Source organism: Rhodococcus sp. DMU1 (assembly GCF_012272955.1).
Lineage (GTDB): Bacteria > Actinomycetota > Actinomycetes > Mycobacteriales > Mycobacteriaceae > Rhodococcus > Rhodococcus aetherivorans.
The window spans coordinates 5363497-5421167 of sequence record NZ_CP050952.1; the positions used below are offsets into that span (position 1 = coordinate 5363497).

Sequence of the window (57671 nt, forward strand, 5' to 3'; positions counted from 1 at the left end):
ATCAAGCTGCCCGACGGCCGGTGCACCCGCGGCGACGACCCGCGCACCCCCGGGCTGCTGTCCGAGCTGACCGGGCGTGCGTTGACCCTGGAGGCCCGCCCCCGCACCTACGACGAGGCGCCGCTGCACCTGCTCACGACGGCCGCCGTGGAGGCGCTCGGCACGGGCGACACCGCCGGTGTCGCGCTGCGCCGCTTCCGGCCCAACCTCGTGGTCTCGACCGACGACACCGGATTCGTCGAGGACGACTGGCTGGGCCGGCGTATCGAGGCCGGTTCCGTCGCGCTCGTGCCGACGCAGCGCACGGCGCGGTGTGTGATGGTGACGCTGCCGCACCAGGAGGTGCCGGCCCGGCGCGACATGCTGCGCACCGTCACCGACCGCAACCGCGTCCCGAACCGGGCGGGCGGCAAGCCCGCCCCCTGCATCGGCGTCTACGCCGACGTGGTATCGGACGGCGTTCTGGCCGTGGGTGATTCGCTGATCGTCCGCTGAAACGGATCCGCGCGCCGACCGGACGTCGACGCGCGGAATGCACCGCGCCGCTGTCGAACCGGCGCGCGGATCCGGGGAGAGTCGGCTCAGCGGCCGGCGTCCTTCGCGGGCAGGATGCGGGTGCGGACCTCGCCGAAGCCGATGCGGGTGCCGTCCGGACCCGGCGCGGTCGCGGAGATCGCGATCTCGTCGCCGTCCTCGAGGAAGGTGCGGGTCTCGTCGCCGACCTGAACCGGTTCCTTACCGCCCCAGGTGAGTTCGATGAACGCGCCGCGCTGGTCCTTCTCCGGCCCGGAGATGGTGCCGGATCCGAACAGGTCGCCGGTGCGGGTGGCGGCACCGTTGACGGACGTGTGCGCGAGCATTTGCGCCGGCGACCAGTACATCTGGGCGTACGGCGGACGCGAGACGACGTGGCCGTTCCATTCGACCTCGAGATCGATGTCCAGGCCCCACTTCTCGGTGCCCTTCAGGTACGGCAGCGGCTCCGGGTCCTGCACCGGGGTGTCGACGCGGGCGGCCTCGAGCGCGGCCAGCGGCACGACCCACGGCGAGATGGAGGTCGCGAAGGACTTGCCGAGGTTCGGGCCGAGCGGAACGTACTCCCACGCCTGGATGTCACGGGCCGACCAGTCGTTGAGGATGACGGCCCCGAAGCAGTGGTCGGCGAACTCGTCCGGGGTGATCGACGATCCCATCGGCGAGCCGACACCGACGACGAAGCCCATCTCGGCCTCGATGTCGAGACGGATCGACGGACCGAAGACGGGCGCCGGGTCGTTGGGGCCCTTGCGCTGGCCACACGGGCGCACGATGTCCACGCCGGAAACGACGACGGTGCTCGAGCGGCCGTGGTAGCCGACCGGCAGGTGCTTCCAGTTCGGCATCAGCGGCGACGGATTGTCGGGCCGGAACAGCCGTCCGAGGTTCGACGCGTGGTTCTCCGACGCGTAGAAATCGACGTAGTCGGCGACCTCGATCGGCAGGTGCAGTTCGACGTCCGCGACGGCGTGCACGGCCTCGGCGGGCACGTCCCCGGTGACCAGGCTCTGCAGCGCGGCGCGCACCTCGTCCCAGCGGGCGCGGCCCTGCGCCATGAAGGCGTTGAGGGTGGGCTCGGCGAAGGCGGGGTCGTCGAACACGACGGAGAGGTCGAGGACGGAGTCACCGACGCGCACACCGACGCGGGGCTCCGTTCCGGCCGTGGAGAACACACCGTAGGGCAGGTTGTTCGCGCCGAAGAGCGAACCTTCCGGAATGTCGATGACGGTCATGCAAGGGATCCTTCGGTGATCGGGGACATCGTCGACGGGGCCAGGCCGACCTCGACGAGATCGGCGAGCGGCTCCGCAATGCTGCAGGTGCCGAACGAGCGGAAGCTGTTGCGCAGCTCTTCGATTCGAGCAGGCGACAGGTCGCGCAGTCGGGCGGCGAGGCCGGCGCCGTCCCGGTCGGCGAGCACCGCCGCGACGGCCGCGGTGTCCGCACCGTCGAGCACGGCGTCGACGGCGGCGAGCACGTTGAGGAATCCGTGCTGTTCGAATCCGGTGTGCGGGTCGGTGTTGCGGACCGCGTGGTGCAGGCCCGCCGTGGCCTTGAACGGGACCTTCGTGCGGACTACGGTCGAGAGGGCGTCGGCGAGTTCCCGTTCGTCGGGGTACGCCTCCGCGACGACCCCGCCCGTGCGGAACTTCGCCGCGTAACGCGACCCCACGAGTCCCTGGAGGATCTCGGCGCGGCGCTCGTCGCGCGGGACCTCCACGAACAGTGCGACTCCGGGGTACTCGGCGGCGATCAGGTCGAGGGCGACGAGCACACCGGCGGGGCTCTCCCCGGCGGGCACGGCGATCTCGAGGGCGGCCACGGTGACGCCGTCGACGTCGCGCAGGCTCTCCATCGCGGGAACGACCGCGGACGGCCCGCCCGGAACGGTCATGCTCAGGGTGAGGTCGCCCCCGAACGGGCGCTGTCCGAGTGCCTCGAGCAACTCCGGGATCCGCGGCGCCGGGAACACGAACGTGCCCACCAGCCCGGCATGGTCGGCGACGCGGTGCGCGGCGTGGGCCGGCAGGGCGCGATCGAGCGGGGCGTTGCCGGGCGGGAACAGCGCGGCGTCGTCGCACAGTTCCGTCAGCAGGGCTCCGAGAGTGCTCACTTCTGCAGCCCCCGGTTCCAGCTTCCGGCGTAGGCCGCATCCTCGCACGCGAGCGCACCCTCGCCGAGTTCGAGCGGCCGGAACGTGTCCACCATGACGGCGAGCTCGTCGAAGAAGTCGACGCCGATGCTCCGCTCGTAGGCACCGGGCTGCGGACCGTGGGCGTGGCCGCCGGGATGGACGGAGATCGAACCCTGGCCGATGCCGGAGCCCTTGCGGGCCTCGTAGTCGCCGCCGCAGTAGAACATGATCTCGTCGGAGTCGACGTTGGAGTGGTAGTACGGCACCGGGATCGCCAGCGGGTGGTAGTCCACCTTGCGGGGCACGAAGTTGCAGATGACGAAGTTGTTGCCCTCGAACGCCTGGTGCGCCGGCGGCGGCTGGTGGACTCGGCCGGTGATGGGCTCGTAGTCGTGGATGCTGAAGGTGTACGGGTACAGGCAGCCGTCCCAACCGACGACGTCGAACGGGTGGTTGGGCACGAGGTAGCGGGTGCCGACGATGCCGTGCGAGGTGCGGTGCTTGACCAGGACCTCGACGTTGGTGTCCTCCACCTGGATCAGCTCGGTCGGGCCGTGCAGGTCGCGCTCGCAGAACGGCGCGTGCTCGAGGAACTGGCCGAACCGCGACAGGAAGCGCTTCGGCGGGACGATGTGGCTGTTGGCCTCGATGACATAGGCGCGCAGCGGCTCGTCGCCGGTGGGGATCCAGCGGTGCGTGGTGGCCATCGGCAGCAGTACGTAGTCGCCGGCCTTCGCGTCGAGCACACCGAAAACGGTCTCGACGCGGGCGGTGCCGGACTCGACGTAGACCATCTCGTCGCCGACGACGTTGCGGTAGAGCGGCGACTCCTTCGTCGAGACGACGTAGGAGAGGCGCACGTCCGCGTTGCCGAGGATCAGCCGGCGGCCGGTGACGACGTCGGTCTCGGCCCAGACGGTCTCCGGGAACAGATCGTGCAGCTTCAGGTGGCGCGGCTTGAGGGGGTGGTTCGGGGTGGTGGCCTGCTCGGGCAGCTTCCACTCGGTCGCGTCGACGATGGCCGACGGGATGTGGCGGTGGTAGAGCAGCGCCGAGTCCGAGGAGAAGCCCTCCTCGCCCATCAGCTCCTCGTAGAACAACCCGCCGTCCTCGTTGCGGTGCTGCGTGTGCCGCTTCGGCGGGATGACGCCGAGCTGTCGATAGAACGCCATGGGATTCCGCTCCTCGGGCTCTGGGTGGCTGATCCGCGGAGATCCCCCGCGGTGTTAGTAAATACCTTAACTAGTTTTCGGACGTGAGCGCAACCACATCGGGAAGATCGGTTGTCAGTTGCGGTCGCGCATATCGAACCGGCTGCGCTTGGTGATGAGCTTGTTGAGCAGCATGACGAGGATCTGCTGCTCCGCCTCGGTCAGCACATCGACCCAGGCAGCCTCGCGCTCGTTCTGGGCGCGGAACGTCTCCACGATCTCCCGCTCGCCGGCCTCGGTGAGCGACAAGCGGACCGACCGGCCGTCCTCCGGATCCGGGGTGCGAGCCAGCAGGCCGGCCTCGACCAGCGGTTTCGCCAGATTGGAGACAGCGGCGCGGCTCATGCCGGTGAGCTTGGCGGCCACCTTCGGCTCGATGGGGCCGGCAAGCCAGGTGACGAACATCAGGCGGTACGCCGACCACGACCGCCCCCTCGGGCGGTGCACGGCCGCCTCCAGGTCGTACGTGACGATGTCGGAGGCCCGGTTGAGGGTCAGCAGCACCTCGGTGGCCTGCTCGTGGTAATCGCCGTATCGGCTGCTCAGGCGCCGGTTCGCGAGTTCGACGAAGGACCAGTAGTCGAGGTCGCGGGCGTCCGCTTCGGTCATGGGCGCCACCTTATCCGAGGACGGCCGCGTTAGTATATGTGTTAATCAATTCCGATACGGAAACCCGGGCTGTCCGCCGTTGTGTGTCGGCACCGCACAATCGGGCAGAACGCACGACCGCCCGGCCGACACGTGGTCGGCCGGGCGGTCCGGGGACATGTCACATCTTGCTCATCGCGTCCGCGCCGCCGGCGAGCATCGCCGCAGTGACACCCACGGCGGTCACGCCCGTCATCACGAGGGCCACGGCGGCCACCAGCGGGTACCCGCCGTTGGACCAGTACTCGAACAGGGTGGTGCCCATGACCTGGGTCCGGGACGCGCGCACGAGCAGCGACGCCGTGAACTCGTGGGTGAGCAGCACGAACAGCAGTGCCGCGGTGCCGCCCAAGCTGCCGCGCATGAGCGGCAGCAGGATCTTCACATTCGTGGCGACGAAGCCCGCGCCGCTGACGCGGGACGCTTCGAGGTAGCTGTCGCCGAGCGCGAGCATCGACGACAGCTGCATGCGGGTCGCGAACGGCAGCATGAGCGTGACGTACACCAGAATCACGACCCACGGCGTGCCGTACAGGATGATCGGACCGGTGGTGTAGGTCAGCAGGAACGCTGCGCCGAAGATCACGGCTGGAACTCCGAGCGGCATCGATACCAGAACGTCGACGAGGAGGCGAAGGGCCGGGTAGCGCTGGCCGCGCACGATCAGGCCGGCCGCGACGAAGCCGAGCGGCAGCACGATCGCCATGGCCGCGAACGAGAACATCAAGCTGTTGCCGACCGCGGCCGGCACGGCCGTGCCGGAGAAGATCGTGCGGAAGTTGTCGAACGTCAGGGTCGAGAAGTCGATGGTGCCGCGCCAGTATCGGGACAGCGCGACGAACACCAGGGCGAGCAGCGGCAGGATCGTCGACAGCAGCGAGAACACCAGGATCACCGCGACGCCGGCCTTGGAGGGCCGACCCTGTGATTTGAACGCCTTGCCGCCGTGCGTGACGAACCGACGCTGATTTCCGAGCATCGCCTTCTGCGCGAACACCACGACGACACCGACGACGAGCAGCGGTGAGCCGAGCGCTGCGGCGGTCGCGAACTGCGCGGGACTGTCACTGATCTGGAAGTACATCTCGGTCGTGAGCACGCTGACGCCGGAGTTGGTGCCCAGAAGCAGTGGTCCGGTGAACTGGCCGAGACCGAGCAGCAGCGCGACACCGGAGCCGTAGATGAGGGTCGGGCGCAGCAGCGGAAGGGTGATCCTGAAAAAGACCTTCCATTCCGGCATGCCGGAAACCTGTGCGGCCTCGATCATCTCGGAGTTGATGTTCTCGAATCCAGAGCGGACGAACATGAAGACGAACGAACTCAGCGAGAAGCCGGTGATGATGACGATCCACTCGATCGAGTAGATGTCGACCGGGCCTTCCTCGAGGTGCGACCACCACGGCAGATTCCGCAGCATGGCGTTGAGGTAGCCGGGCCGCGGCGACAGCAGAAACGCCCAGCCGACGATCGAGGCGACAGCCGGAATGACGATGGGCAGAATCGGCAGGACTTCGAGGAACGCGAATCGGCGGGGCAGGCGGCTGGCCGCCCACGCCAGAGCGGTTCCCAGCACCATCGCGATGGCCAGTGATCCGATCGCCAATCCAAGTGTGTACCAGAGGATCTGACCGATACGCGACAATCCGAATGCCCGCGAGTAACCGGCAGCGCCGTCCTCGAACGCGGTCAGTTGCAGGCGCACGATCGGGAGGACGACCAGGTAGGCGAGCAACGCGGTGAACGCGACGACACCCATTCGGCGTGCCCCGGCGCGCACCGCCGTATTCCGCATGCCGTTCGGGGCGGTTGTGACGGACTCGTGCTCCTCGGTCCGTGGCAGTGTCAGAATCGCCATCGCCCTCACCCCACCAGGGCGCTGACGAGCGCCTGCTGATCCATCGGCAGCGCCTTGCCGTCGGTGTCGAAGGTGCGCCCGTCGATCGGGTCGAAGGCGAGAACCATCCGCGCATCGCGTTCGATCAGCCGCGGTGCGCGGAACGAATCGAACGTCGCGACGCGGGCGTGCAACTGGCGGCGTTGGGAGCCCTCGACCGCGACCGAGAGCATGACGTCCAGGTGCAGGCCACCGTACTCGACGTCGTCGACGTTGACGAACATGCCCGCCTCGCCGGGCTGCAGGTCCGCCACGTCCGGGACCAGGCGTACCTTTTCGGGGCGCAGGCGCACCACGAACGCGCCGACCGACGCGGCCGCACGCGGCTGCATGCCGTGGATCTCGGTGCCCAACGCGTACCAGCGGCCGTCGACGTACTCGCACGGGACCCGGTTCGACATGCCGGTGAAACCCGCGACGTACTCGTCGACCGGCTCCTCGAAGACCTCGCGGGGCGGGCCCATCTGGACGATGCTGCCCGACCTCATGATCGCCATCCGGGTTCCCAGAGCGAGGGCTTCGCTCTGGTCGTGCGTGACGAACACCGCGGTGAACGGCTTGCGCTGGTGCAGGTCGTGGAGCTCCGCGCGCACCTGGTCGCGCAGGCGGGCGTCGAGGTTGCTCAGCGGCTCGTCGAACAGCACCAGGTCAGGGTGGGAGACCAAGCCGCGGGCCAGAGCCACGCGCTGCTGCTGACCGCCGGACAGCTCGGCGGGGAGACGGTCGAGCAACCGCTCGCAGTCCACCAGCGCCGCGGTCTCCTCGACGCGCCCGCTCGCGAGAGCGTCGGTGAGCTTGCGGGACTTGAGCGGATAGGCGATGTTCTTGCGCACAGTCATGTGCGGCCACAGAGCGTAGGACTGGAACACCATTCCGATGAACCGCTTGTCCGGGGTGAGGTTGATGCCGCGCTGCCGGTCGAACACCACCTGGTCGCCGAGGGTGATGGAGCCTCCGGCCGGCTGTTCGAGGCCCGCGAGGCAGCGGAGTGTCGTGGTCTTGCCGCAGCCCGACGGGCCGAGCAGCACGAGGAATTCGCCGTCCTCGATCTCGAGGTCGAGGTGGTCGACGGCGACGGTGGGTGGTTTTCCGTCGAAGTTCTTGAGCAGCTGGCGTACGGAGACGTGGGACACGGTGTACTCGCTTTCTGAACGAGCGGGGTTCAGGACTCGGTGGAGGAGAGCACGGCGGATGCCGGCTCTTGCCTCGGATCGGTGGATGCCTCGCTGCTTGTCGCGGCGCCTGCCGCGGCCAGAGCATAGAGGCGCTGGGCATGATCGTCACCGCTCCCCCACAGGACGCCGGAAGTCAGAGCACGGCGGTAGTACAGGTGTGCGGTGTGTTCCCAGGTGAAGCCGATGCCGCCGTGCACCTGGACGTTCTTCTCGACGGCGAGGCGTGCAGCGTCCCCGCAGGCGAGGGCTGCGATCGCAGCGGCCTCGGCCAGATCGTCGTCGCTCCCCTCCACGACGGCCCACACGGCGTGGGCAACGGCGGACTCGGCGAGTTCGACGGCCACGGAGACCTCGGCGAGCATGTGCTTGATCGCCTGGAATCCGCCGATGACGCGGCCGAACTGGACGCGCCGGCCGGCGTAGTCGACGGCATTGGCCAGGCAGGTACGCGCGACGCCCAGGCTCTCGCACGCGAGGGCCACGACCGCCCTGTCGTGGATCCACCCGAGTGGAGCGCGCTCCGCGAGGACGGTCGCCGGGGCGGCCTCGGCACGAACCCGGGACAAGATCCGGGTCGCATCGGTAGTGTCCATCCGCTCGGACGTGAGCACGGCTGCGTCGACGGCGTAGAGGCCCACCGTCCCGGATTCGTCGACGGCGGGCAGCAGCACGGTGTCGGCGACGTCGCCATCCACGACGAAACCGGCTCGGCCCGTCACGAACACGTCGTCACCCACGTGTTCGGCCCGAAATCCGGGGTCCGTACCCGGTGCGGTGACGACCGTGGCGACGACGGTCTCCCCCGTCGCGATGCCGGCGAGCAGCTCCGCGGCACGCGGCGCGCCGTCGCAGCGCGACAACGCCGCGGCGGCAACGACGCCGCTGAGGACCGGGACCCTGCACAGTTCCGCACCGAGCAGCTCGAGGACGGCGGCGACGTCGGCGAACGACGCGCCGAGACCACCGGCGGCCTCCGGAACGGCGAGTGCACCCACGCCGATCTCGGTGCCCAGCACGGCCCACAGGTCACGATCGACCGGACCGTCGCGGTATACGCGCTCCGCGCGTCCGTCGACCGGGTCCGTCCGACGGATCACCGAGCGGATGGTGTCGGTGAGCAACGCGGTGTCCTCTGCCGCGGCCGAGGTTCCGAGAATCATGCTGTCGCCTTTCGTGGATGAGGGAGCGCCGGGTGCCCGGTCAGTCCGAGGACGGGAGGGGCTTTGCCTGCTTCTGGCTGAGGACCTCGTCGCCGACCGCGAGCGGCCCGGCGCCGCCGCGCACGACCACGACCTCGACGCCGCCACCGGAGTAGCGCTTACCCATGAGAAGCTCGCCGCCCTGCGCGGGTGCGGCCGGCGCCGCATCCGCACTCATCGGCTCGCCGCCGCACAGCAGCGGCCCCGTCGCGCCGTCGTCGATACGGACGACGATGACCTCCGCGGTGCACACCGCGCTCTTCAAACGTTCACCGACGTTCATCGGAAGTTCCTCTCGTGTCAGGTCCGTACCGAACCCGGTGTGCTTATTGGGAAGCGCCGAACAACTGCTCGAACTCGGCGCGGAAGGCCTCCACATCGGCGGCGGTGACGGTCCGCGAGTTGACCCAGATGTTCTCGGCCGGAGTCGCCGCCGTCGCGATGTCGGGCAGGACCGCGCCGGCCCGGTTGGCGACCGCTTCCTGACCGGCCTTGGTCACGAGGAAGTTCGCGAACAGTTGCGCCGCGTTGGGATGCGGAGCGGCGCCGCTGACGCCCGTGTAGAAGGCCGCACCGAACACCGGCTTCGGCATGGCCGACTCGACCGGAGCGCCGGCCGCCTTCTCGGCGGTCAGCGGGACGGTGTAGACGGTGGCGGCGAGTTCCCCGGAGGCCAGGGCCTGACCCATTGCCTGCGCACCCGGATAGGTGCGTGGTTGCTGCGCGGCGAGTTTCGCGACGAAGTCGGGTGAGACAGTGTCGGCGAGGTAGTCGTAGAAGTCGACGATCGCTGCGGATACCGGCAGGATCACGCCGATCTTGCCGCCGGCCAGCTCGGGGGCGAGCAGGTCCTCGTAGCTGTCCATGCCCTCGGGGACCCGGTCGGTGTTCCAGCCGTAGGTGAGCACGGCCGCCGACGAGGTGAAGATCGTGTCGCCGATCATGAACTTCTCACTGTCGAACTCGGCTGCGTCGAACGCCGGGCCGGTGACCGGGGCGTAGTAGCCCTCGGCGATACGCTCGTCGACCCACGGGCGGGCCGCCGAGGCGACGACATCGGCGACCTGCCGGCCGGTCGAGGCCTCCGCGGCCAGTTTGGTCTGCAGATTCGCGTCGTTGTCGCGGACGATGTCGACCGTGACCCCGTACGCCGACTCGAAGCGGTTGGCGAGGTTCTCGAGATTGTCGGTCGCCTGCCCGGTGTAATACGTCACCGAGCCCTCCTGCTTGGCCGCCTCGATCACCTCCTGCCACGCGGCGTCCCCCTGCGGGCCCAGGTCCTCTGCGGCGACCTCGGTGGTGGTGCCGGAACCGCAGGCGACCGCGGTGAACGTCAGCGCGGCGACCCCCAGTCCGGCGATCGTGCGGCGCAGCGTCGAGATTCTCATGGAACACGGCCTTTCGTGAAGAGCAGTACTCGAGGGGTAGTACACAAGGGTGATGTTCGGATCGTGGCGCCGAGGGTCGGCTCAGGCGGTCGCGGCGGCGGCACGGGCGCGCGCTTCCCGCCAGGTCACTCCGCGGTCGACTCGAACTTCCGGCGGCAGTCCGAGCAGTCGCTTGGCAACGATGTTGCGCTGGATCTCGTCGGAGCCACCGGCGATGCTGTACCCGGGCGCGCCGAGCACGTGCGCGTTCCAGCCGAACGTGCCCGGCACGCCGGTGTCCGCGACGAGATCACGTCCGAGGATGATGCGCGCAGCCTCGGAGACCGCGGCGAGCTTGTCGACCCACTGGATCTTGCGCACCGACCCGACCGCCGTCGGGGCGGCGTCGGCCTCCCGGGCCTGACGATCTCGCAGCATGTCGACCTGGGCGAGCTTCTGCCGCAGGTAGACCCGCGCGAGGAGCTCGCGCACCCGCGGATCGGTGTCGCGGCCGAGAGTGCGGGCGGTGGCGAGGAGCTGGTCGAACTGCCCGCCGACGTTCGCCGAGTTGGACCCGCCCTCCCGCTCGAACGCCAGCGTGGTCAGCGCGACGGACCAGCCCTTGCCGATTCCACCCAGGCGCAGCGAATCGGGGATGCGCACCCGGTCGAGGAAGACCTCGTTGAAGCTGCTGCCACCGGACATCTGCCGGATCGGGCGGATCTCGACACCCGGGGCGTCCAGCGGAATCAGAAACGCCGTCATGCCCGCATGCTTGGGCTGGTCCGGGTCGGTGCGCGCGATGAGTTCACCCCAGTCGGCGAACTGTGCGCCCGAAGTCCACACCTTCTGTCCGGTGATCACCCAGTCGTCGCCGTCGCGCACGGCTCGGGTACCCAGGTTCGCCAGATCGGATCCGGCATCGGGCTCGGAGAAGAGCTGGCACGCAAGCAGGTCGCCTCGCAGCATCGCAGGCAGGAACTCGCGCTTCTGCCCCTCCGTTCCGAGGAGCCGAATAGTAGGAGCGATCAGATGCATTGTCACGGAGAATAATTCGTGCGGTCGCAAAGGACAGTGATCGTTCTCGATACGGGAGAACGCCTCCGCGACATCGGCGCCGAGACCTGCGCCACCGAACTCCTCCGGCCAGTCGAGAGCGCCGTAGCCGGCTTCGAGCTTGACCTTCTGCCACACGCGGTGCTGATCGAGTAGTGCCTTCTCCTCGTCGAATCCGAGATCGTGGAACACGGCCACGTCGTAAGGGTCGTCGACCCGGTCGAACCCGAGTCGGGCGACGTTCTCGACGACCCACGCGCGGGCGCGGGACTCGAACTCCGAGAGGGACATCTTTCCTCCACAGTGCTGGGCCGTGCGAATGCGCGGCAGACGGGGTAGCGGCGGGGCTGCGGACTCAGGAGTCCAGGTTGTACAGCGCGGCGGCGTTGTCGTGCAGGATCTTCCGGGCGTCCGCCTCGGACAGGTGTGCGAAGTTGCGACGCAGGTACTCGTCGGGAGCCAGCGCATCGGAGGCCGGACCGGGCGACATCGACGTCGGGTGCGGGTAATCGGTTTCGTACAGGACGTTGTCGGCGCCGAGCTGCTCGATCGCGCTGCGGGCCGAGTCCTGCTCGAACCAGAAGCAGCCGTAGATCTGCCGCTTGAAGTACTCGCTGGGGAGCAGTTCGTACTCCGGGTGCTCCTTGTGCACACCCGAGTTCTTCCACTGCCAGTCCAGGCCCTCGAGCGCGAACGGGATCCAGCCGATGCCCGACTCGACCGAGACGAACTTCAGGTCGGGGAATCGATCGCAGATGCCGCCGCAGATGAGCTGAGAGATGGTGCGGGCGTTGTCCATGAAGAACGAGATGCCCATCATCGCGTAGTTGGCGTGCACGCCGTTGCTCTCGTGGCCGAAGCCGCTGAGGTCGACCTCGCCGGACGCGATGTGGAAGTTGATCGGCAGCTTCTTCTCCTGCGCCGAAGCCCACAGGCGGTCCCAGTACGGGTCGGTGAGCATCGGCAGACCGAATGCCGCCGGATTCTGCGTGAAGACGAGCCCCTTGTGACCCGCCGCGGCGACGCGCTCGACCTCGGCGAGCGTGGCCTCCATGTCCCAGAAAGGCAGAATGCCGACCGGAATGTACCGCCCTGGAGCGAATTGCGCCCACTCGCTCAGGTAGTCGTTGTAGGCCTTGATGCACGCGATCTGCAACTCGTTGTCACCGTTGGACTGCAGCGTCTTGGAGCTGAACACCGCGACGTTGGGGTAGAGGATCTGCGCGTGGATGCCGTAGTCGTCCATGATCGTCAGGCGCTTGGCCGGATCCCACGAGCGCGGGTCGGTGTCCTCGAATCGCGGCGGGCAGCTCGGCGGGTACTCGTGCCAGCCGGCCATCGCCGGCGAACCGACCGCGCTCATGCGCTTGCCGGCAACGAACCACGCCTGGTCACCGCGGTGATCGTCCCAGCGCACGTGCGGCACCAGATCGCCCCACTTCTTGGTCGACATCCGCGATGTCCACAGGTCCGGGGGCTCGACGACATGGGTGTCGGTGTCGATGATCTTGATATCGCGAAGGTCGTACACGTAATCCTCCTGAGAATCGGATGGAGTTCGAACGGAAGATCCGCTCGGCGGATTGCATGCCCTTACCATTAGGAACATGCGAATATTAACGGAGATTTAGATCACAGTCCATACCCGGAAGCGTTCCGCGTCACGAGGGCCGAGTCACTCGGCCAGAGCCGGGAATACGTCCGTTCCCAGCAGCCGGATCGACTCGCGGGTCGCTGCATCGTCAACTCCGGGGAACACCACACGCACCGTCACGTGCGCGCTCACCGTCTGCGGCAGCGCCCTCAGCAGTTCCCACCACGGACGCAGTTGGTCGACACACTCTTCGGGCGTGCCGGCCACGACATGGTCCGGCCGCGTCGAGACGGGCACGTTCGTGCCCGGCCCGTCCGGGACGGCGCCGTCCCCGGCCTGCGCCATCCAGCGCCGGTACCGGTCGCCGACAAGGGAATGCCCGGCCGCCACCGTCTCCCACACCCCCGAAGCCGCGGTGAACGCGCACATCGTCAGGGCGATGTGGAAGGGCCGGTCCAGGTCTGCGAGTTCGAGCGTCCCGATCCGGCGGGCCAGCTGCGCGACGGACGCGAGCTCGGGCGCGATCCAACCGTCGGCGATACGTGCAGCGCGGCGCACACCCCGACTCGCGAACGCGCCCAAAAGGATCGGCGGACCCCCGATCCGGGCAGGGAGCGGACGGACCTGGACGGCCTGTCCGCTCCGTCCGGGCGGCACGACCGACTCCCCCGACCAGGCTGCACGTAGCGTGCAGACGGTCCCCTCGAGGATCAGCGCACGCCGCGAACGATCGATGCCGAGCGCCGCGAATTCCTCCGGGCGATAACCCAGTCCGAGGCCCAGGAGCACGCGCCCGCCGCTGAGCTGGTCGACGACCGCGACGTCCTCGGCCAACCGCAGCGGGTTGTAGAGCGGCCCGATCGCGACGTTCGTCGCGAGGTCGACGTCGGTCGTCTCGCGGGCGAGCGCACCCATCACCACCAGCGGGCTGGGAAGGTAACCGTCCTCTGCGAAGTGGTGCTCGCTGAGCCAGACCGAGTCGAACCCGGACTCCTCGGCGGTCACGGCATGCCGCACGAGGGCGTCCAGCGCCCGGCCCGACTCCGCCGCGGTCCCGCCGACAGTCTGGGCGGTCAGCGCTCCCAGCCCGACCCGGATGCGACGGCCTCGCTCACCCGTTGCCGCATCCCGGATCCGGCTCACTTGATGGCGCCGTCGATCTTGAGCTGGACGATCTGGTCCCAGTCGAGGCCGTGCTCGAGCAGCACTTCCTCGGTGTGCTCGCCGTGCTGGGGAGCACGGGTGAGCACCGGGGCCTCGTTTCCGAATCGCATCGGCGCCGTGACGAGATCCAGCGTGCGTCCGTCCTCGTATTCGACGGTGCGGACGTACTCGTTCGCGATCGCCTGCGGGTCCGTCAGCACGTCGAGGGGCTTGCGGAAGACGTCCCACTGTCCCTCCTGCTTGCCGAGGATGTCCGTCCACTCCGCGAGGGTGCGGGTCCGGAACACCTCGGTGAGCTCGGCGGTGCACTCGCGAGTGTTGCGGGCGCGGTCCTCGAACGTCGCGTAACGCGGGTCGTCGATCAGGTCGGGTCGGCCGATCGCCTCGCACAGCCCGGGCCAGTACTTCTGGCTCTGCAACAACGCCAGATGGATGTACCGGCCGTCGCTGGTCCGGTAGATGTTCGAGACCGGGTTCACCGGCGCGGACCGGTCCGGATAGGGCAGTTCCGCGGCCCCGACGAGCTGGGCGCCGGCGATGGTCGCCTGCATCGCCCACGCGCCGACCGCGAACAGTGACGTGTCGACGACGATGCCCTCCCCGGTGCGTTCGCGGTGCAGCAGTCCGGCCGCAATCCCGCCGGCGAGCGCCATGCCGCTCTGCACATCGCCGAAGGCCGGGCCCGGCATGTTGGCCGGCCACTCGAGGTCGCCGGGGGCGATCGACCCCGCCGCACCGGAGCGCGCCCAGTAGGTGATGCCGTCGAATCCCCCCTTCTCGGAGTCGGGTCCGGCCACCCCCTGGGCGGTGCCGCGCGCGTAGACGATGCGCGGATTGCGCGCCATGATGTCGTCGACGTCGATACCCAGCTTGGTCCGCGCATCCGGCAGGAAGTTGGTGGAGAAGACGTCGGCCGTCTCGACCAGCTTCATGAGGACCTCGCGACCCTGCGGGGTGGCGATGTCGAGGGCGATGGCGCGCTTGCCACGGTTGTTTATCTCCCACAGACCCGACATGCCGTCGACGTCGCCGGGCACGCCCCACGCCGCGGTCGTGCGCATCGGATCCCCGAAGTCGGAGTGCTCGACCTTGATCACGTCGGCTCCCCAGTCGGACAGGATCGCGCCGGCCGAGGGGACGAACGCATACAACGCGACCTCCACGACCTTGATTCCGTTCATCACCTTGGTCATCGAGCGTTCTCCTTCGTCGTACCGCAGTCACGTTCTACTGCAAAGATTTTCGGGCCACACGGCAGCTACGCTGCGTGTGGTGGTGGTTCCGTCGGCCGGCGCGGCGACACACGGGCGCGGATTCGACGGAGCGGCCTCCAGAGCCGGGGTGAAAAACACCGTAACTATAGCAATGTTTTATGAGTTGTACATCACATCACCGGTGAAGGCCTGTTCGATACGCACGGGATCCGGTCCCGCGGCTTCCGCGTGACAGGTCAGTACAGGGACTCCCCGCCGTCGACGACGAGGTTCGTCCCGGTGACGAACGCCGAGTCCGGGCCCGCGAGGTACAGCGCCGCGCTCGCCATGTCCGCCGGCGTACCGGCGCGCCCCATCGGCACGGTGGCGGCACGCTCGTCGAACAGCGAATTGCGCTCCTGCGTAAGTGGCGTCGCAGTGATCCCGGGGGACAGTGCGTTGACCCGAATGCCCGTGGGGGCGAGCTCGTAGGCAGCCATTCGTACCAACTGGTTGAGACCGGCCTTTGCGGTGCCGTACGGCACCAGGCTCGGCCGCACTCCCAGCGCCCGGATCGACGAGACCACGACGATCGAGCGATTCGTCCCCTCTCGGCGGACCATCGCGCGGGCCGCGGCCTGCACGCACCGGAACGTGCCGGTGAGATTGAGGTCGATGCAGGCCTGCCACTGCTCCTCGGTGAGTTCGAGGAACGGCGCCACGGTGCCGCTGCCGGCGTTCGCGACCAGGACGTTGAGCGAACCGAACTCCCGCTCGACCCGTTCGAACATCGCCGCTACCGAGTCGGCGTCGGCGATGTCGGCCACGATGCCCGCGACCCGCGACTCGTCGCCGCACCGGGCGCGCAACGATGCGACGGCCTCGTCGAGGATCTCGGGGCGGCGGGCCGCCACCGCGACCGTCGCGCCGGCGTCGAGCAACCGCTCCGCGATACCGCGACCGATGCCTTCGCTACCGCCGGTGACCAGGGCATTCTGCCCGACCAGCGCCTGGTGCCGCGAGCCGGAGTGCGTCGAATAGGGTTCCACTGTGTGCTGCGTCATAGCTTTGGTATAGCATTAGATACGAAATATTGGCATGGTTAAGGAGGAGTGCCCGGTCGGGACGGTCCCCGTCCCTATACTCATCACCACCCCGATCGCCGACCGAACAACCGACGAGGACATCGAATGACGCGCAACACCATGGGTTCTCCCACAGGAACCGCCGCCCTCCGACGCGCCATCGCGATGACACGGAACGAGAAGGTCTCGCGGACGGTCGCGCGCATGGTCGCCAAGGACATCGCCGACCGCCGGCTCGGCCCAGGTTCCGCGCTCGAGTCCGAGAACGACATGGCCAAGCGGTTCGGGGTCGGCCGCGCGTCGGTGCGAGAGGGCCTGCGCCTGCTCGAGGCGCAGGGGCTGGTGACGGTCCGGCAGGGCCTGGGCGGGGGCCCGATCGTGTCGGAGCCCTCGGGCTCCGAGTTCGGCGACACGCTGTCGATGTATCTGCAGGCGAACGGCATTCAGTTCCGCGAAGTCGCCGAGGCCGCCCTGGAGATGGAGGGGCTGGCCGCAGCAATGCTCGCCGATCGGATCGCCGCCGGAGAGGACGTCGACCTCACTCCCCTGGCCGCCCACGATCTCAGACCGGACATGTCGAACGAAGAGGTCACCGAGACCGCCACCGGATTCCACAGCGCGCTGCGGAACCTGACCGGCAACTACGTCCTCGACCTCACCGGTTCGGCCCTGGCCCACCTGTATACCGACCGGATGCTCGGCGCCCACCCCGAGGAGTGGAACGAGAAGGAGCGGGAGGCCTTCACCGAGCCGCACCGCCAGATCCACGACGCCATCGCTGCCGGCAACGCCGAACTCGCCCGCACTCTGACCCGCGCACACATGCGCGAGGTCATCGACCGCATCAGCCGCCAGAATCCGCGCATCCTCGACGAGCGGGTGGAGTGGCTTTGACCGACTAGCCTGCCCTTCGTCTTCCGGCCGCCGCCTCCCCGGGTCCACCCGGCAGGTGCGGCCCGTTCGTATGCGGCATGACCGTATCCGGAGGAGTTCCGCGGCGTTCTCGGTCGAGCGTGTCCCGTCGGGTGACGAACGAGAGCGGAGACCCCCTTGACGACCAGACCCTCCATACCCGCCGCCGAGACTTCCCTCCCGGCGCGTCCGGCAGAACCGCCCACAGCCGCTGCCGCGCCTCCCCCGGGTGCGGCACCGGGACAGCCGAAGCAACCGCGCGCGGTATGGGCGATCACGTTCGCCGTGATCGTCGCGTTCATGGGTATCGGCGTGGTCAGCCCGATCCTGCGCCCGCTGGCCGAGCAGCTCGGCGGCACGCCGTCACAGGTGTCGTTGCTGTTCACCGGCTACATGGCCGTGATGGGTCTCGCGATGCTGGTCACCGGCGCGATATCCAGCCGCATCGGCACCCGCAAGACCCTGTTGCTGGGCCTGTTCGTCATCGCCGGATGCTCCCTGGGCGCGAGCCTGTCGGGGACGCTCGGCCAGATCATCGGCTTCCGCGCCGGATGGGGACTGGGTAACGCGCTGTTCGTCGCGACCTCGCTCGCCGCGATAGTCGGCGCCGCGACCGGCGGTGCGCCGAAAGCGATCGTGTTCTACGAGTCGGCCGTCGGCATCGGCATCGCGACGGGCCCGCTCGTCGGCGGGCTTCTCGGCCAGATCTCCTGGCGCGCCGCCTTCCTCGGCGCCTCCGTACTCATGGCCGTGGCCTTCGCGCTGCTCGTCGTCCTGCTGCCGCCCGCCACGACGCCCGACCGGCCGATCCCGCTCATCGCACCGCTCCGGGCGCTCGGGCACGCGGGCCTGCTGTCGATCGCCCTCGTCTCCCTGCTGTACCACCTCGGCCTTTTCGCCCTGTTCGCATACGCGCCGTTCGTCCTCGAACTCGATCCACTTCGGCTCGGATTCGTCTTCTGCGGCTGGGGCGTGTGCGTGGTGATCTCGTCGGTGTCCGTCGCGCCTCGGTTGCGCACCGCGCTCGGCGCAATCGGCGCGACCGCCCTGGGCCTGGCCCTGTTCGCCCTCACCCTTGCAGTCGTGGCCGTATTCACCGGCAACCGACCGGCGGTCGTGACGTGCATCGTCGTCTCGGGCCTGTTCCTGGGCGTCCTCAACACCCTGGTGACCGAAATCGGTATGGACGCCGCGCCGGTGGACGGGAGCACCGCAGCCGCGGCGTACAGCTTCGTGCGCTTCGGCGGCGGCGCGGTGGCCCCGTGGCTCGCAAGCCGGATGGGCGAGATCTTCAACCCTCACGTTCCGTTCGCCGCCGCCGCCGGCGCCGTCGCGCTGGCGTTGGGGGTGCTGGCCCTCGGCCGGCGCCGACTGCCCGTTCACCACCGCCGGCAGCGTTGAACCGCAAAGCCTTACAGCGACCCGGTGACTTGCGCCACAGCAAAGGATACGGTACATATCGATAACCACACCAAATATTGCAATATTTAGTCGGGCGCGCGGACACACCGTCGGCCGGCGCCGGACTCCGTGAGGACCGTGATGACCGACTACCAGTACCTGACCTACGAGTCCCTCGACGCGGGTCGCATCGTCCGCATCATGCTCGACCGCCCGAAGCAGCGCAACGCCCAGAACCGGGGCCTGCTCGTCGAACTCGGCAAGGCCTACGCACGCGCCGAGGCCGACGACACGGTGCGCGTGGTCATCCTGGGGGGCCACGGACCGTCCTTCTCGGCCGGGCACGATCTCGGGTCCTCGGACGACGTGCGCGAGCGCGCTCCGGGCTCGGGCCAGCACGTCTCCTACGCCTGCAACGGAGCCACCTACTCCGAGATAGAGATGCGGCTCCACCAGGAGTGGCACTACTACTTCGAGAACACCCGCCGATGGCGTAACCTCCGCAAGATCACCATCGCGCAGGTGCACGGAGCCGTGTACTCCGCGGCGCTCATGTTGATGTGGAGCTGCGATCTGATCGTCGCAGCCGAGAACACCACGTTCGCGGACGTCGTCGGCACCCGGTTGGGGATGTGCGGCGTCGAGTACTTCGCACATCCGTGGGAGTTCGGTCCCCGCAAGACCAAGGAACTGCTCCTGACCGGTGACTGCCTCGACGCGGCCGATGCCCATGCCCTCGGCATGGTCTCGAAGATCTTCCCCGAGAACGAACTCGCCGACTCGACCCTCGCGTTCGCGCGCCGAATCGCCCGGATCCCCACCATGGCAGCCCTGCTGATCAAGGAATCGGTGAACCAGAGCCAGGACGCCGGCGGATTCCAGTCCGCCCTCGACGCGGGCTTCACCCTTCACCAACTCAATCACGCCCACTGGTCCGCGCTGACCCGTGGCGAAACCTGCATCGGCACGGTCGAGCACGGGCTGGACGACTGGCGCGCGGCCCCCGAGATCCGGCGCGCCGACCCTCGCGTGCCCTGACCGCACCTCCCGATACCACCCGTTCGCACCTCGAAAGGCTCTGCCCATGAACGAGACGTCCCCCGCCCGCACCGTGATCGTCACCGGCGGCACCGGCGGCCTCGGCGCCGCGGTCACCCGCCACCTCCTCGACGCCGGCTGGCGGCTGGTGGTCCCCTGGTACGTCGAGGCCGAACTCGACCGCGTCGCTCCGCACCCGAACCTCGAGACGATCCGCGCCGATCTGTCCGACGAGCAGGACGTCGAGGCGGTCGTGGAGTGCGCGACGAAGGACGAGGCCCGGCCGCTGTACGGCGTGGTCAACCTCGTCGGCGGATTCGCTGCCGGCCGCCGGGTCCACGAAACGCCCATCGAGGTCCTCGAAGCCCAGTTGTCGATCAACCTCACGATCGCCTACCGCGTCATCCAGGCCGCCCTACCCGAACTCATCCGCCACGGCGGCGGGTCCGTGGTGTGCATCGGCTCCGCCGCCGCAGTCCGGCCCTTCCCGGGCGCCGCCACCTACGTCGCTTCCAAGGCCGCCGTCTCCGCCCTGGTCCAGGCGCTCGCAGTCGAATACGCCGGCGACAACATCCGCGTCAACGGTCTGCTGCCTACCATGGTCGACACCCCCGCCAACCGGGACGCAATGCCCGAGGCCGACCGCTCCAGCTGGGCCCGCCCCACCGACATCGCCGAGGTCATCGGCTTCCTGCTCGGTGATTCCTCGCGCGCGGTCAGCGGCGCGTCGATCCCGGTCGTGAACGTCGCAGGCTCGGACTGACTCTCACACCCGCGACGGTCCCACACCCAGGCGATCGGCGGCCGCGGTCAGGAAGGCGCGGCGCTCTTCGGCGGAGTCGCCCTTCCAGACCGAGTCGGCCCAGACCACGAGGTCCTCGATGCCGTGGTCGCGATACCGGCGCAGGTCCGCCGAAGTCGCCGCGTCGACGCGCACGTAGCACGGAAACTCGCCGATCCGACCGAATTCGCGCCGCAGCCTGCGAATCTCGTTCACCATCTCCACCGCCTGCCCGAAGCTCGGGGTGCCGGAGGAGAACCATCCGTCTCCCAGCCGCGCCGCGCGGGCAAGCGCCTTCGGGCCGTTACCGCCGTGGATGACGGGCACGTGCACGGGGCGAGGATGCAGTTGTACCTCATCGAACCGGTAGTGCTCGCCCTCGTGGGAGAACGACCTGCCCGACCACGCCTTCCGCAGGATCGTCACGCACTCGTCGGTGCGCGAGAAACGTTTGCGGAACGGCACGTCCAACGCTGCGAACTCCTCCTCGAGCCATCCGGCGCCGACCCCGAAGAGCAGACGACCGCCGCTGAGTTCCTGCACGGTGATGGTGGTGCGCGCAGTGTGCAGTGGGTGCCGCAGGGCAGTGACATACACGGCCGTGCCCAGTTTGATGCGGTTCGTGGTCGCGGCCACGGCCGCGTGCACCGCCCACGGATCCGTCAGCTCCGTCGACACATCGACGATGGGTCCCGTGTGGTGCTGCGCCGTCCCCGTCGAAGGGTGGCTGCTGGAGTAGGCGACCGGATGGAGCACGTGCTCCCCCAGCCACAATGCGTCGAATCCCAGGTCGTCGGCGCAGACCGCCAGTTCGACGAGTTCGGTGGGATTCATTCCGTATGCGCTCAGTCCGATGGAGGCCATGGGGTTCGCCTTTCGTGTGATCGATGGTGAGACGACTCGTCCGCGCGGTGGCCGGTGCCACCGCGCGGACGGGCGTGCGGAGGCGGGGTCAGGCGGGGAGCAGGCCGAGCGCGCGACGGGCCAGGGGCGCGACGAATTCGCCGCGTTGACCCATCCGCGCGTCGGTGGTCTCGCCGCGCACGAACCGTGCGTAGAGCTGCTGCAGAATGACCACGGTCTTCCAGCATCCGAACGCCTCGTACCAGTCGATGTTCGACAGGTCCAGATCGCTACCGGCCGCGTACCGCGCGACCACCTCCACTCGCGACGGCAGGTCGAGGCCGTGCATACCGGGCACGACGATGAACGCCGCGTCCGAGGCCGGATCCACGGTCCGGTCCGGCCAGTAGTTGAGCAGCGTGCCCAGGTCGACCAGCACGTCCCCGGTCGTGGCCATGTCCCAGTCGAACACCGACTTGACCCGGTCCGGGTCGCCGTGCGGGAATTGGCAGTTGTCGACCTTGTAGTCGTTGTGGACGATCCCGGCCCGCTGGCTTGCCGGAATCGCCGCGCGGATCCGCCGGGTCGCCTCGGCCACGAGCGCCGCGGTCTCGGCCGGGGCGTACTCGGCGACGGCGTCCCATCGCGCCGACCAGCCCTGCACCTGGCGCTCCAGGTAGCCCTCGGGCCGGCCGAGGCCGGCCAGGTCGCATGCGGCGGGGTCGACCGCATGCAGGTCCGCGAGCGCATCGATCACCGCGAAGCCGATCCGCCGCCCGGCGTCGTCGACGCCGGACATCGAGTCGGGCACCGAATCCCACACCACGACGCCGTCGCGGTACTCGGAGACGAAGAACTCGGCACCGACGACACTCTGGTCCGCACAGTGCAGCAGCGCCCGGGGGGCGCGGTCGTACCGGCGGTGCAGGCGGGACAGCACCCGATATTCGCGGGTCATGTCGTGGGCGCCCCGGGCGAGCTGACCGAAGGGCGGGCGGCGCACGACGAGGAGACGGTCGCCGAAGCCCACGCGGTAGGTGAGATTCGCCGAGCCGCGCGGGAACTGCAGGACGGAGAACTCCCCGTCGACGTCGTCGAGGTGCATCCGCAGGTATGTCTCGAGCGCGGCCCAGTCGAGGTCCTCCCCCGTCCGGACCGGCGCAACCTCCGTGCGCGGCTCCCCGACGTTCGAGGCCGACGGCTGCTCGCCGGACACGACCGAGCCCGTCATCACTGGGCTCCCACCGCGGGCAGGCCGAACTTGAGTTCGGCGGCCGCGTCGAGCGCCGGCAGGTGCGTCGTCGGGAACAGGCCCGACGCCGGCGTGGCGTTCTTCAGCAGCTGCTTGGCGATCTGCTGCTTGTGCAGCTCGGTGGCGCCGTCGGCCAGGCCCATGTGGTAGCTCTCGAGCAGCCACTTGCCGAACGGCATCTCCTTCGAGATGCCGAGGGAACCGTGCAGCTGGATCGCCCGGGACACGACGTTGTTGAGCACCTTCGGCATCACCATCTTCACGGCGGAGATGTCGGCGATGACCTTCTTGTAGTCGTCGAGCTTGTCGATCTTCCAGGCTGTCTGCAGGACGAGCAGGCGGAACTGCTCGAGCTCGGCCCACGACTCGGCGATCATGTCCTGCACCAGCTGCATGTCGGCGAGGCTCCGGCCGCGCGTCTCACGAGACACCGCGCGCTCGAGCATCATGTCGAGCGAGGCGCGGACCAACCCGACGGTGCGCATCGCGTGATGGATGCGCCCGCCGCCCAGGCGGGTCTGCGCGACGGCGAAGCCCTCACCCTCCTCGCCGAGCAGGTGGTCGGTGGGCACCCGCACATCCGTGTAGCGGATGTAGGCGTGCGTGCCCTCCGACTCGTTGTGTCCCCACACCCCGACGTTGCGGATGATCTCGATGCCCGGGGTGTCCATGGGGACGACGAACATCGACGCGCGCTTCGTCCGCGGGGCATCGGGATCGGTCACGGCCATCACGATCAGGAACGACGAGAACCGTGCGTGCGAGGAGAACCACTTCTCACCGTTGATGACGTAGTGGTCGCCGTCCCGGACGGCACGCGTGACGAAGCTGGTCGGATCCGAGCCGCCCCGCGGTTCGGTCATCGAATAGCACGACATGATGTCGCCGTCGATGAGCGGGCCAAGGTACCGCTCCTTGAGTTCGGGTGTGCCGTAGTGCGCGAGGATCTCGGCGTTGCCGGAGTCCGGGGCCTGGCAGCCGAAGACCACGGGGCCACTGTGGGTGGCGCCGAGGATCTCGTTGAGCAGTGCGAGTTTGAGCTGGCCGTAGCCCGGGCCGCCGAGCTTCGGGCCCAGGTGGCACGCCCACAGGCCCTGCCCGCGCACGACGTCCTGCAGGGGCCGGATGAGCTTGTTCCGGGTGGGGTCGGTGACGTCCCATGCGTGCTCGACGACGCGGTCGACCGGGGCGACCTCCGCGTCCACGAACCGCTGCACCCAGTCCAGCTTCTCCTGGAACTGCGGATCGGTCTCGAAATCCCATGCCATATCGGTGGTCTCCTACTCGGAAGGTGAAAGTCGGGATGCGCCGGTCAGCGCGTGAGGACGGTGCAGGCGCTGATGCCCGGCGCGCCGTAGACGTGGGTGAAGCCGACCTTCGGCTCCCCGGGGACCTGCCGGTCCCCTGCCACGCCGCGGAGCTGTACGACGTTCTCGTAGACCTGGCGCAGGCCGGTCGCGCCGATCGGCTCGCCGTTGGCCAAGCAGCCGCCGTCGGTGTTGACCGGGATCGAACCGCCGATTTCGGTGGCACCGGACCGGATGAGGGACTCCTGCTCGCCGTGCTTGCACAACCCCGTCTCGGCGAGGTGCATGATCTCGGCTCCGGCCTCGGTGTCCTGGATCTGTGCGACGTCGACATCGCCGGGTTCGATGCCGGCGGCCTCGAACGCCGCGCGGGAGGCCGTGACGGTCGGGCCGTCGGCCCGTGCGGGCGACGTCCACGGACTGAACACCTCGAACGAGCCGAACTCCCTGGAGCGCAGTTCCGCGGACTCGAGAAACACCGGGGCATCGGTGTATTCGTGAGCCCGGTCCGCGCGGGCGAGGACGAGAGCCACCCCGCCCTCGGCGGGTGAGCAGAACATGTACTGCGTGAGCGGGTCGTTGACCATCGTGGAGCTGGCGATCTGCTCCTCCGTCATCGGCGTGCGGCGCCACGCGTGTGGGGCGAGCGCGCCGTTGCGAAACGCCTTGGCGGCGACTGTCGCGAGCAGCGACCTGGGCAGGTTGTGTTCGACGAGGTAGCGCTGGATCTTCATCGCGAAGAACTGGGTGGTGACCATCATGCCGCTCTCGCCGTACCAGCGGCCGATACCGTTGTCCTCGGGGCGGGCATTGAACGCGCCACGCGGATGTTTGTCGAACCCGACGACCAGGCCCAGATCGGACTCGCCGGAACGGATCCGGCTGACCGCGGAGGTCAGGGCACTGCCACCGGTCGCGCAGCCGTTCTTGACGTTGACGAACGGCAGCCCGGTCAGGCCCAGGGCAGAGACGAGCGTGTCGGCGTTGCCGGCCGAATCGCTGCCACCGTACGCGAACTGGATGTCCTTGAACTCGACTCCGGCGTCGGCGAGTGCCTGCCGTGCCGCATACGCGCCCTGCTCGAGCCCGCTCACGCCCTCCGTGCGGCCGAACTTGTGGATGCCGACGCCCACGATCGCGACCTTCATCGCTGCTCCTCACTGCTCGGGGCGAACGCGAATGTGACGATCTCGGTGCCGTCCTCGTCCACGTGGTTGACGATCGTGGTCAGCCGCATCGGCATGTCGATCCGCAACGCACCCGCATCGGCGATGGTCAGCCGCGCCTCGACGATCACGTCGCCGAGGTCGACATAGCCCACGCCGAACGGTTCGAACGGCTCGACGCACACGAACGGGTGTTTCGGCGGGAAGGATTGCACGGTGTAGGACCACAGAGTGCCCTCGCGCGGCAGTTCGAGATCCGTCATCGCATTCCCGCCGCACCGCGGGCAACCGCTCTGGTACGGGAAGGTGACCGTGCCGCAGGACGGGCAGCGGGCGCCCCGCAGCGCGGCCCCGGGGTTGCCGCCGACGAACAACTCCGGGTCGATGGGGCGCCACGTTGCGGTGGAGGCGCTCATCGGCCGGCTCCATCCGTAGCGGCCGTGCGTTCGGTGTCGATCTCCCACACCGGCAGCACCACAGGGTTGCCCGCCGCGTCGGTGCCGAGGTCCTCGAACGCACTACGCACGGGGGTACCGGCCGCGACGTCGATGCGGCCGGGCAGGTTGCCGATCAGCCGAACCCCGTCCGCCTCACCGTCGACGTCGACGACGATCACCGTGTACGGCACCGGAAACAGCGGATGGACCTGATGCTCGACGATCGTGTGGGCATAGACGGTGCCTGTGCGGGCGACCGGCTTCCAGCGCACCGACGTGCTCGCGCAGTACACACAACGCGGCCGGGGCAGGTGTATGCGGCGGCCGCAGTCCTCACAGGTGAGGATCGCGAGCTCTCCGTCCGCGGCGGCGTCGAAGAAGCCCTTGCTGCCGCGCTCGGTGACGAGGGGGCGCAGCCGGTCCCGCGTGGTGTCCGCCGGTACGGCGGTGCCGCGGGCGCTCATGCCGACACCAGGATCAGCGCGCTGGCCGCCGGCGGCGGCGCGGAGGTGACGAGGGAGACCCGGGCTCCCTCGACCTGGCTGGTGGAGGTGCCGCGGATCTGCCGCACTCCCTCCACGACGTGGTTCATTCCGTGGATGTATCCCTCGGACATGTGTCCTCCACTCGTATTGATCGGGATCGACCCGCCGAGGTCGATCTGCCCGTCGGCAAGGAAATCGCCGGTGTCCCCGCGCTTGCAGAATCCGTAGTCCTCGAGCTGAATCAGCGCAGTGATCGAATAGCAGTCGTAGATCTGTGCGACGTCGACGTCGGCCGGGCCGAGACCGGCCCGCGAGTACAGCGTCTCCTGGCACACCCTCGACGGCAGGGCGGTGATGTCCTCACGCATGAGCGTCGGGTACATGAGGCCCGGCTGCGGGTGCGGACAGGTGGACATCGCGACCGACCGGATCAGGGCCGGTGTCTGCCTCAGGTCCTCGGCCCGTTCGGTGGTGGTGACGACGACCGCGGCGGCACCGTCGGTCTCGAGGCAGTAGTCGTACAGACGCAGCGGCGACGACAGCATGCGCGAGTCGAAGTAGTCGTCGAGCGTCATGGTGCGCTCGTACATCTGTGCGGCCGGATTGGAGTTGGCGCGGCGGCGGGTTACCAGGGCGATCTGCGCGAGCTGCTCGGAGGTCAAGCCCGTTTCGGACATATAACGCTGCGCGACCAGGGCGAAGTACTGACCCGACGACAGCAGGCCGTAGGGGCCGAAGAACTCCTCGAACGTCTCATTACCGCCGACCTCGGGGGTGGCGACCGGGGACAGACCGAAGCGACGGCCGGAGCGGCCGTTGAGGGAGCGGAACACCACGACGGTAGTGGCCTGCCCGCTCATGATCGCGGCGACGGCCTGCGCGACCATCGCGGCCGGGCCGGAGCCGCCCGGGCCGGCCTCGCCCCAGTAGGTCAGGTTCGGAACGCCCAGTCCGTCGGCCAGGGCCGCGCAGGAGACCAGGTCCATGTCGTTGCGGACGATGCCGTCGACATCGGCCGGGGTCAGTCCGGCATCGGCGAGGGCGTTCGCTGCGGCCTCGACGGCCAGAGCCGTAACCGACACGCCGGAGTCGCGGGAGTACTCCGTCGTGCCGATGCCGGCGATCGCGCAGGCATCCCTGCGCCAGGTGGGGTCGGTGGACATAGGCGGTCACCTCTGCGTAGCGCTCGCCGGGAAGCGGCGGGCGGATGGGTTCTGTCGTTTTCGGAATGCTCGAGGTCGAGGCCGGATTCCACCGGTCTCGTCAGTTCGCGGTCAAGCCGCCGTCCGCGGCAATCGCGGCTCCGGTCATGAACGAGGCGTCGTCGGAGAGCAGGAACGCGACCACCGACGCCATCTCGCCGGGGTCCGCGGACCGCGCCAGCGCCGTGTTCTCGACCACCCGGCTGCGCGTGGCCTCCGGCTCCGGGCCCTGCAGCGCGGCGGAATTCGCGCGCAGTCCGGTGCTCACCAGACCCGGGCACAGGCAGTTGGCCCGGATCCCCCGGGCGGCGTATCCCATGGCAACCGAGCGGGTCAACTGCAGGACGCCCCCCTTCGACGCGTCGTAGCCGGGGGTGTTCAGATTCGTGGACACCAGCGACGCGACCGATCCGACGGTGACGATCGACCCCCCGTCCGCGTCGAGCAGGTGCGGAATCGTCGCGCGCAGCGGCAGAAATGTGCCGGTGAGGTTCACCCGCAGGATGCGCTCCCAGTGGCCCAGGTCCATCTCGTGCAGCATCGCGGTCCCGGAAATGCCCGCGCACGTGACCACCCCGTCCAATCCACCGAACTCGGCGACGGCCGCTTCCACGGCCGCGGCGACGGAAGCCTCGTCGCCGACGTCGCACACCGACCCGATCACGGTGCCGCCGGCCGCGCGCACCGCATCGGCGACCTCCACGGCCGCGTCCTCACGGGCGTCGGTGACCGCGACGGCCGCGCCCTCGGCGGCGAGGCGGTGTGCGACGGCCGCGCCGATTCCGCTGCCGCCACCGGTGAGGAACACCCGCCGCCCGGCGAGCCGCTGCGTCAGGTCCGCGGACGTCGTTCCGCTGGTCTCGGTGATCGTCACAGCCGCACCCCCATGTCGACGGGGAGCGCGACCCCGGTGATGTACTGGGCCTCGTCGGAAGCCAGGAACAGCACCGCGTTGCTCAGGTGGGCCGCCGAAACCCACCCGACGCCCATCGGATTGCGGTTCTTGGAGCGTTCCCACAGGTCGTCCGGCCCCGGGTTCTCCAGATCCGGGCCGAAGATGCGGAAGGTGGCCTCGTTCAGCAGCATCGGGGTTTCGACGGCGCTCGGGTTGACGGTGTTCACCCGGATGCCGTGCGGGCCGAGTTCCGCGGCGAGCGTGCGCATCAGGCCCATGACGCCGCTCTTGGAAGCGTTGTAGTGGGCGATGTTGGCGGAGCCGAGCATGGCCTGGATCGAGCTCGTGATGACGATCGAACCACCCCGGCCGGCCTCGATCATCGCCGGCACGACCGCCTTGACGGTATGGAAGGCGCCGGTGAGGTTGACGTCGAGCATGTCCTGCCACTCGGTGTCGCTGAGCTCCCACGTAGGACGGAAGCCGACGATGCCGGCGTTGGCGGCGACGATATCGATGTGGCCGAACTCCGCGAGGGCCTCGTCGACGACCGCGTCGAGCTGCTCCTGGCTGCGCACATCGGCGGTGCGTGCCAGTACGCGCCGCCCGGTCGCGGCGACCAGCGCCTCGGTCTCCTTCAGTTCCACCTCGGTCGGGAGTGGGTAAGGCACCGAGTCGATCTCGGTGCATGCGTCGAGGACGACGACATCCGCGCCCTCCTGAGCGAGCCGCAGCGCATGCGACCGGCCCTGTCCGCGGGCTGCGCCCGTGACGAGCGCAACCTTGCCTTCAACTCTTCCCATCGATCCGTCTCCTTCTCGGAATACCACTGGTTGTCGAGACCCGCTCGAGAGCGCTCGGTGAACGGAAGTCACTGCCGGCAGGGATCACTGGTTGAACAGCTGGCCGAATCGGACCTTCAGGGCCTCCAGCGCCTCGGGCGTCATCGCGCTCAGGTCCTGCGGCGCCACCGTGTCGATCGTCGTCACGGCCGACGAGACGTTCGGCAGCACGGCCGCGTTGCGGAACGAGAGCGCCTCCTGCCCGGCCGGGGTAACCATGTAGTTGGCCAGGAGCTGAGCAGCGTTGGGGTGCGGAGCTTTCGCCAGAATCGACGTGTACATCGGGGCCCCCCACACGAGCTTGTCGAACCCGCTGTCGACCGGTGCGCCGTTCTTTTTCTCCACCGTCTGGTCCTGGGCGAACACCGTCGCGGCGATCTCACCGGAGGCGAGGGCCTGCGCGACCGGCAGCGCGCCCGGGTAGATCCGCGGCTTCTGCGCGGCGAGCCTTTCGACGAAGCCCTCACCACCGACCTGCTCGAGGTAGCTGCCGTAGAAGTCGACGTGCGCGGTCGACGTCGGCAGCACGATACCGATCTTGCCGTCGGCAAGCGCCGGGTCGAGCAGGTCCTCATAGCTTTCCAGTCCCGCGGGGTACCGGTCGGTGTTCCAGCCGAAGGTCAGCACGGAGGCGCCGGTGACGAAGTCGCCGGACCCGCGCAGCAACGTGTCGGTGTCGTATTCGGAGGACGGGTCGGTGAAGGCCGGACCGATCGGCTCGGCGATCCCACCGGCGGCCGCGAGCTCGACGACCCAGGGTGAAGTGGCCTGGGTGACGATGTCGGCGACCTGGTTGCCGGTGTCCGCCTCCGCGCCGACCTTCTGGTGGATGTTCGCATCGACGTCGCGGACGACGTTCACGCGGATCCCGTAGTCCGCCTCGAAGCGGCGGCCGAGTTCGGCGAGGGCATCGGCCGCGTTCGAGGAGTAGATAGTTACCTCACCTTCCGCCTCGGCGGCCCCGACGATCTTCTGCCACGACTCGTCCCCGGCGGGTCCGGTCGCTCCGACGGCCTCGGAGGTGATGCGATCGTCACCGCCCCCGCCGCACGCGGCGAGCAGCGTGGACACGACGGCGACGGCGATCACGGCGGTGGGTCGGGTGAGAGAGAACCGGCGACGGACGGTGCGGTCAGCGTGCGAGCGCCGGGAGGGAATACGCATGTGGGACGACTCCTGTCGAACGGTCGGCACGGCCGACGTAAAGGGGATCACCGCGTTCCGGCGATCACGGGTTCGCGATCACGGGTTCGCCCGATCAGGCGGTCGACGTCCGACCACCGTCGACCGGGATGATCGCGCCGGTGGTGTAGGTGGACCCAGGGCCGGCCAGGTACAAGGCGGCACCGACGATCTCGTCCGGATTCCCTGCTCGCTGCAGCGGCAGGGCCTCGAAGATCTCGTTGGCGTAGTCCATGTCCCATGCCTTGCTGATGTCGGTGAGAAACGCACCGGCCATGACCGTGTTGACGCGCACCGTTGGCCCGTACGCCTGCGCGAAGCCCTTGGTGAGGGCGTTCAGTCCCGCCTTTGCCGCGGCGTACGGCAGGTCGTTCGGCGTCGGGCGTTCGGCCGCGATCGAGCTGATGTTGATGATCGAACCGCCTGCACCGGCGGCCATCCGCGGCGCGATCAGTGCGGTGAGGCGGAAGGTGCCTTTGAGGTTGACGTCGATGACCTTGTCGAACAAGGCTTCCGACACCTGGTCAAGGCTCGGGTACAGCGGGGCCATACCCGCGTTGTTGACGAGGACGTCGATGCGGCCGAATTCCTCGTAGACACGTTCGACGAGCGGTTGGTGAGCGTCCCAGTCACCGACATGGAAGGCCAGCGGAAGGGCCCGGCGACCGGTGGTCTCGGCGACCTCCGCGGCCAGTTTCTCGCAGCTTTCGACCTTGCGGCTGACAATCACGGTGTCAGCACCGGCACGGGCGAACGCGAGGGTCATCTCCCGGCCGAGGCCGCGGCTCCCGCCCGTGACGAGGGCGACCTTTCCTTCCAACGGCAGCGCCTGGTCGGTCATCGTGTGACTCCTTCGGGTATGGGGCCGCACCGTGTGCTTCGGGTGCTGTGCCGGATTTTCGGTAGGTTCGGGGCCGGCACCGCAGCAGCGGTGCCGATCGAGGTGTGCTTTCGGGTTCGGTTCGGTCAGCCGCCGGCGGGTGTCCGCGGCGAGCGGGACCACGGCCTTCCCGGTGGCGGTACCGTCGAGCATGCCGAGGAATGCGTCCCACGCGCCCGCGACGCCACCGGTGAACTCGGTGTGTACCGAGCGAATTCGATCCGATCGGACGAGACCGGCCATTTCCGACTCGAATTCCTCGCGGGCATCGAGGTGGTCGCCGAGCAGGAAACCCTCCATGCGCGCGCGCCGCCAGATCAGCTTGAGGAGATTGCTCGGGCCGGGTTGCGGCGCGGCCGAGTTGTAGATGCTGATCATTCCGCACAGCGCGATGCGGGCGTGATCGTTGATCACCCGGATTGCGGCCTCGAGATGTTCTCCGCCGACGTTGTCGAAGTACACGTCCACGCCCGTGACACCGAGTTCGGTCATCGCACGGCGCAGAAGGTCCTTGATCGGGCCGTCGTGGTAGTCGAACGCGGCGTCGGCTCCCAGGCTCCTCGTGAGCGCAACCTTCTCGGGCGACCCGGCACTCGCGATCACCGTGGCACCGCGCAGTTTCGCGAGCTGGACAACCGTCGAGCCGACCGCTCCGGCGGCCGACGACACGAACACGACATCGCCGGCCACGACGCGAGCGATCCGCTCGACGCCGACCCATGCCGTCATGCCGGGAATCCCCAACAGTCCCAAATGCATGGCGGGCGGGAGGTCGTCGTGCCGCAGGACACGGCACTCGGATGCCGGGACCAGCGAATGCTCCCGCCAACCGTGGTCGTGCAGGACGAGAGCACCGACGGGGACGGCGCTCTCGGAGGACTCGGTGACGCGCCCGACGGTCGGGGCGAGCATCGGCTCGCCGATCTCGTAGGGCTCCGCGTAGGTGGCCTCGCCGCCCATGCGCCCCCGCATGTACGGCTCGACCGACATCACCAGGTTCGCGACGCGGACCTCGCCGGCCCCGGGAGCACCGATCGTCGTCGCCACGAGTTCGACGTCGGTGTCGCGTGGCCGGCCGCTCGGCCGGGCGCGCAACACCCACGCCTGCTGAGTCGGATCTGCTGTGCCGGTGAGGTTCACGTCGGTCTCGTCCTCCATGTCGGATCGGGAACTGCGAAAGAGCTGATGAGCGCCCGGGGCGATACCCGGAAGTGGCGGTCAGGCGACGGCGCAGATCCGGTCGACGAGGTCGCGCCGCACGAGCTTGCCGGTCGGCGTCCGCGGCAGCTCGTCGACGAACACGACGTCGTCCGGTGTGCGGGAGCCGCGCAGCCGCTCACGGCACCAGGCCCGGAACGACTGTGCATCGTCGTGAACCTCGCCGTTCGGCACGATCACCGCGCAGATCCGCTCGCCCCACTCGTCGTCCGGCACACCGATCACGGCCACCTCACGGACCTGGCCGTGATGCACAAGGACGTCCTCGATCTCGGCCGGCGCGATGTTCTCACCGCCCCGAATGATGGTGTCGTCGGCGCGGCCGCCGATGTAGAGGAAGCCGTCCTCGATGCGGGCCCGGTCCCGGGTGGAGAACCAGCCGTGCGCGTCGAGCACCGAACCCTTGCCCATGTACTCGCCACTGACCTGTGCGCCGCGGACCCAGAGCAGCCCCGTCTCCCCCTCGGCGAGGACGGTCACGTCGTCGTCGTCCCGGACCTGGGCCTGCATCCCGGGAACGATGCGTCCCGCAGAAGCAAGCCGGCCGCGGAGGGCAGGGTCGGCGAACGCTTCCCGATGGTCCTCGGGACCGAGCACGGCAATCGTCGAACTGGTCTCGGTGAGACCGTAGGCATTCACGAAACCGGTGTCGGGGAAGGCCGTCAGTGCCTTTTCGAGGACCGGCTGTGGCATGCGGGCTCCGCCGTACGCGAGAGACGCGAGGGACGGTGTGTCGGCGGGTGCGCCGTCGAGATGTTCCACGATGCGCGCGAGCATCGTCGGCACGACCATCGCGCTCGATACCTCCTCCTCTCGGACGAGATCGAGCCACGCCTGGGGCGAGAAGTCGGGCAGATACACCATCCGACGGCCGGCGTAGATGTTGCTGAGCACCGCCCCCAGACCCGCGATGTGATACGGCGGGGTGCTGACGAGCGTCGCCTGTTCTTCTCCCGCAGAACCGAATTCGACGGTGTTGAGCAGATACGACAGCAGATGCCGGTGGCGCAGCAACACGCCCTTCGGCGCGGAGGTCGTCCCAGAGGTGAACAGCACGATCGCCGTGTCGTCGTCGGTCGAGCGATCCCCCGTCGCCCGCTCCGTCGTGCGTGCGAGCTCGAGGAACTGCGAGGACGTGACGATCCGGTGCGAGAGCCCGGAGAGCTTGTCGACGTACACGTCGTCGGCGACGACGATCGGCTGGTCGAGCCGCTCGATCAGTTCGCGTAGCTGGTCGGCGCCGAGTCGGTAGTTCAGCGGCGCGAGCGGGATGCCGGCGCGTGCCGAGGCGAACATCAGGACCGGCAGAACGGGGCCGTTCACGCCCACGAAGACGACATGGCGGGCCCCGAGTTCCTCCAGGACCGTGGCTCCCCTCGACGCGATCTCGTCGAGCTGCCCGTAGGTAGCCCCATCGGCCCGGCGTCCCATTGCGAGCCGATCGGGTGTGGCCGACGACGCCATGTCCAGGACCATTGCGATGCCCATTTCACCACCTGTCTGAGAACACGCTCACGATGCGACGACCTCGTCTGTGCTTCCGGCCGACGCCCTCCTCGAAGGAACAGGGAAGTGCTTCACGTCACTTCTCCCTCCCGATGTGAACCATAGCAACTATGGCAATATTTGTGAAGGTAATAGTAGTTCTGCGTCCCGGTGCGGCATAACCCCAGGAAGACGACCTGCCGAGGCGGCAAGAGGCACTCCTGACGCAGCGCAGCCCTCCGACCATGAGGTCGAAGGGCTGCGTCAAGCCTCGGGCTCAGACATTTGTGGGCCTGACCAGTTTCGTGGTGTCCGCCGGCGCCGCAACCCGCGGCAGCTTCACCAGCGCCAGCATCACTCCTGCCACGAGCAGGCACCCGATCGGGAAACACAGGCCGATGGTGACATCGTCGGCGGTGGCGTTCTTACCGATGACGGCGCGCCCTGCGGGATGAACAGCGAATGTATCGCTCACTCGATCAGACCGACAGCACGATACATTCGCTCACTCGGCCCCCAGTGTGCCCATGAGTGAGCCATCTCGCGCGAGAGGCGGGGACGTGTCTCCTGCCACGAGTGGGCCGAGTAGGGCGCTTATCTGCTCACGGGCGTGCACAATTGAGTGGCCGGCCCGTTCCGACCGGCCACCCGCACTACCCGACTGCACGCACCATGGAAGGCCCGGAATGAGTTCGACGGAGATCAGCGCCGACCCCCACGCCGGCACACTGCGCAGCCCCCGCTTCTGGCTGGCGCCGGTCGTCGTGGTGACCGCCGTGATGGCGGCCCTGGCGGCCCTCTACATCGGCAGCATGATCAATCCGGCCGACAATTTGCACAAGTTCCCGGTCGCGATCGTGAACCAGGATGTCGGCGACGTGCTCCCCGGTTCGGATCAGCAGCGCAACCTCGGCGCCGAGATCACCGCCGCCATCGCCGACGGGGTCGATCCGGAAGAGATCGATCTGCAACAGGTCGGGATCTCCGCGGCGACCTCGGGACTCGATTCGGGCCGGCTCTACGGGGCGATCGTGATTCCGAGCGACTTCACCAAACGCACGTCGATTCTTGCGCAGGGCAGCGTGATCCCCGGCGACATCGAGAAGCCGATCATCACCGTCTACACCAACCCGCGCACCGGCACCTTCGGCAAGGGCATCGTCGAGTCGATCGCCGACCGCGCCCTGACCACCGTGAACACGACCGTCGGGGAGCAACTCACCACCACGGTCACCGATACCCTCGCCACCAGCGCCCCGGATCTGCAGTTGTCCGGCGGAAGCCGCTTGGTGCTGGCGGATCCGATCGACATCCGCTTCGTCGAGCACAAGCCCCTGCCCGACGGCACCGGACTGGGCCTGTCCGCGTTCTACTACACGCTGCTGCTCATCCTCGCGGGCTTCACCGGCGCCACCATCGTCAACTCGCTCGTCGACAGCGCCCTCGGCTTCGTCCCCACCGAGTACGGGCCCTGGTACGTCGACCGGAAGACGGCGCACCTGTCGCGGTTCCGGGTCCTGCTCGTGAAGTGGGCGATCATGGTGATCCTGGCACTGATCGTCTCCGCGCTCTACCTCTGGATCGCCACCCTGCTCGGCATGCCCGTGACCCGCGCCCTGCTGCTGTGGGAGTACGGCGCCCTCGCGATCACCGCCGTGGGTGTCACCTCGATCTCGGTGATGGCCGTATTCGGTTCCGCCGGACTGCTGGTGAACCTGTTGATCTTCATCATCCTGGGCCTGCCGTCGTCGGGAGGCACCGTGCCACTCGAGGCCATGCCGCCGTTGTACTCGTGGCTGTCGACGTTCGAACCGATGCACCAGGTGTACATCGCGACCCGGGCCATCCTGTACTTCGACGGCAGCGGGCCGGCGGGTCTGACCCGGGGCGCCCTGATGACACTCCTCGGACTCGGCATCGGCCTCGTGCTGGGTGGGGTGGTGACCCGGATCTACGACGTGCGCGGATTCCACCGCCGCAGCGACGCGGAGCCTGTGTCCGCCGCAGCGTAACGACGCGAAAGACAGGACCCCGCTGCTCCTCGAGGGCAGAGCAGCGGGGTCCCAGGTCTCGAACGTAGCGTTCCGATTCCGCCCGGCCCAGCCGCGACGGGGTGAAACGGGGGATGAAACGGGTCCTCGACGGCGACGCCGGGCGGGCACATCGGGTGCCTGCAGGACGGTATCGGAGTACGCTCATTAATGAGTCCACTCATTTTGGGAGGCGCAGGATGGTTACCTCATCGGGAACTCCGGGTCGTCGAGACCGGAACATGCGTGACAAGCAGTCCCGCATCTTCGCCGCCGCCGCATCGTTGTTCGCCGAGAAGGGCTTCGCGGGAGTCACGACACAGCAGATCTCCGAACGTGCGGACGTCGCGGCTGGAACGTTGTTCCGCTACGCGACGTCCAAGGGCGAACTGCTGATGATGGTCTACAACCAGCAGTTCCGGTCGGCCCTGAGCGCCGGCGACCGCGAGTCACGATCGCGGCGCGACCCGGTGGACGCGGTGCAGGCCGTCGTCCGACCTATTCTCGAGGCCGCCGACAGCCACGTCGAGAACACGGTGAACTACCAACGTGAGCTGCTGTTCGGCTCCGCAAGCGAGAAATACCGTTCCGAGGGACTCGATCTCGTCGCCCGCTTCGAGGAGACGATCGCGCGTCGGCTCGTCGAGGCCGCGCGGAACCGTGGGCTGGACGAGAGACGAGCGGAGGACCAGGCCCGGCACGCCGGCCGGAGCATCTTCGCGATCCTGCACCTGATACTTGCGCGCGCATTCACCGGTGCGCATCCCGACGACGACCCCGAGGCCGACCTGCACGCCCAGATCGACCAGATCGTCACGGGTTTTTTCGCGGCACTCGACGACGACCGCCCGGCCCGCAGCGGGCCGGAACCGGGCGCGTCCTCCCCACAACGAAAGAAGGAAGCATGACCAGCCGGATCAGCAAGGTGACCGTCCTCGGGACCGGGGTCCTCGGCGCACAGATCGCGTTCCAGTCCGCCTACAGCGGATTCGCCGTCACCGCCTACGACATCAGCGACGACGCCCTCGCCAACGCGCAGAAGCGCTTCGGCGAACTCGCCGAGACGTACCAGCGTGAGGTTCCCGGTGCCGGCGACGGGAAGGCGGAGGCGGCCGCGACCGGCATCCGCCTGTCCTCCGACCTCGCAGACGCCGTCCGGGACGCCGACCTCGTCGTCGAGGCCGTGCCCGAGGTCCTCGACATCAAGCGGGACACCTACACGAAGCTGGGCGAGGTCGCACCCGCGGACACGATCTTCGCCACCAACTCCTCCACACTCCTGCCGAGCGACATGAAGGACTTCACCGGCCGTCCCGACAAGTTCCTCGCGCTGCACTTCGCCAACCAGGTGTGGAAGTTCAACACGGCCGAGATCATGGGCACCGACGACACCGACCCCGCGGTGTTCGACCAGGTCGTCGACTTCGCCGCGGCCATCGGCATGGTCCCGGTCCCGATCCACAAGGAGAAGGCCGGCTACGTCCTGAACTCGCTGCTGGTGCCGTTCCTCAACGCCGCCGGTGAGCTCGCCGCGGGCGGCTACGCCGACCCCGAGGACGTCGACAGGGTGTGGCGGATCGCCACCGGCGCACCCATGGGTCCCTTCCAGATCTACGACGTCATCGGACTCACCACGCCTTACAACATCCTGTCCCACGGCGACGAGAAGGACCGGACCATCGCCGCATGGTTGAAGGAGAACTACATCGACGCCGGCAAGCTCGGTGCGGCGACCGGCGAAGGGTTCTACCGCTACCCCAACGACAAGTAGCGGCAGATACCGCGAAGGGGCGACGCCTCACGTCCTACAGCAGCCCCGCAAGCCCACAGGGGTGGACGAGAGGACAGCATGGTTCGTCGGGGCCGGGCTCGCCTCCCTATCCGAAACTGTTGCGTGAGAATCTGATCGCAAAGCTGGAGACGACGGAGATCGGCGACCTGCTCGAGGAGTCCGGCCTGCTTTCCGAGTAACCGTGCGGGTCCGGAGGCGACGGTGGACGGGACCGTCCGCCGGCGGTGTCGGCACGGCGGTGCAGACTGGACGGGTGCGCACCGTACTGGTTCCCGACACCGCCGGCGGGCAGCCGCCCGGCGGATGGACCGTTCCGGTCGGCGCCGACGGACGCCCGCTCGCCGCGGCCGAATACCACGACGACCTCGCGACGGCCGCGCGGACGCTCGAGGCGGCGGACCCGCCGCGGTGGATCTGGACCGGCACCGCGACCGTGTACCCCGCCCTGCTGCGCGCCGGGGTCCGGGTGCGCCGATGCCACGATCTGGCGTCCACACGCGCGATCCTGAACGTACGCGCCGGGATTCCCGCACCACCGGAGCAACAACCGGTCGACGAGCGCCCCGGGCTGTTCGACGTCGCCCCCACCGTCGACCCCGAGACCGTGCTCGCCGAGTTCGAGCGGCAGCGCACCGAACTCGCCGGCAATGCCCGGCTCGAACTGCTCGTCGCCGCCGAATCGGCGGGCACGCTGGCCGCCGCGGAGATGGGTTTCGACGGGTTGCCGTTCTCCGCCGACGCCCACCGCCGCGTGCTCGAGCGCACCCTCGGTCCGCGCCCCGCCGACGACGGGCTGCCGCCCCGGATCACCGAACTGAACGCACGGATCGGCGAGGTGTTCGGCCGTGCGCTGAATCCGGCCTCGCACACCGAAATTCTCGAGGCGTTCCGACGCGAAGGCATCGACCTGTCGTCCACCCGCAAATGGGTGCTGCGCGAACTCGACCATCCGGCGGTGCCGCTGCTCTTGCAGCACCGGGATCTGTCGAAGCTGCACAGCACCAACGGGTGGCAGTGGCTCGACACCTGGGTGCGCGGCGGGCGGTTCCATCCGGTCTATGTGCCCGGTGCCGTGGTGTCCGGGCGCTGGGCGAGCCGCGGCGGCGGGGCCCTGCAGATCCCGAAGGCGCTGCGGTCGAGCGTGATCGCCGAGCCCGGGCACGTCTTCGTGATCGCCGACGCCGGCCAGCTCGAACCGCGCATCCTGGCCGCGATGTCCGGCGACCCGCGGATGACGGCGGCGGCGGGCGGCGACGACCTGTACGCACCGGTGGCTGCGGCCGCGTTCGGCGGTGACCGGGCGAAGGCGAAGGTGGCCGTGCTCGGCGTGCTCTACGGTGCGACGGCCGGCGAGTCACGTGCGCTGCTCACCCTGCTGCGCAGGAGCTTTCCCGAGGCGGTGGAGTTCGTGGAACGCGCCGCACGTGCCGGCGAGCGCGGTGAGGTGGTGCATTCGTGGCTCGGCCGCGCGTGCCCGCCGCCGGGTGCCGACTTCTTCGCGCACGGCGACGCGCGGGCGCGGGGGCGGTTCACCCGCAACTTCGTCGTTCAGGCGACGGCCGCCGAATGGGCGCTGTGCGTGCTGGCCGATCTGCGCCTGCGCCTGGCCGCCGACGACACCGGCGAACTCGTCTTCTTCCAGCACGACGAGATCGTGGTGCACACCCGCACCCCGGAGGCCGCGACGGCGCACCTGTCCGCCGCGGTGGAGTCGGCGACCCGGCTGTTGTTCGGTGACACGAAAGTGCTTTTCCCCATGCATGTCTCGATACGGGACCGTTACGGCGAGGACGAGCCGTAGGCGGAGTGCGTCCACAGGTGGAACGCGGCGTAGGCCCGCCACGGACTCCACTGCCGGGCCCGGACCGTCGCCTCGCGGGCAGAACCCACGCCGAGGGCCCTGCGCAGCACCAGATCTCCGGCGGGATACGCGTCACGGTCCCCGAGGACGCGGACGGCGAGGTAGTCCACGGTCCACGGCCCGATGCCGGGCAGTGCCGCCAGATCGGTGCGGAACCGCACCGGTTCGGCCGGATCGAGCCCGTCGGCCGCGGCGCGAGCGAGCGCCAGCACGGTCCGCACCCGCGCCCGGGTGAGCCCCACCGCCCCCTGCACCTCGTCGGCATCCGCGGCGGCGAGCCGCTCCGGGGCCGGAAAGCAGCGCATAGCACCGGATCCCGGATCTCCGTAGCGGGCGACGAGCCGACCGGCGAACGTGGCGGCGGCGGCGACGCTGACCTGCTGGCCCAGCACGGTCTGCACGGCGGTGTCGAACCAGTCCGTCGTCCCGAGCACGCGCAGTCCCGGCCGGGCCGCCACCATCGGGGCGAGCTGCGGATCGGCGCCGAGCGCCGCGTCGATCACGGCAGGCTCGGCGTCGAGGTCCAGCCACCGCCGGACCAACTGCTCGACCTCGGGCAGGTCGCGGCGGTCCGCGTCGATCCGGACGGGCACGTGCTCGGCGGCCGGCCGGGGCCGGATCGCGACCACCGCCGGGCCGTGCCGGCCCCGCACCGACCGCACGTGCGTGCCGGTGGCCGCGTCGTGTCGTTCGAGACCGGCGACGGTGTGGCTGCGCAGGGCCGCCAGCATCGGGGCGGTGGCCAGCGGCGGGGTCACCGCCAACCGCAGGGCGACGCTCACGCCGCGGCCTCGAGCCGCAACAGCGTGCGTTTGGCGTCCACGCCGCCCACGTACCTGCCGAGGTCTCCGTCGCTGCGCACCACCCGGTGGCACGGCAGGACGACGGGCAACGGATTCCGCGCGCACGCCGTACCCACTGCCCGGACGGCACGCGGGCTGCCGGCCACGGCCGCCACCTCGGCGTAGCTGGCGGTACGGCCGTAGCCGATGCGCGGCAGGTGCGTGATGACCTCGCGGCGGAAGCCCCGGGCCAGGCGCAGGTCGAGCGGCAGGTCGAACGCGGTGCGGGCGCCGCGGAAGTACTCGTCGAGCTGGCGGGCGGCGTCGTCGAGCCGGGCGGGCGCGGCGAGGATGCGCGGGCTGATGTCGGCGGCGAGCCGGGCGAGGACCGCCTCGTGATCCTCGGCGGCGTAGGCGACCCGCACGAGGCCGGCGGGGGTGGCGGCGAGCAGCAGCGGTCCCACCGGGGTGTCGACGATCCGGTAGGCGACGTCGAGCAGGTCGGCGGCCTCGGCGTCGAGGATCAGCCGCGCGTGCAGGCGCGTCAGGTCGGCAGCATCGACAGGCGACGATTCGAGCGTCATGACGGTTCCTCCGTCGGGTAGCGGCGGCGCAGCGCGGCCCGGCCGTCGGCGGCGGCGCGGCGCGCGGCGTCGGTGGAGTTGCCGAGGATCGCGGCTATCTCGGCGTAGGGCAGGCCGACGACGTGGTGGTAGACGACGGCGGCGCGCTGAGTGAACGGCAGCGCGGCCACCGCCGACCACAGGTCGTCGTCGGGCTCGGGCATCCCGGAGGCGAGGGGGCGTTCCGGCAGGGCGGCGACGGGCACCGGGGTCCGCGCCCGGGCACGGTGGACGTCGACGGCCTTGCGGTGCGCGATCGTGACGAGCCACGCCTCGACGTTGCTGCCCGGACGCAGCGCCGGGTAGGCGCGCAGCGCGGCGAGGAACGTCTCGGACCACGCGTCGTCGGCGTCGACCGGACCGAGCAGCGCGCGGCACACCCGCAGGACGGTGGCGCCGTGCTCGGCGACGACCCGCTCGAACGGCGGCAGCGGGTCAGGGGACGGCATGGGTCACCTGCGCCTCCCGGTCGAGCAGGTAGCGCTTGCGGGCGAGACCCCCGGCATATCCGGTGAGGCTGCCGTCGCGGCCGATCACGCGGTGACACGGCACGACGATGCTGACGGGGTTGCGGCCGTTCGCGGCGGCTACCGCCCGCACGGCCGTGGGGTGCCCGACGGCGGCGGCCAGGTCCGTGTAGGTGCACACCGTGCCGTATGCGACGGTCCGCAGCGCCTGCCAGACGCGGAGCTGGAAGGCGGTGCCGTGCAGTGCCAGGGGCACGGTGAACTCGGTGCGCTGCCCGGCGAAGTACTCGGCGAGCTGCTCGGTGACCTCCTCGAAACCGGTCGCCGCGACGTCTCCGAAGGTGCGCGGGCCGGGCCGGTGCCGGTGTTCGGCGAGGTACAGGCCACTGAGTGCTCCGTCCGTCCGCACCAGAGTCAGCGGTCCGATCGGTGAGTCGACGACCGTGTGGGTTCGCGTCGCGTTCACGGGGTTGATCCTTCCATCCGGCGTATACGAGGTAGACGCATCGGCGGAGAGAAATGTGAGAAACCAGCGATCCGAGATGCAGTTCACCCGGGCGGGGATGGAATACCCGGGACAGGGGCGGTGTTGAAGAGTTCGGATCGGCACGCTCCGTGTCCCCCGGGCTCAGTTATTTTGCCTTTGCAGAGTTCCGTCCGGCTGGAGCTGCATTGCGCCTGTCGCCGTGAGGCGACCGGACGTGCCGGTCCTTCTTCTTTCTTCCCGTCTCGGCGGGCGTGACCCCGTCCCGGGGCCGGGCGAACCCGCGGTCGCGGCGTCGAGCCTCCCGGTCGACGCCGATATAGTCGTCATCACTCGTCGCGTGGCTTATCGATTCGGGACAGGAAGCGGCAGTTGAAGCCTCTCGCACGCTATGCCTCACTGAACAACTACGTCGAGCTCGCCCACTCGCTGGGCTTGAATCCCGCCTCTCTCGCCAGGAGCGCGGGCCTGGACCCGGCCAGCCTGAGCCTGCAGGACCGCTGGGTGCCGGCGGCGGCGATCGCCGAGTTGCTCGAACGCTCCGCCGCCGAGTCCGGCCGGGACGACTTCGGCCTCGCCCTCGCCGAGCGCCGGCGATTCTCCAACCTCGGCCCGCTGAGCCTGGTCATCAGGGAGGAACCGGACGTCCGCAGCGCCCTGAAGGTCCTCATGCGCCACGAGCACATGTACAACGAAGCCCTGCGCATCCGCCTGAACGAGCATGGCGGTGTCGCAACCCTCCGGCTCACCCTCGACCTGGGGCAGCCGGGGACCTTCCGCCAGTCTGTCGAACTCGCCGTCGGAGTTCTGCACCGGTTGCTGCAAGGCTTTCTCGGGCCGGCCTGGCAGCCCGTCACCGTGTCGTTCGCCCATCCGGCTCCGCGCAGCATGCGCACTCACCTCCGACTCTTCGGACCCGTCGTCGAATTCGAGCAGGACTTCGACGGAATCACCCTCTATGCCAAAGATCTCGACGCCCCCAATACGATGTCCGATCCGCTGTTGCGGCCGTACACCCAACAACTCCTGGACTCCATGCACGCCACACGCGAGGCGACGACTCTCAATCGTGTCCGCGAACTGATCGAACTCCTGCTTCCCACCGGTCGTTGCTCGATCGAGCAGGTCGCTCGCAGCCTGGGGGTGGACCGCAGGACGGTGCACCGCAGACTCGCCGAGGAAGGCCACACCTTCTCGTCGCTCCTGGATTCGGTCCGCGCCGAACTGGCCGGGCACATGGTCGGCAACCGGCGCTACTCCCTGACCGAAGTCTCCGACCTGCTCGGATTCTCCTCGCCCAGCAGCTTCTCGCGCTGGTTCCGGAAGCGCTTCGGGTGCACCCCCAGCCGGTGGCGCGCCAGAGAATCGTCGTCGGATCAGCACCGGGTGCGTCATATCGAATCGATATGACGTGATGCGGAAACACGGTCTATCCGCCCACCCCGGGAGCCGTCAGGCTGGGCACCATGGCCGTATCCCCCACCACGCCCGCACCGCCGGTCTCGGTTCGCCTGCGCACGCCCGTCCCCGGACTCGTTCTCTGCGGCGCGGGTGCCGCGGCTGCGCTCGCTGCGTCGGCACTCGTCGACGGCCTCAGCCCCCTGCTGATCGCGATTCTCGCCGGTGCACTGCTGGCCAACACCACGAGGTTGCCGACCGTCACCGAACCGGGCATCACCATGGCTTCCCGGCGGTTGCTCCGCGTCGGAGTCGCGCTCCTGGGACTTCAGCTCCTGGTCACCGACGTCCTGGACCTCGGCTGGGGCGTGCTCGGCATCGTCGTCGCCGTCGTGTCCTGCGGCATCGCCGGAACCATGGCACTGGGCCGGATCCTCGGTCTCGGCTGGACGCAGCGACTGCTCATCGCGTGCGGATTCTCGATCTGTGGAGCGGCCGCCGTCGCAGCCGCGGACGGGGTCGTCGAGGCCCGGAAGCAGGAGGTGGTCACCGCCGTCGCACTGGTGGTCGTCTTCGGCACTGCGATGATCCCCGGCCTCCCGCTCGCGGCGTCCGCGCTCGGGCTCGACCACACTCGGGCAGGCGTGTGGGCCGGTGCCGCGATCCACGAGGTGGCGCAGGTCGTGGCCGCCGGCGGGGCCATCGACGCCCACGGTGCCGGCGCGGCCGGAGCGACCGCTCTCACGGTGGCGGTGACGGTGAAACTTGCCCGGGTCGCGCTGCTCGCGCCCGTGATCGCCTGGATCGGCGTGGCCTCGCGCCGCGTCACCGCCACGCAGGCCGACACGCGGCGCCCACCGCTGGTGCCGCTGTTCCTGCTCGGCTTCCTCGGCTGCGTGGCCCTGCGCGCCACCGGTCTGCTCCCTGATCAGGTTCTCGGGTCGGCTCGACTCGCGCAGACCGCGCTGCTCACCGCCGCCATGTTCGCGCTCGGGACCGGCGTACGCATCGACGTCCTCCGAGGCGTGGGCTGGCGGCCCTTCGCCCTCGCCGCCGCATCCACGGCATGGGTCTCGGCCCTCGCACTCACGGGAATCCTGCTGTTCGGATGAGCGAACCCGTCCGGTGACCGGCACCGAGCAGGGTCGCAGGAACGAGGGCAGGAGGCACCCCGCCGCTCCGCGAAATCGGCACAGCTCCTCGAAATCGGCGCCGATCCTCGAAATCGGCACCACTCCTCGAATTAGGCACCGCTCCTCGAATTCGGCACAGCGCCGACCGTCCTGCCGCGAAACGCGGCCAATCGGGCGGGGTGGGGAGGAGAATCCCACCCATGCACGCCATCGACGGAACACGCGAGCGCGACGTCCGGCGATTCCCCCTCGATTCATCCGCATCGTCCGCACCTCCGGTGCAGGACTCGAGAACTCGACGTCGGACCGGAAAGGCCCCGGGCCGGTCCCGGGTTTGATCGCATCGGATTCCTGGTGGCAGGAGATACAGCTGTGGGATCGAAATCCGCACCCTCGAAATCGAAGAAGAAGAAGGGCACGGCGCACAGGGACGCGAAGCACGGGCCGCAGCCTCGTGCCGATACCGGCGAATTGCACGCGCCGACCGTCGAGTTCACCCCACCGATGAAGAACAAGGAGTACCGGCGCCTGCTCAGACCGCTGCACGCCGAACTCGTCGCAGTGCAGGAATGGGTGAAGGCGTCGGGCGCGAAGATCTGCATCGTGTTCGAGGGGCGTGACACCGCCGGGAAGGGTGGGGTCATCAAGGCGATCACCGAGCGGGTGAGCCCGCGGGTGTTCCGCGTGGTCGCGTTGCCCGCACCGACCGAGCGGGAGAAGACGCAGATGTATGTGCAGCGGTATCTGCCGCATCTGCCCGCCGGTGGAGAGGTCGTGATCTTCGACCGCAGCTGGTACAACCGCGCCGGCGTCGAACGGGTGATGGGCTTTTGCACCGAGGAGGAGTCGCGCCACTTCCTCCAGCTCGTTCCGGCGGTCGAACGCGCAATCGTGGAGTCGGGTGTAATCCTGCTGAAGTACTGGCTCGAGGTGAGCGAGGAGCAACAGACCGCACGTTTGCAGAGCCGGATCGACGATCCGCGCAAGATCTGGAAGCTGTCGGACCTCGATCTGCAGTCGTACAGCCGGTGGTACGACTACTCACGGGCGCGGGACGAGATGTTCCGCTTCACCGACACCGGCTGGGCACCGTGGTACGTCGCCGACAACGACGACAAGAAGCGCGGGCGGCTCAACCTCATCAGCCATCTGCTGAGCAAGATCCCCTACGAGCCCCTGGAAGGTCGCGACATCAGCCTGCCGGCGCGGCAAAGCCCCGACGGTTACCGGGTGACGACGCAACCGCTGCACTGGATCCCCACTCCCTACTGACGTCCGCGCCGGGAAGGACCTGCCAGTCATGGCCTCGACAGAACGCACGCCGAAACGGTCGGACACCCCCGCGACTGGGCAAGCACCCACGACGTGGCACACCCAAAGGGCCGACGTCGTGGTGTCCGCACTGGCCACCGACACGCAGACCGGACTGACGAGCGACGAGGCGGTCGAGCGTCGCCGACGCTACGGGTCCAACAGCATCGTCTCCGAACCCGCACCGTCGGCACGGGCGCTCGCGCTGCTCCAGCTGAAGGACCTGATGAACCTGATGCTGGTCGCGGTGGCGGTCGTCAGCGTCGTCATCGGGGAGATCCCCACGGCGATCGTCGTTGCCGTACTCGTCGGACTCAACGTGGTCCTTGGCACCCGGCAGGAGTTGAAGGCCCGCGCCAGCGTCGACGCACTGGCGAAGATGCAGACCCCGCAGGCGCGGGTGACCCGTGACGGGACACTGGTTCAGCTCGCCGCCACCGACCTGGTGCCGGGCGATGTCGTGCAGCTCGAGGCGGGCGACATCGTCCCCGCGGACGGCCGACTGCTCACCTCGGCCACCCTCGAGACGCAGGAGGCGGCACTGACGGGCGAAAGCGCCCCCGTCCCGAAGGATCCCCAGACCCTCGGCGCCGCCGACGTCCCCCTCGGCGATCGCAGCAACATGGTCTTCCAGAACACCTCGGTCACGCGCGGCACCGCCACCATGGTGGTCACCGAAACCGGCATGCACACCCAGATGGGCCGCATCGCCTCGATGCTCTCGGCCGTCACGCCGAGCAAGTCGCCGCTGCAACGCGAACTGAATTCGCTCACCAAGGTGCTCGGCATCATCGCGTGGACCGCGGTCGCCCTCATCGTCGTCCTCGGAGTGATCCGCGGACAGAGCGTGACCACGGTCTTGCTGCTGGGCATCTCCATGGGCGTCTCCGCGATCCCGACCGGCCTGCCGACGTTCGTCCAGGCCATGCTCGCCTACGGCGCCCGCCAGCTGGCCGAGGCGAAGGCCGTCGTGAAGAACCTCACCGACGTCGAGACCCTCGGCGCCACCAGCGCGATCAACTCCGACAAGACCGGCACGCTGACCATGAACCAGATGACCGTGCGGTCACTGTACTTCCACTGCCGCTGGTACAGCGTCGACGGTGAGGGATACAGCAAGTCGGGGCGCGTCACCCACGTCGCGGGCGAGTCGGCCCCCGACTTCACCCTGCTCGCCTACGGGCTGTGCCTCGACAGCGACGCCACCGTCTCCGACACCGGACAGGTGGTCGGCGATCCCACCGAGGCCGCCCTGGTGGTGCTCGCAGCGAAGGTCGGCGTCGACGCTCCCCAGACCCGGCGGACGTATCCCCGCGTCGCCGCCGTGCCGTTCGACTCCGCGTACAAGTTCATGGCGACGTTCCACTATCTACCGGTCGACGGCACCACCCGATTCGTGGAACTGGTCAAGGGCGGACCGGACGTCGTTCTCGCGCGGTGCACGAACGCCTTCCGTCCCGGCCGGCAGGCGGTACCGATCGGCGACGTCCGGCAGGAGCTGATCGCGGCGAACCAGGCCATGTCCGAGAAGGGCCTGCGCGTCCTGGCGTTCGCAGCACGCGTGCTCGACGGGCAGGAGCAGGCCGTGCAAGCCGACCCCATGTCGTTCGTCGAGGACCTCACGTTCGTCGGTATGGTCGGCATCATCGACCCACTCCGGCCGGAGGCAATCGATGCCGTGCGCACCGCCCACGAGGCCGGCATCGAAGTCCGAATGATCACCGGAGACCACGCGATCACCGCATCCGCCATCGCCGCCGAACTCGGCCTCGGACCGGGCGCGATCGGTGGCACCGAACTGCAAGCCATGACCGACGAGGAATTGTCGGCTGCCCTGCCCGACCTGCACGTGTTCGGCCGCGTCACCCCGCAGGACAAACTCCGCCTCGCCGACGTCATGCAGAAGACCGGCGCGGTCGTGGCGATGACCGGCGACGCCGTCAACGACGCCGCCGCGCTGAAGAAGGCCGACATCGGTGTCGCCATGGGATCGGGCAGCGAAGTCACCAAACAGGCCGGCAAGATGGTCCTCACCGACGACAACTTCGGGACCCTGATCAGCGCGATCCGCCTTGGCCGCAACATCTACGACAAGATCGTCTCCTACATCCGTTACCAGATGTCGAAACTGTTCTCACTGGTTCTGCTGTTCCTCGTCGCGAGCATCTTCGACATCAACGACGGCGTCGCACTCACCCCGCTGATGGTGCTGTTCCAGCACTTCTTCATCACTCTGTTCCCGGTCGCCGTCATCATGCTCGACCCGCCGGCGCCCGACCTGATGAACAAAGCGCCCCGCGATCCGAAGCTGCCCATCGCCAACCGGAGGGCGTTCACGCAGTGGCTGGCCTACGGCATCCTGCAGTTCGCCGTCACCCTCGCCGCGATGCTCCTCGCCCCGGGCGAGATGAGCACCACCGAAGCGAACGTCCCCATGACGACGGCATTCGTGGTGCTGTCGTTCGGATCCGTTCTCGCCGGACTCGTCATGCGCCGCGATCCGGAATCCGGCCTGGAGGCCCCGATACTCGGGGCGCTGAAGATCCTGTCGATTCCCGTCGTGGTCACCGTATTCGCCGTCGAAATCGGCTTCCTCCAAGAACTTCTGATGACCACGTCGCTGACCGGAGGCCAGTGGCTCGCCTGCCTCGGCTGGGCGCTGATCGTCCCGATCGTCGTCGAAGCGGAGAAGGCGCTGCGCCGCCGCCGATCGGGACCGCCGGCACTGCTTTCGCCCGAGGCCGCAGTCGGCCCGCAACGAGCCGGTACGCACTGACGTCGACTCCGGCGGGCACGAGCCGGTTCGGTAGTCGACACCGGTGGGGTTGTCGGCCTGCTGCGCCGTCCCCTGGAACCGGCCCGGGACGCGCTGATTCCTCACCGGGTTCGCGGCCCGCGTCGACCTGATCCGATCGACGAGTCCGGATGTGGTGATCCGCCCGGACCGGGAGCCTTCCCCAGTGCACAGGGCATGTCCCCAAATGAACAGAATTACGTCCCTCAGGGATAAGCATTCGGGCATGCACTCCACTACTGTTAGGTCCATCACACAGAGCCGGTTGGGGAGAGGGAACGTCGGCCACGGCCGCGACATCGCCCACCTCCTCCCGCCGGAACACCGACCGCCGTCGAGCACGGCAACGTGCCCTCGACAGCCCGGATCCCGTACAGCGGGAAGCAATTACATCCCGAGAAACATCAAAGGCGCCGAAGCCTGCCCGGTGGAACGGGCCGGCAGGCGCGACAAGGAGAAGACTGTGGCAAAAGCCGTCCGCTTCTACGAAACCGGTGGCCCCGAGGTCATGCGGTGGGAAGCCGTCGAGGTCGGAGACCCCGGCCCGGGCGAGGTCCGGATCCGGCACGAGGCCGTGGGTCTCAACTTCGCCGACACGTACTTCCGCACCGGCCTGTACCCCGCCCCCCTGCCGGCCGGCATGGGCGTCGAAGCCGCCGGCGTGGTCGAGGCCGTCGGACCGGACGTGGCGCACGTGCGGGAAGGCGATCGGGTGACCTACACCGGCAGCCCGCTCGGCGCCTACAGCACCGAGCGCGTGATGCCCGCCGAACACCTGATCCCACTGCCCGATGCCATCGGGTTCGACACCGCCGCGGCGATGACCATGCGCGGCTTGACCACCGCCTACCTGCTGCGCCGCATCCACCCGCTGAAGGCCGGGGACACCGTGCTGCTGCACGCCGCGGCGGGAGGCGTGGGCCTGATCTTCACCCAGTGGGCGAAGTTGTTGGGAATCAACGTGATCGGGACGGTCTCGAGCGAGGAGAAGGCCGAGACAGCGCGCGCCCACGGGTGCGATCACGTCGTGATCTACACGCAGGAGGACGTCGCGCAGCGAGTGCGGGAACTGACGGACGGCGCCGGCGTTCCCGTGGTGTACGACAGCATCGGCAAGACGACGTACTCGACCTCCCTCGATTCGCTGGCGCGCCGCGGTCTGCTGGTCTGCTTCGGTACCGCCTCCGGGCCCATCCCCCCGATCGACGCAATGCAGCTCGCGGTCAAGGGATCGTTGTTCGTGACCCGTCCGGCGCTCGCGGACTACATCGCCGACCCGGCCGAGCGCGCCGAACTCGCCGGAGAGCTGTTCTCCCACGTCGCCACCGGGAAGATCGCGATCGAGATCAACCAGCGGTATGCACTCGAAGACGCGGTCCGCGCCCACCACGATCTCGAAGCCGGTCGCAGCATCGGCTCGTCGGTCTTCACCCTCTGACCCCGGCCGGGCGGGATGTTGCTCCGGACGCCACCGCCATCCCACCACCCACGAAGGATCTGTCATGACTACCACCACCCGGCCGTCGGAGACGACCACGGCCACCACGCGGGAGTTCCGCGTCGAACCGCTCACCTGCACCATCGGCGCCGAGCTGTTCGACGTCGACCTCGGGGAGGTTTCGCGTGACCATGCGCTGTTCGAGCAGCTGCACGCGCTCCTGCTCGAACACAAGGTGCTCTTCTTCCGCGACCAGGACATCACTCGCGCCGAGCATGTGGCGCTGGCCGAACGGTTCGGTCCGCTCGAGGATCACCCGATGGTCGGCAGCGACCCCGACAACCCTGGCCTGGTGCGGATCTACAAGGACGTCGACAGCCCGCCCGAGCACTACGAGAACGCCTACCACTGCGACGCCACATGGCGGCAGAACCCGCCCATGGGGTGCGTGCTGCGGTGCGTGGAGACGCCGCCGGTCGGTGGCGATACCGTCTGGGTGAACATGGCCGAGGCGTACCGGCGGCTGCCCGCGCCGGTGAAGGAACAGGTCGCCGGACTGCGGGCCCGGCACAGCATCGAGGCGAGCTTCGGTGCCGCCCTGCCGATGGAACAGCGCCATCAGCTGCATGCGCGGTACCCGGACGCGGAGCACCCGGTGGTGCGCACCCACCCCGAGACCGGCGAGAAGATCCTGTTCGTCAACGCCTTTGCCACGCACCTGGTCAACTACCACACCCCCGGCAATGTCCGGTTCGGGATCGACTACGCCCCCGGCGCCGGCAATCTGCTGCAGTACCTGATCAGCCAGGCCGCGATCCCCGAGTACCAGGTGCGCTGGCGGTGGACGAAGAACAGCATCGCCATCTGGGACAACCGTTCCACCCAACACTATGCGGTGCAGGACTATTGGCCCGCCGTACGCAAGATGGAGCGCGCCGGGATCATCGGCGACCGCCCCTTCTGACTTCCTCTTCCTTCCTCATCGACTCTGAAACGGAGACCACAGATGCACTTCCTCGACGATTCCCTGTTCCCCGAGAACCAGGAGAAACTGGTCATCACCGCCGCGCCGTACGGCCCGGAATGGGAACTCGACGACTTCCGCGAGGACCTGCCGTTGACCATGGACGAGCACGTCCAGCAGGCGGTGGACTGCTACGACGCCGGCGCGACCGTCCTGCACATCCACGTGCGTGAACTCGACGGCAAGGGCTCCAAGCGGCTGTCGAAGTTCAACGAGCTGCTCGGCCGGTTGCGTGAGGCCGTGCCCGACATGATCCTGCAGGTCGGTGGGTCGATCTCGTTCGCCCCCGAGGGGGAGGGCGCCGACGCCAAGTGGCTCTCGGACGACGCCCGCCACATGCTGGCCGAGCTCGATCCAGCCCCGGATCAGGTCACCATCGCCATCAACACCAGCCAGATGAACATCGTGGAGTTGATGACCCCCGACGACATCCGCGGTACCTCCTTCGAGCGTCCCGAGGTGTGGGAGGCGTACCGTGAGATGGTCGTCCCGGCCGGCCCGGAATGGGTCGAAGAGCACCTGAAGCGCTTGCAGGCCAAGGGTATCCAGCCGCACTTCCAGCTCTCGAGTATCCCGCAGCTCGAAACCGTCGAACGGCTGATCCGCCGCGGCGTCTACACCGGCCCGCTGATGGTGACCTGGGTCGGTATCGGCGGTGGGTTCGACGGCCCCAACCCCTACAACATGATGGAGTTCATCCGCCGCACCCCCGACGGCGCGGTGCTGACCCTCGAGACCCTGATGCGGTCGGTACTGCCGATCAACACCATGGCAATCGCGATGGGCCTGCACTGCCGGGTCGGCAACGAGGACACCCTGTGGACGCCGACCAAGGAGAAGATGACCTCGGTCCAGCAGATCGAACAGCTCGTGCGCATCGCCGGTGAACTCGGCCGGCAGGTGGCCACCGGCAAGGAGGCCCGCGAGATCTACAAGCTCGACGAGCGCTACGCCGACGCCGACGAGACCCTCGCCAAGGTCGGCTTCGCACCCAACCGCAAGCCCGGCCAGCGCGGCTTCACCCAGCACGCCTGAGCCAGGCACACCGGACACCTCCCCGGAGGGGCACGCACACAGCACCGTGCGTGCCCCGGCCGTGGGTGCCACCTCTCCCGTGGCGGTGCCACGGGAGAGGCCCACGACGTCTCGTTCTGTCCTCCTCGCGGTCGTTCCTCCGCATTCACCGCCACCCTCGCCCACAGGAGTTCCCATGGGACTGCCCACCTCCCCCGTGGAGAATCCGACCGGCACACCGGCCGCCGGTCCCCGCCCCCACACGCGCTCACGGACGTACCCGTGGATCGTCTTCGCCCTGACCTTCGGGCTGCTGCTCTCGGACTACATGTCCCGACAGGTCCTCAGCGCCGTCTTCCCGTTCCTGAAAAGCGAATGGGCCCTGTCTGATTCACAGCTCGCCTCCCTCACCAGCATCGTCGCCCTCATGGTCGGCCTGCTCACCCTGCCGTTGTCGCTGCTCGCGGACCGGTGGGGCCGGGTCAAGAGCCTCGTGCTCATGGCCGTGTTGTGGAGCGCGGCCACCCTGCTCTGTGCGGTCGCCTCCAACTTCGAGCAGATGCTCGGTGCCAGATTCCTCGTCGGCGTCGGCGAAGCCGCCTACGGCAGCGTGGGCATCGCGGTGGTGCTGAGTGTATTCGCCCCGCGGGTGCACGCCTCACTCAGCGGCGCCTTCATGGCCGGCGGATCGTTCGGGTCGGTGATCGGCGTCGCCCTCGGCGGAGTGATCGCCGTGCACCTGAGCTGGCGATGGTCGTTCGCGGCCATGGCGGTCTTCGGCCTGATCCTGGTTGCGCTGTTCCGGACGCTCGTCACCGAACGCAGGCTCGCCGAGAACGCCGCCGACGAACACCCGAGGCAGACCGCAACCCCACCCGACGGCTTTCGCGCCCCGGTGTCGAGCCTGTTCACCAATCCGGCAGTGCTGTTCGCCTACATCGGTGGCGGACTGCAGATATTCACCGCCGCAGTGCTGCTGTCGTGGACTCCGAGCTACTTCAACCGGTACTACGGCCTCGCCCCGGACAAGGCCGGAGCCGCCGCCTCGATCGTCGTACTTCTCGTCGGCAGTGGCATGGTCGTCTGCGGCATCATCACCGACCGCCTCGGCCGCCACGACATCACCCGCAAGTGGACCGCTGCCGTCGTCTTCTGCATCATCGCGCTGGTGTGCCTGCTTACCGCCTTCCGGCTCGAGGCCGGCCCCGCCCAGCTTGTGCTCATCGGAATCGGTGCCTTCTTCTCCGCCGGCTCCTCGGGTCCAACCGCAGCGATGGTCGCGAACCTGACCCACACGTCGGTGCGCGCGTCCGCGATGGGCACGCTCACCGTCGCCAACAACCTGCTCGGTCTCGCCCTCGGCCCGTTCGTCGTCGGCATCCTCGCCGATCGGCTCGGCTTGCGAGAGGCGCTGCAGCTGTCGCCCCTGGTCTACCTCGCCGCCATCGCCGCGCTGCTGGCCGGCAAGCGCCTCCATCCTGCGGGACTGCGCAAACTCCTCGCACTCAGCACTCCCGTCGCCCGCTGAGGCAGACACTCCTGCTTCCCCGTCACTTCGAACAAGCTCCTGGAGCCGATCTTGAACAGCCCCGCCTCTCCGACCGTGGTGATAGTGCCGGGTCTGCGAGACCACGTCGCGGACCACTGGCAGACCCTGCTCGCCGAACGCCTCGACGACGCGCGCACCGTGCCCCCGCTCGAGCACGACAAGCTCGACCGTGCCGCCCGCGTCGCCGCTCTCGACACCGTCCTGAACGACATCTCCGGCCCGGTCGTGCTCGTCGCCCACAGCGCCGGAGTCATGACCACAGTCCACTGGGCCCAGAACCCCACCCGGCCGATCCAGGGCGCCCTCCTGGCGACCCCGGCGGACCTGGAGTTGCCGCTGCCCGCCGGCTACCCCTCCGGCGAAGACCTCGACCGTGGCGGCTGGAACCCCATCCCTCGCCGGAGGCTGCCGTTCCCGAGTGTCGTCGCAGCAAGCCGCAACGATCCACTCGCCTGCTACCGCCGTGTGACCGGCATGGCCGAGCTGTGGGGCAGCCGGCTGGTCGACCTCGGCAACGTCGGGCACCTGAATCCCGCCGCCGGCTACGGATATTGGCCGCGCGCCGAGGAGCTGCTGCAGGAACTGATCGAGCACACCGCAGCATCCGCCGCAGCGCGGTGCTGATTCCGGGGCGGGCCACGACTCGAGGCCGCCGGCCCGCCCCTCACGCCAGCCACACGCCCCCTGCATCGCGCGTCCTGCGCCAGTACGGAGAAAGAAATTGAGCAAGATCTACACAACTGCGGCCGAGGCCGTCGCCGACATCCCGTCCGGTGCCTCGCTCGCGGTCGGAGGTTTCGGCCTGTCAGGCATCCCGGACGAGCTGATCGCGGCGCTCGCGGAGGGGAAGGGCACCGATTTCGAGGTGTTCTCCAACAACTGCGGCGTCGACGGGCACGGGCTGGGAATCCTGCTCGGCGACAAGCGGATCCGCCGCGTCACCGCCTCCTATGTGGGGGAGAACAAGGAGTTCGCCCGTCAGTACCTCTCCGGTGAACTCGAGGTGAAGCTGACCCCGCAGGGCACCCTGGCGGAGAAGATGCGTGCCGGCGGCGCCGGCATCCCGGCGTTCTTCACTCCCGCCGGGGTCGGCACCCCCGTCTCGCAGGGCGGGCTGCCGTGGCGCTACCACGCGGACGGATCCGTCGCACTCGCGTCGCCGCCGAAGGAGATCCGCGAGTTCCGCGGCAGGCGGTACGTGCTCGAGGAATCGATCACCGCGGACTTCGCCCTGGTACATGCGCTGCGCGGCGACACCGAGGGCAACCTGGTGTTCAACAAGGCCGCGATGAACTTCAACCCGCTGGCCGCGATGGCCGGGAAGATCTGCATCGCCCAGGTCGAACAGCTCGTCGAACCCGGCGAGATCGACCCGGACCAGGTGCACCTTCCGGGAATCTTCGTCGACCGCATCGTGCACACCGGAATGCAGGACAAGCAGATCGAGAAGCGCACCGTGCGCGCCGCCAAGGAGGCCCGAGCATGACCGCAGTGATCGACACCCTCGGCTGGTCACGTACCGAGATGGCGGCCCGCGCCGCGCAGGAACTCACGCCGGGGCAGTACGTCAATCTCGGCATCGGGCTGCCGACGCTGATTCCGAACTTCCTACCCGAGGGCGTGCGGGTCACGCTGCATTCGGAGAACGGGATCCTGGGGACGGGCCCCTACCCGACCGAGGACGCCGTCGATCCGGACCTGATCAACGCCGGCAAGGAAACGGTCACCGTCCACCCCGGTGCGGCGTTCTTCGACTCGGCCATCTCGTTCGGGATGATCCGCGGCGGGCACATCGACACCGCGGTGCTCGGTGGGATGCAGGTCTCCGCCACCGGGGATCTGGCGAACTGGATGGTGCCGGGCAAGATGGTCAAGGGCATGGGCGGGGCGATGGACCTCGTCCACGGCGCCCGCACGGTCATCGTGCTGATGGAGCACACCGACAAGACCGGCGCATCGAAGATTGTCGAGCGGTGCACCCTGCCGCTCACCGGGGAGGCCGTGGTGCAGCGGATCATCACCGACCTCGCCGTCCTCGACGTCACCGACACCGGACTGGTGCTGGTCGAGTGCGCACCCGGCGTCACCGCCGAGCAGGTCCGCGCCGCCACCGACGCACCCCTGAGCTGACCCCACCGTCTCCCTCGTCACAACGACAGGACACACTCTCGTGCTCAATCTCTCCGTACTACTGGAAGACTCCGTCCGTCGCTACCCCGATCGCGTCGCACTGGTCTTCGGCACGGAACGCCTCACCTACGCCCACCTCGACGCCCTGGCCAACCAGGTGGCGAACCTGCTCGCCGCCCGGGGCATCGGCCCCGGCGACAAGGTCGCGCTCTCGTGCCCGAACATCCCGCAGTTCCCCGCCGTCTACTACGGGATCCTCAAGGCCGGCGCGATCGTCGTGCCGTTGAACATCCTGCTCAAGCCGCGCGAGATCACCTACCATCTCGACGATTCCGGTGCCGCCCTCTACTTCTGCTTCGAGGGCACCGACGACCTGCCCATGGGCGAATACGGCCGTGCCGGATTCGACAACGCCGCCGGATGCCGCGAGATGATTCTCCTCACCGCGGACCCGGACACGTCGTCGCCGATCCCCGGCGTCGACACCCTCGCCCGGGCCGTCGAGGCCCGTCCGGACACATTCGACACCGTCGTTCGCGAGCCCGGCGATACCGCGGTGATCCTCTACACCAGCGGCACCACCGGCCGGCCGAAGGGCGCGGAACTGACGCACGCGAACATGCTGCTCAATGCCCTGACCGCCAACCGGTTGTTCGACAGCACCTCGCTGCGCCCGGACACCTACCTGCTCACCCTGCCACTGTTCCATTCCTTCGGCCAGACCGTGACGATGAATGCCGGCCTGTCGGTCGGCGCCACCCTCGTGCTCCTGCCGCGGTTCGACGCGAAGGCGGCGCTCGAGCTCATGGTCGGCGAGGACATCACCGTCTTCGCCGGGGTGCCGACCATGTACTGGGCTCTGCTCGGCGCGGTCGACGACACCGTCGACGTCGACCGCATCTCCCGCTCCCTGCGGCGCGCGATCTCCGGTGGCGCCGCGCTGCCCGTGGAGATCCACGCCCAGTTCGAACGCCGCTTCGGCGTGCGGATTCTCGAGGGCTACGGTCTGTCCGAAACCTCGCCGCTGGCGGTCTTCAGCGACCCCGAACGCGACCCCCGCCCCGGCTCGATCGGTGTTCCGGTCTGGGGCATCGAGGCCAAGCTCGTCGACGAGCACTGGAACCCCGTTCTCGGCGACGACCAGGTCGGGGAGCTCGCACTCCGCGGCCACAACGTGATGAAGGGCTACCTCGGCCGGCCCGACGCCACCGCCGAGGTGATGCGCGACGGCTGGTTCCGCACAGGCGATCTCGCACGGCGCGACGAGGACGGCTTCTACTACATCGTCGACCGGGCCAAGGATCTCATCGTCCGCGGCGGATTCAACGTCTACCCCCGAGAGATCGAGGAAGTACTGATGACGCACGCCGCGGTCTCGCTCGCAGCCGTCGTGGGCGTCCCGGACGAACGGCACGGCGAAGAAGTCAAGGCATTCGTCATCCTCGAACCGGGTGCACGGATCACCGAGACGGAGCTGATCGACTGGTGCAAGGACCAGATGGCCGGCTACAAGTACCCCCGGTCCGTCGAATTCACCACGGCCCTGCCCATGACCGCCACCGGAAAGATCCTCAAGCGCGAGCTGGTCTCGGCCGTCGTCGACCAGGTTCGCGGCCGATGACCGCCCACACGCCCGGTGCGGCTCCTTCCATCGTCGACCGCATGAAGGCGGAGGGCACCTGGAACCCGCTGTGGGACGGGATCGAGGAACTCGATCCCGAATGGACCGAGCATTACCTGACGGCGACGATGCAGCCGTACCAGAGCGGCGTGCTCTCACCGCAGGTCGTCCAGTTGCTGTGCATCGCCGTCGATGCCTCCTGCACCCACATGTACGCTCCCGGGCTGCGGCGACACATACGAGCCGCACTCGATCTGGGCGTCACCGCCCGCGAGATCGTCGAAGTCCTGAAGCTCGCGACCACCATCGGCATCCACTCGCTGAACATCGGCGTGCCACTCCTCCTCGAGGAACTGTCCTCCCAGGGTCGGGTGCCCGAATCGGACCGTGCCGGGCACGCCTGACACAACGCCGCTCCCGCGCTCCCCCGGGCAGAACGCCCCACATCTCGAGGAACAATCATGACGCTTCGACTTCAGCACAAGCCGGCAGGTCTCGAGGTGGTCTTCGAGATCAACTGGGAGATCGAAGGTGGGACACGACCGGTGTGTATCGCCGAGATGGTTGTGCTCTACACGTGACCGCCGGAAACGTGCTCGATCACCACACCCGGTTCGAGGAGCGGATCGTCCGCGTC

54 protein-coding genes and 2 pseudogenes (2 of these 56 only partly in view) are annotated in these 57671 nt (G+C 68.7%); 24 read left to right on the forward strand and 32 right to left on the reverse strand.

Annotation, left to right across the window (positions count from 1 at the left end; translation table 11 throughout):
* Positions 1–495: the 3' portion of an MOSC N-terminal beta barrel domain-containing protein gene (locus tag HFP48_RS24420; RefSeq protein WP_168580197.1), read on the forward strand. 231 nt of this gene lie to the left of the window's left edge; 495 of the gene's 726 nt are visible here — the last part of the coding sequence; its start codon lies off the left edge, out of view; it ends in the stop codon at positions 493–495.
* Between the two features lie 86 nt (positions 496–581).
* On the opposite strand, the gene fahA is transcribed toward HFP48_RS24420, so the two are convergent.
* The 14 genes from fahA to HFP48_RS24490 all read right to left on the reverse strand — a co-directional run bounded on the left by fahA (position 582) and on the right by HFP48_RS24490 (position 16236).
* Complete coding sequence (gene fahA / locus HFP48_RS24425) at positions 582–1769, reverse strand: fumarylacetoacetase (RefSeq protein WP_006939815.1); 1188 nt, start codon at positions 1767–1769, stop codon at positions 582–584.
* Complete coding sequence (locus HFP48_RS24430; RefSeq protein WP_168580198.1) at positions 1766–2650, reverse strand: hypothetical protein; 885 nt, start codon at positions 2648–2650, stop codon at positions 1766–1768. The genes fahA and HFP48_RS24430 overlap by 4 nt, the downstream gene beginning before the upstream one ends.
* Positions 2647–3843: a cupin domain-containing protein gene (locus HFP48_RS24435; RefSeq protein ID WP_006939821.1), complete on the reverse strand. Its 1197-nt coding sequence runs from the start codon at positions 3841–3843 to the stop codon at positions 2647–2649. Before HFP48_RS24435 ends, HFP48_RS24430 begins: the two co-directional genes overlap by 4 nt.
* A 114-nt stretch (positions 3844–3957) precedes the next feature.
* A complete protein-coding gene (locus HFP48_RS24440; RefSeq protein ID WP_006939823.1) occupies positions 3958–4491 on the reverse strand; it encodes a MarR family transcriptional regulator in 534 nt (177 codons plus the stop codon).
* Positions 4492–4651: 160 nt separating this feature from the next.
* Positions 4652–6385 (reverse strand): iron ABC transporter permease, encoded by a 1734-nt coding sequence (locus HFP48_RS24445; protein WP_168580199.1) that lies wholly within the window; start codon positions 6383–6385, stop codon positions 4652–4654.
* Between the two features lie 5 nt (positions 6386–6390).
* Positions 6391–7557 (reverse strand): ABC transporter ATP-binding protein, encoded by a 1167-nt coding sequence (locus HFP48_RS24450; RefSeq protein WP_168580200.1) that lies wholly within the window; start codon positions 7555–7557, stop codon positions 6391–6393.
* Positions 7558–7586: 29 nt separating this feature from the next.
* Positions 7587–8759 (reverse strand): acyl-CoA dehydrogenase family protein, encoded by a 1173-nt coding sequence (locus tag HFP48_RS24455; protein WP_006939831.1) that lies wholly within the window; start codon positions 8757–8759, stop codon positions 7587–7589.
* A 40-nt stretch (positions 8760–8799) separates the two neighbouring features.
* Entirely contained in the window at positions 8800–9081 is a 282-nt protein-coding gene (locus HFP48_RS24460; protein ID WP_006939834.1) for a hypothetical protein, read from the reverse strand.
* Positions 9082–9124: 43 nt separating this feature from the next.
* Positions 9125–10186: an extracellular solute-binding protein gene (locus HFP48_RS24465; RefSeq protein WP_065921999.1), complete on the reverse strand. Its 1062-nt coding sequence runs from the start codon at positions 10184–10186 to the stop codon at positions 9125–9127.
* Positions 10187–10267: 81 nt separating this feature from the next.
* Positions 10268–11512: an acyl-CoA dehydrogenase family protein gene (locus tag HFP48_RS24470; protein ID WP_168580201.1), complete on the reverse strand. Its 1245-nt coding sequence runs from the start codon at positions 11510–11512 to the stop codon at positions 10268–10270.
* 64 nt (positions 11513–11576) lie between these two features.
* A complete protein-coding gene (locus tag HFP48_RS24475) occupies positions 11577–12752 on the reverse strand; it encodes an amidohydrolase family protein (protein WP_029546410.1) in 1176 nt (391 codons plus the stop codon).
* A 144-nt stretch (positions 12753–12896) separates the two neighbouring features.
* Positions 12897–13958 (reverse strand): LLM class flavin-dependent oxidoreductase, encoded by a 1062-nt coding sequence (locus HFP48_RS24480; RefSeq protein ID WP_246872474.1) that lies wholly within the window; start codon positions 13956–13958, stop codon positions 12897–12899.
* On the reverse strand, positions 13955–15172 hold the full coding sequence (locus HFP48_RS24485) for a CoA transferase (protein ID WP_029546412.1): 1218 nt from the start codon (positions 15170–15172) through the stop codon (positions 13955–13957). Before HFP48_RS24485 ends, HFP48_RS24480 begins: the two co-directional genes overlap by 4 nt.
* Positions 15173–15429: 257 nt before the next feature.
* Positions 15430–16236 (reverse strand): SDR family NAD(P)-dependent oxidoreductase, encoded by an 807-nt coding sequence (locus HFP48_RS24490; RefSeq protein WP_065921998.1) that lies wholly within the window; start codon positions 16234–16236, stop codon positions 15430–15432.
* 126 nt (positions 16237–16362) lie between these two features.
* On the opposite strand from HFP48_RS24490, the gene HFP48_RS24495 reads away from it, so the two are divergent.
* From HFP48_RS24495 to HFP48_RS24510, 4 genes are all read left to right on the forward strand, one after another.
* Entirely contained in the window at positions 16363–17151 is a 789-nt protein-coding gene (locus HFP48_RS24495) for a GntR family transcriptional regulator (protein ID WP_006939847.1), read from the forward strand.
* 303 nt (positions 17152–17454) lie between these two features.
* A complete protein-coding gene (locus HFP48_RS24500) occupies positions 17455–18570 on the forward strand; it encodes an MFS transporter (RefSeq protein ID WP_006939852.1) in 1116 nt (371 codons plus the stop codon).
* A 141-nt stretch (positions 18571–18711) separates the two neighbouring features.
* On the forward strand, positions 18712–19608 hold the full coding sequence (locus tag HFP48_RS24505) for an enoyl-CoA hydratase (protein WP_168580202.1): 897 nt from the start codon (positions 18712–18714) through the stop codon (positions 19606–19608).
* Between the two features lie 46 nt (positions 19609–19654).
* The gene (locus HFP48_RS24510) at positions 19655–20371 is read left to right on the forward strand and encodes an SDR family oxidoreductase (RefSeq protein WP_043797999.1); all 717 of its coding nucleotides are present in this window, start codon (positions 19655–19657) and stop codon (positions 20369–20371) included.
* Between the two features lie 3 nt (positions 20372–20374).
* Here HFP48_RS24510 and HFP48_RS24515 read toward each other — a convergent pair whose 3' ends face one another.
* The 14 genes and pseudogenes from HFP48_RS24515 to HFP48_RS24580 all read right to left on the reverse strand — a co-directional run bounded on the left by HFP48_RS24515 (position 20375) and on the right by HFP48_RS24580 (position 34058).
* Positions 20375–21253, reverse strand: a complete 879-nt coding sequence (locus tag HFP48_RS24515; protein WP_168580203.1) for a TIGR03619 family F420-dependent LLM class oxidoreductase — start codon at positions 21251–21253, stop codon at positions 20375–20377.
* Between the two features lie 88 nt (positions 21254–21341).
* Positions 21342–22463 (reverse strand): phosphotransferase family protein, encoded by a 1122-nt coding sequence (locus HFP48_RS24520; RefSeq protein ID WP_168580204.1) that lies wholly within the window; start codon positions 22461–22463, stop codon positions 21342–21344.
* Positions 22463–23752, reverse strand: a complete 1290-nt coding sequence (locus HFP48_RS24525) for an acyl-CoA dehydrogenase family protein (protein ID WP_029546418.1) — start codon at positions 23750–23752, stop codon at positions 22463–22465. Before HFP48_RS24525 ends, HFP48_RS24520 begins: the two co-directional genes overlap by 1 nt.
* 44 nt (positions 23753–23796) lie before the next feature.
* Entirely contained in the window at positions 23797–24939 is a 1143-nt protein-coding gene (locus HFP48_RS24530; protein ID WP_102800127.1) for a thiolase family protein, read from the reverse strand.
* Positions 24936–25373 (reverse strand): OB-fold domain-containing protein, encoded by a 438-nt coding sequence (locus HFP48_RS24535; RefSeq protein WP_168580205.1) that lies wholly within the window; start codon positions 25371–25373, stop codon positions 24936–24938. Before HFP48_RS24535 ends, HFP48_RS24530 begins: the two co-directional genes overlap by 4 nt.
* On the reverse strand, positions 25370–25858 hold the full coding sequence (locus HFP48_RS24540) for an OB-fold domain-containing protein (protein ID WP_029546421.1): 489 nt from the start codon (positions 25856–25858) through the stop codon (positions 25370–25372). The genes HFP48_RS24535 and HFP48_RS24540 overlap by 4 nt, the downstream gene beginning before the upstream one ends.
* Entirely contained in the window at positions 25855–27042 is a 1188-nt protein-coding gene (locus tag HFP48_RS24545) for a lipid-transfer protein (RefSeq protein WP_043798010.1), read from the reverse strand. Before HFP48_RS24545 ends, HFP48_RS24540 begins: the two co-directional genes overlap by 4 nt.
* 100 nt (positions 27043–27142) lie before the next feature.
* Positions 27143–27955, reverse strand: a complete 813-nt coding sequence (locus HFP48_RS24550; RefSeq protein WP_050036000.1) for an SDR family NAD(P)-dependent oxidoreductase — start codon at positions 27953–27955, stop codon at positions 27143–27145.
* Positions 27952–28779 carry a mycofactocin-coupled SDR family oxidoreductase gene (locus tag HFP48_RS24555; protein ID WP_006939872.1) on the reverse strand — a complete coding sequence of 276 codons (828 nt, stop codon included), beginning with the start codon at positions 28777–28779 and terminating at the stop codon, positions 27952–27954. The genes HFP48_RS24550 and HFP48_RS24555 overlap by 4 nt, the downstream gene beginning before the upstream one ends.
* Before the next feature lie 84 nt (positions 28780–28863).
* Positions 28864–29982 (reverse strand): extracellular solute-binding protein, encoded by a 1119-nt coding sequence (locus HFP48_RS24560; protein ID WP_051446008.1) that lies wholly within the window; start codon positions 29980–29982, stop codon positions 28864–28866.
* Between the two features lie 94 nt (positions 29983–30076).
* Positions 30077–30841, reverse strand: a complete 765-nt coding sequence (locus tag HFP48_RS24565; RefSeq protein ID WP_029546425.1) for a glucose 1-dehydrogenase — start codon at positions 30839–30841, stop codon at positions 30077–30079.
* Between the two features lie 168 nt (positions 30842–31009).
* Positions 31010–32038, reverse strand: a pseudogene (locus HFP48_RS24570) (NADP-dependent oxidoreductase); the annotation flags it as partial.
* A 60-nt stretch (positions 32039–32098) separates the two neighbouring features.
* Entirely contained in the window at positions 32099–33586 is a 1488-nt protein-coding gene (locus tag HFP48_RS24575; protein WP_168580206.1) for a class I adenylate-forming enzyme family protein, read from the reverse strand.
* A 274-nt stretch (positions 33587–33860) separates the two neighbouring features.
* The gene (locus tag HFP48_RS24580; protein WP_050036003.1) at positions 33861–34058 is read right to left on the reverse strand and encodes a hypothetical protein; all 198 of its coding nucleotides are present in this window, start codon (positions 34056–34058) and stop codon (positions 33861–33863) included.
* A 211-nt stretch (positions 34059–34269) separates the two neighbouring features.
* Here HFP48_RS24580 and HFP48_RS24585 point away from each other — a divergent pair, with 211 nt between their 5' ends.
* The 4 genes from HFP48_RS24585 (at position 34270) to HFP48_RS24600 (ending at position 39206) form a co-directional block, all read left to right on the forward strand.
* Positions 34270–35595: a DUF3533 domain-containing protein gene (locus HFP48_RS24585; RefSeq protein WP_050036004.1), complete on the forward strand. Its 1326-nt coding sequence runs from the start codon at positions 34270–34272 to the stop codon at positions 35593–35595.
* Positions 35596–35855: 260 nt separating this feature from the next.
* Entirely contained in the window at positions 35856–36521 is a 666-nt protein-coding gene (locus tag HFP48_RS24590; RefSeq protein WP_006939889.1) for a TetR/AcrR family transcriptional regulator, read from the forward strand.
* Entirely contained in the window at positions 36518–37384 is an 867-nt protein-coding gene (locus HFP48_RS24595; protein WP_006939890.1) for a 3-hydroxyacyl-CoA dehydrogenase, read from the forward strand. The genes HFP48_RS24590 and HFP48_RS24595 overlap by 4 nt, the downstream gene beginning before the upstream one ends.
* Positions 37385–37586: 202 nt before the next feature.
* Positions 37587–39206, forward strand: coding sequence for a bifunctional 3'-5' exonuclease/DNA polymerase (locus HFP48_RS24600; RefSeq protein WP_102800135.1), 1620 nt, complete (start codon positions 37587–37589; stop codon positions 39204–39206).
* Here HFP48_RS24600 and HFP48_RS24605 read toward each other — a convergent pair.
* From HFP48_RS24605 to HFP48_RS24620, 4 genes are read right to left on the reverse strand one after another with little or no spacing between them, the layout of a single operon-like run.
* A complete protein-coding gene (locus HFP48_RS24605) occupies positions 39185–40048 on the reverse strand; it encodes a DNA-3-methyladenine glycosylase 2 family protein (RefSeq protein WP_168580207.1) in 864 nt (287 codons plus the stop codon). The two genes, HFP48_RS24600 and HFP48_RS24605, sit on opposite strands and share 22 nt — an antisense overlap.
* Positions 40045–40632 carry a methylated-DNA--[protein]-cysteine S-methyltransferase gene (locus tag HFP48_RS24610; protein WP_168580208.1) on the reverse strand — a complete coding sequence of 196 codons (588 nt, stop codon included), beginning with the start codon at positions 40630–40632 and terminating at the stop codon, positions 40045–40047. Before HFP48_RS24610 ends, HFP48_RS24605 begins: the two co-directional genes overlap by 4 nt.
* Complete coding sequence (locus tag HFP48_RS24615) at positions 40629–41120, reverse strand: sigma-70 family RNA polymerase sigma factor (protein WP_006939896.1); 492 nt, start codon at positions 41118–41120, stop codon at positions 40629–40631. The genes HFP48_RS24610 and HFP48_RS24615 overlap by 4 nt, the downstream gene beginning before the upstream one ends.
* Positions 41107–41604, reverse strand: coding sequence for a methylated-DNA--[protein]-cysteine S-methyltransferase (locus HFP48_RS24620; RefSeq protein ID WP_102800137.1), 498 nt, complete (start codon positions 41602–41604; stop codon positions 41107–41109). The genes HFP48_RS24615 and HFP48_RS24620 overlap by 14 nt, the downstream gene beginning before the upstream one ends.
* Before the next feature lie 390 nt (positions 41605–41994).
* Here HFP48_RS24620 and HFP48_RS24625 point away from each other — a divergent pair, with 390 nt between their 5' ends.
* The 15 genes and pseudogenes from HFP48_RS24625 to HFP48_RS24695 all read left to right on the forward strand — a co-directional run.
* Positions 41995–43032, forward strand: a complete 1038-nt coding sequence (locus HFP48_RS24625; RefSeq protein ID WP_168580209.1) for an AraC family transcriptional regulator — start codon at positions 41995–41997, stop codon at positions 43030–43032.
* A gap of 56 nt (positions 43033–43088) precedes the next feature.
* Positions 43089–44132, forward strand: a complete 1044-nt coding sequence (locus tag HFP48_RS24630) for a putative sulfate exporter family transporter (RefSeq protein ID WP_006939902.1) — start codon at positions 43089–43091, stop codon at positions 44130–44132.
* Between the two features lie 492 nt (positions 44133–44624).
* Positions 44625–45425 (forward strand): polyphosphate kinase 2, encoded by an 801-nt coding sequence (gene ppk2 / locus HFP48_RS24635; protein WP_082120332.1) that lies wholly within the window; start codon positions 44625–44627, stop codon positions 45423–45425.
* Between the two features lie 28 nt (positions 45426–45453).
* A complete protein-coding gene (locus HFP48_RS24640) occupies positions 45454–48240 on the forward strand; it encodes a cation-transporting P-type ATPase (RefSeq protein WP_168580211.1) in 2787 nt (928 codons plus the stop codon).
* Positions 48241–48721: 481 nt separating this feature from the next.
* Positions 48722–49696 (forward strand): quinone oxidoreductase, encoded by a 975-nt coding sequence (locus HFP48_RS24645; RefSeq protein ID WP_168580212.1) that lies wholly within the window; start codon positions 48722–48724, stop codon positions 49694–49696.
* A 64-nt stretch (positions 49697–49760) separates the two neighbouring features.
* Positions 49761–50660: a TauD/TfdA family dioxygenase gene (locus tag HFP48_RS24650; protein ID WP_050036010.1), complete on the forward strand. Its 900-nt coding sequence runs from the start codon at positions 49761–49763 to the stop codon at positions 50658–50660.
* Between the two features lie 42 nt (positions 50661–50702).
* Positions 50703–51755: a 3-keto-5-aminohexanoate cleavage protein gene (locus HFP48_RS24655; RefSeq protein ID WP_006939913.1), complete on the forward strand. Its 1053-nt coding sequence runs from the start codon at positions 50703–50705 to the stop codon at positions 51753–51755.
* 175 nt (positions 51756–51930) lie between these two features.
* Entirely contained in the window at positions 51931–53262 is a 1332-nt protein-coding gene (locus HFP48_RS24660; protein ID WP_006939914.1) for an MFS transporter, read from the forward strand.
* Between the two features lie 51 nt (positions 53263–53313).
* The gene (locus tag HFP48_RS24665) at positions 53314–53907 is read left to right on the forward strand and encodes an alpha/beta hydrolase (RefSeq protein WP_168580213.1); all 594 of its coding nucleotides are present in this window, start codon (positions 53314–53316) and stop codon (positions 53905–53907) included.
* A gap of 97 nt (positions 53908–54004) precedes the next feature.
* On the forward strand, positions 54005–54769 hold the full coding sequence (locus HFP48_RS24670) for a CoA transferase subunit A (RefSeq protein ID WP_168580214.1): 765 nt from the start codon (positions 54005–54007) through the stop codon (positions 54767–54769).
* Complete coding sequence (locus HFP48_RS24675; RefSeq protein WP_072636434.1) at positions 54766–55413, forward strand: CoA transferase subunit B; 648 nt, start codon at positions 54766–54768, stop codon at positions 55411–55413. The genes HFP48_RS24670 and HFP48_RS24675 overlap by 4 nt, the downstream gene beginning before the upstream one ends.
* A gap of 40 nt (positions 55414–55453) precedes the next feature.
* The gene (locus HFP48_RS24680) at positions 55454–57034 is read left to right on the forward strand and encodes a long-chain fatty acid--CoA ligase (protein WP_168580215.1); all 1581 of its coding nucleotides are present in this window, start codon (positions 55454–55456) and stop codon (positions 57032–57034) included.
* Positions 57031–57438: a carboxymuconolactone decarboxylase family protein gene (locus tag HFP48_RS24685; RefSeq protein WP_006939919.1), complete on the forward strand. Its 408-nt coding sequence runs from the start codon at positions 57031–57033 to the stop codon at positions 57436–57438. Before HFP48_RS24680 ends, HFP48_RS24685 begins: the two co-directional genes overlap by 4 nt.
* A 78-nt stretch (positions 57439–57516) precedes the next feature.
* Positions 57517–57615 (forward strand): annotated as a pseudogene (locus HFP48_RS24690) (dehydratase); the annotation flags it as partial.
* Positions 57612–57671 carry the 5' portion of an alpha/beta fold hydrolase gene (locus HFP48_RS24695; RefSeq protein WP_168580216.1) on the forward strand. Its footprint extends 771 nt past the window's final position, so the window shows 60 of its 831 coding nt (coding positions 1–60); it begins with the start codon at positions 57612–57614; its stop codon lies off the right edge, out of view. The pseudogene HFP48_RS24690 and the gene HFP48_RS24695, both read left to right, overlap by 4 nt.

Excerpts from the sequence above, each read along its gene's own strand:
- fahA (WP_006939815.1), bottom strand. The coding sequence starts at position 1,769 with ATGACCGTCATCGACATTCCGGAAGGTTCGCTCTTCGGCGCGAACAAC.
- HFP48_RS24435 (WP_006939821.1), bottom strand. The coding sequence starts at position 3,843 with ATGGCGTTCTATCGACAGCTCGGCGTCATCCCGCCGAAGCGGCACACG.
- HFP48_RS24440 (WP_006939823.1), bottom strand. The coding sequence starts at position 4,491 with ATGACCGAAGCGGACGCCCGCGACCTCGACTACTGGTCCTTCGTCGAA.
- HFP48_RS24445 (WP_168580199.1), bottom strand. The coding sequence starts at position 6,385 with ATGGCGATTCTGACACTGCCACGGACCGAGGAGCACGAGTCCGTCACA.
- HFP48_RS24455 (WP_006939831.1), bottom strand. The coding sequence starts at position 8,759 with ATGATTCTCGGAACCTCGGCCGCGGCAGAGGACACCGCGTTGCTCACC.
- HFP48_RS24460 (WP_006939834.1), bottom strand. The coding sequence starts at position 9,081 with ATGAACGTCGGTGAACGTTTGAAGAGCGCGGTGTGCACCGCGGAGGTC.
- HFP48_RS24465 (WP_065921999.1), bottom strand. The coding sequence starts at position 10,186 with ATGAGAATCTCGACGCTGCGCCGCACGATCGCCGGACTGGGGGTCGCC.
- HFP48_RS24470 (WP_168580201.1), bottom strand. The coding sequence starts at position 11,512 with ATGTCCCTCTCGGAGTTCGAGTCCCGCGCCCGCGCGTGGGTCGTCGAG.
- HFP48_RS24485 (WP_029546412.1), bottom strand. The coding sequence starts at position 15,172 with ATGACCAAGGTGATGAACGGAATCAAGGTCGTGGAGGTCGCGTTGTAT.
- HFP48_RS24490 (WP_065921998.1), bottom strand. The coding sequence starts at position 16,236 with ATGACGCAGCACACAGTGGAACCCTATTCGACGCACTCCGGCTCGCGG.
- HFP48_RS24495 (WP_006939847.1), top strand. The coding sequence starts at position 16,363 with ATGACGCGCAACACCATGGGTTCTCCCACAGGAACCGCCGCCCTCCGA.
- HFP48_RS24505 (WP_168580202.1), top strand. The coding sequence starts at position 18,712 with ATGACCGACTACCAGTACCTGACCTACGAGTCCCTCGACGCGGGTCGC.
- HFP48_RS24510 (WP_043797999.1), top strand. The coding sequence starts at position 19,655 with ATGAACGAGACGTCCCCCGCCCGCACCGTGATCGTCACCGGCGGCACC.
- HFP48_RS24515 (WP_168580203.1), bottom strand. The coding sequence starts at position 21,253 with ATGGCCTCCATCGGACTGAGCGCATACGGAATGAATCCCACCGAACTC.
- HFP48_RS24520 (WP_168580204.1), bottom strand. The coding sequence starts at position 22,463 with ATGACGGGCTCGGTCGTGTCCGGCGAGCAGCCGTCGGCCTCGAACGTC.
- HFP48_RS24525 (WP_029546418.1), bottom strand. The coding sequence starts at position 23,752 with ATGGCATGGGATTTCGAGACCGATCCGCAGTTCCAGGAGAAGCTGGAC.
- HFP48_RS24530 (WP_102800127.1), bottom strand. The coding sequence starts at position 24,939 with ATGAAGGTCGCGATCGTGGGCGTCGGCATCCACAAGTTCGGCCGCACG.
- HFP48_RS24535 (WP_168580205.1), bottom strand. The coding sequence starts at position 25,373 with ATGAGCGCCTCCACCGCAACGTGGCGCCCCATCGACCCGGAGTTGTTC.
- HFP48_RS24540 (WP_029546421.1), bottom strand. The coding sequence starts at position 25,858 with ATGAGCGCCCGCGGCACCGCCGTACCGGCGGACACCACGCGGGACCGG.
- HFP48_RS24545 (WP_043798010.1), bottom strand. The coding sequence starts at position 27,042 with ATGTCCACCGACCCCACCTGGCGCAGGGATGCCTGCGCGATCGCCGGC.
- HFP48_RS24555 (WP_006939872.1), bottom strand. The coding sequence starts at position 28,779 with ATGGGAAGAGTTGAAGGCAAGGTTGCGCTCGTCACGGGCGCAGCCCGC.
- HFP48_RS24560 (WP_051446008.1), bottom strand. The coding sequence starts at position 29,982 with ATGCGTATTCCCTCCCGGCGCTCGCACGCTGACCGCACCGTCCGTCGC.
- HFP48_RS24565 (WP_029546425.1), bottom strand. The coding sequence starts at position 30,841 with ATGACCGACCAGGCGCTGCCGTTGGAAGGAAAGGTCGCCCTCGTCACG.
- HFP48_RS24575 (WP_168580206.1), bottom strand. The coding sequence starts at position 33,586 with ATGGGCATCGCAATGGTCCTGGACATGGCGTCGTCGGCCACACCCGAT.
- HFP48_RS24585 (WP_050036004.1), top strand. The coding sequence starts at position 34,270 with ATGAGTTCGACGGAGATCAGCGCCGACCCCCACGCCGGCACACTGCGC.
- HFP48_RS24590 (WP_006939889.1), top strand. The coding sequence starts at position 35,856 with ATGCGTGACAAGCAGTCCCGCATCTTCGCCGCCGCCGCATCGTTGTTC.
- HFP48_RS24595 (WP_006939890.1), top strand. The coding sequence starts at position 36,518 with ATGACCAGCCGGATCAGCAAGGTGACCGTCCTCGGGACCGGGGTCCTC.
- HFP48_RS24610 (WP_168580208.1), bottom strand. The coding sequence starts at position 40,632 with ATGACGCTCGAATCGTCGCCTGTCGATGCTGCCGACCTGACGCGCCTG.
- HFP48_RS24615 (WP_006939896.1), bottom strand. The coding sequence starts at position 41,120 with ATGCCGTCCCCTGACCCGCTGCCGCCGTTCGAGCGGGTCGTCGCCGAG.
- HFP48_RS24630 (WP_006939902.1), top strand. The coding sequence starts at position 43,089 with ATGGCCGTATCCCCCACCACGCCCGCACCGCCGGTCTCGGTTCGCCTG.
- HFP48_RS24640 (WP_168580211.1), top strand. The coding sequence starts at position 45,454 with ATGGCCTCGACAGAACGCACGCCGAAACGGTCGGACACCCCCGCGACT.
- HFP48_RS24650 (WP_050036010.1), top strand. The coding sequence starts at position 49,761 with ATGACTACCACCACCCGGCCGTCGGAGACGACCACGGCCACCACGCGG.
- HFP48_RS24655 (WP_006939913.1), top strand. The coding sequence starts at position 50,703 with ATGCACTTCCTCGACGATTCCCTGTTCCCCGAGAACCAGGAGAAACTG.
- HFP48_RS24660 (WP_006939914.1), top strand. The coding sequence starts at position 51,931 with ATGGGACTGCCCACCTCCCCCGTGGAGAATCCGACCGGCACACCGGCC.
- HFP48_RS24675 (WP_072636434.1), top strand. The coding sequence starts at position 54,766 with ATGACCGCAGTGATCGACACCCTCGGCTGGTCACGTACCGAGATGGCG.
- HFP48_RS24685 (WP_006939919.1), top strand. The coding sequence starts at position 57,031 with ATGACCGCCCACACGCCCGGTGCGGCTCCTTCCATCGTCGACCGCATG.